This is a genomic window from Pantoea sp. X-Soil-TKNS-1279 (assembly GCF_059730565.1).
The window spans coordinates 3276512-3333917 of sequence record NZ_AP035948.1 but is presented as its reverse complement, the minus strand read 5'-3'; the positions used below and the strand labels follow the sequence as shown (position 1 = coordinate 3333917).

Sequence of the window (57406 nt, the reverse complement as noted above, 5' to 3'; positions counted from 1 at the left end):
TGTTCGATAGGAATGGTCAGCTCACCCACAATCGACAGCGAGGTTTGTTGCAGCAGGTCATAAACGTCATTGATGGAACCAGAAGAGGTGTTCTCAATCGGCATCACCGCATAGTCAGCCTGACCGCTTTCCACTTGCTGAATGATATCCTGAAACTTAAGACAACCACTTTCCACCATCGAATCGAAGTGACGGGCGGCGTATTTGCGTGCCGCAAGGTGTGAATAGGAGCCTTTCGGACCGAGAAACGCAATACGCGGGGCATGAGCATGCGGATGGTTGAGATTCTTTTGCAGCAACGCCTGCTGGGTCAGCACAGAATCCTCAATCACCAGTTGGAAAAGACGTGTGATGTAATGTGCATCAAGCTGGTGTTTCTTCCCAAGAGTAATCAGGTTTTCCAGCAGGGCACGCTCACGTTCGACATCGCGGATCGGGCGATGGGTTGCCAGTTTGGCTTGCGCCACTTCAACTGCCAGGCTGCGGCGCTCAGCCAGTAACGTCAGTAGCTTCTCATCAACAGCGCTGATTTTGTCGCGTAATGCCAGCAGTGGATTATCGGGGTTCATAAGGCTCACCTGTAAGCTGTCCAATAAAAAAGCCTCCCGGTTGGGAGGCTTTGTTGTTCGTCTTCGCATTCATTTTCACATGACGAATCGCCTCCCAATCAGGGGAAGGTAAAAAAGAATGCGAAGAAGAACGGCAGATGTTTCATGGTAGTTTCCATAAATAAAGTGACCCGAGATTAACCGCACTGATTTAAGGCTGTCAATAAAAAACGCGCCCGTAGGCGCGTTGCTGAGAGAATCGGGGTTTATCCCGCCGGAGTAAAATCTTTAACACTCGTGGTAGCGCGACGCGCTTCAGGTTTGTGTTGCGCTTTATTGAGCTGTCGCTCCAGCTTGGCAATCAGGTCGTTGATTGCGGTGTACATATCATCATGTTTCGCGCTGGCGACCAGCGTACCGTTTGGTGTGTTAATCGTGGCGTCGGCCACAAATTCTTTCGGCTCTTTCGATAACACAATGTGCGGATTTATCAGGTGAGTTTGCCATTTTTCCAGCTTGGCGAGACGGTCTTCGACATGGTTGCGGATAGCCGCAGTGATTTCCATTTGTTTACTGGTAATGTTCAGAATCATCATTCAAACCTCTCTGTCATTTCCGTCTGGGTAGGTCCAGCATACCGCGGAAACGCGGAAAATGTGTGATCAAGATCACGTAAAAATGTCACTTTTTGTCAATGCCAACAAATTGTGAGAAAGGCCGGGAAAGTGGCGGAAAAAGCTTGAAGCGCGGGGATGAACGGGGCAAGATTGACGAGTTAACCGGGGCGATAAATCCGATTTTTGTCTGATTTTTCACCAAAAAAAAGCAGCCAATGAAGGCTGCTTTTTTGTTGGCTGAGAATCAGGCGTTATTGGCGGCGATAATTTTCGCCACTTTATCGGCCTCAGCAGTCAGTTGAAGCTGGCGATAGGCATTTTCCATCAGCGGCAGCGCCTCATGAGTGGCTTGCGCGTCCGGATAATCTCTCATCATCCCTTCTACACGGTTAACAACAGCGACATAAGCACCGCGCTTGGTATAGAATTGCGCCACTGAAAGTTCATACTTCGCCAGGCGCTCTTTCAGGAACACCAGGCGTTTCTGCGCATCTGCGGCATATTGGCTGTTCGGGTAACCGCGCAGCAGCTGGGAGAAGTCGCGGAATGCATCACGGGCATGGGTCGGATCGCGATCGGAACGATCAATACCGAAGAAGCCCTGTAGTGCGGAATCATCCAGCGCCATATCCGTCAGACCTTTCATGTAAATGACGTAGTCGATGTTCGGATGAGTCGGGTTGAGACGCATAAAGCGTGCGATAGCGGCTTGCGCCAGCGGCAGATCGGCATTTTTATAATACGCGTAGATCAAATCCAGCTGTACCTGCTGAGAATACGGGCCAAACGGATAGCGGTTATCCAACGCTTCCAGTTGCTTAATCGCCGCTTTAAAGTTACCGTCCTGCAGTTTTTGCTGAGCTGTGGCGTAAATCTCAGACGGCGGGCTGTCCGGTACTGTGTCCTTAGAACCGGAGCAACCCACCAGTGCCAGGCTCAGTGTGGCAGCAGCCACCAGATGTTTCATACGCGTCATGACGAAATGATTATCCTCAAAGTGTTATGGCGGAAGCTGTCCGTGTAGCTCCCGGTAATGACCAGGTACGATAGCACATTATATTAAACGGCATCGCCGTGAAAACCCAACGTTAACGAAGAAGCTGTATATGGCACAACAAGTTCAACTCACCGCAACGGTGTCCGAAGCACAACTTGGACAACGCTTAGATCAGACTTTGGCGGAATTGTTCCCTGATTATTCACGTTCTCGCATAAAAGAATGGATCCTCGAGCGTCGCGTCAGCGTCAATGGCACCGTGGTCGACAAACCGAAAGAAAAGGTTCTGGGCGGCGAGCAGGTGTCGATCAGCGCTGAAATCGAAGAAGAACAACGCTGGGAAGCGCAAAATATCCCGTTGAATATCGTCTATGAAGACGACGATATCATCGTCATTAATAAACCCCGCGACCTGGTGGTGCACCCTGGTGCAGGCAATCCAGATGGGACGGTGCTGAATGCGCTGCTTTACCATTATCCGCCGATCGCTGATGTACCGCGTGCGGGTATTGTCCATCGTCTGGATAAAGACACCACCGGGTTGATGGTGGTGGCAAAAACCGTTCCGGCACAAACCCATCTGGTTGAAACCCTGCAACTGCGCGAAATTACCCGTGAGTACGAAGCGGTAGCGATTGGCACCATGACGGCGGGTGGTACGGTAAATGAGCCGATGGCGCGTCACTCGACCAAACGTACCCATATGGCGGTGCATCCGATGGGCAAACCGGCGACCACGCATTATCGCATCATGGAACATTTCCGTGCGCACACCCGTTTGCGTCTGCGTCTGGAAACGGGGCGTACCCACCAGATTCGTGTGCATATGGCCCATATCAACCATCCGCTGGTAGGCGATCCGCTTTACGGTGGTCGTCCTCGTCCTCCGAAAGGTGCTTCCGACGAGTTTATCGCGACGTTACGTGGCTTCGATCGCCAGGCGTTGCACGCGACTATGCTGCGTCTCTACCATCCGATCACAGGTATTGAGATGGAGTGGCACGCGCCGTTGCCGCAGGATATGGTTGATTTGATCGACGCCCTGAAAGCCGACACCGATATGTTCCGCGATCAGCTGGACTGGTTATGAGTGACCTGATCATCCCGGACTGGCCAGCACCGGCTCTGGTTCGGGCATGTTCCACAACGCGTCACGGCGGAGTAAGCCTGGCGCCCTGGAACTCACTGAATCTCGGCGGTCATGTCGGCGACAGTGAAGATCATGTGATGCTTAATCGTCAGCGTCTGGTTGAGCGGGCACAATTGCCCGCTATGCCGCAATGGCTCAATCAGGTGCACGGTCAGGATGTGGTGCGTCTGCCCCATGATAACTTGATTCCTGATGCGGATGCGGCGATCACCCGTGAAGCAGGTGTGGTTTGTGCTGTGATGACGGCGGATTGTTTGCCCGTGTTATTTTGCGCCCGTGATGGCAGCGAGGTCGCCGCAGCCCATGCGGGGTGGCGTGGCTTGTGTAATGGTGTGCTGGAACAGACACTGGCGCAATTTCACTGTCCCCCCAATGAGATTTATGCGTGGCTGGGGCCGGCCATTGGCCCACAGGCTTTTGAAGTGGGTGCCGAAGTTCGAGCGGCATTTATGGCGCATGATATTCGTGCCGATGCGGCATTTCGTCCGGTCGGGGAAAAATATTTTGCCGACATCTGGCTGTTGGCGCGTCAGCGTCTACAGGCGGCAGGTGTGCACTCCATCAGTGGATCATCGCGCTGTACCTGGCATGAAAACGACGATTTTTTCTCCTTCCGACGCGATCGTATCACCGGGCGTATGGCAACTTTGATTTGGCTGAGATAACCTTACGCCACAAGACGATCCAGTAGCGTATTTTTTGCTCACAACTCAGGTCATTAACCTTGAAAAATTTGAGGGATGACCTCATTTAATCTCCAGTAGCATTTTGACCTGTAACGGGAGGAATCATGCGTCTGGATCGTCTTACCAACAAATTCCAGTTGGCCCTGGCCGATGCACAGTCCCTTGCTCTGGGACACGATAATCAATTCATTGAACCCCTTCATGTGATGAGCGCATTGCTCAATCAGGAAGGCGGATCGGTGCGTCCGTTGCTCAGTGCCGCGGGTGCCGATGTGGCTGGCCTACGTACCGGCATTGATCAGGCTATTAATCGATTACCACAAGTTGAAGGCACGGATGGCGATGTACAGCCGTCCGCCGATTTGGTGCGTGTGCTCAACCTGTGCGACAAACTGGCGCAAAAGCGCAACGATAACTTTATTTCATCTGAATTATTTGTTCTGGCGGCCCTGGATTCACGCGGTTCGTTGGCGGATTTACTGAAATCTGCCGGCGCAACCTCAGAAAAACTCGCTAAGGCCATCGAGCAATTGCGAGGGGGAGAGAACGTGAACGACCAGGGGGCTGAAGATCAGCGTCAGGCATTAAAAAAATACACCATCGATCTGACCGAGCGTGCCGAAATGGGCAAACTCGATCCGGTGATCGGTCGTGACGAAGAAATACGTCGTACCATTCAGGTGTTGCAACGCCGTACCAAAAATAACCCGGTACTGATTGGTGAGCCAGGGGTGGGTAAAACTGCGATCGTTGAGGGGCTGGCACAGCGCATCATCAATGGTGAAGTACCGGAAGGGCTGAAAGGTCGTCGGGTACTGGCACTCGACATGGGGGCGCTGGTGGCTGGCGCGAAATATCGTGGTGAATTTGAAGAGCGCCTGAAAGGGGTGTTGAACGACCTGGCGAAGCAGGAAGGCAACGTCATCCTGTTTATTGATGAGCTGCATACCATGGTGGGTGCCGGTAAAGCCGATGGCGCCATGGATGCCGGTAATATGCTGAAACCTGCGCTGGCGCGCGGTGAGCTTCATTGTGTCGGTGCCACGACGCTGGATGAATATCGTCAATACATTGAAAAAGACGCTGCGCTGGAGCGTCGTTTCCAGAAAGTCTTTGTTGCTGAGCCGAGCGTTGAAGACACCATCGCTATTTTGCGTGGCCTGAAAGAGCGTTATGAACTGCATCACCATGTGCAGATTACTGACCCGGCGATTGTGGCAGCGGCAACGCTTTCGCATCGTTATATTGCAGACCGTCAATTGCCGGATAAAGCCATCGACTTGATCGATGAAGCCGCGTCCAGCATTCGTCTGCAAATTGATTCGAAACCCGAACCGCTAGATCGACTCGACCGCCGCATCATCCAACTCAAACTGGAGCAGCAGGCTCTGAAGAAAGAGTCTGATGATGCCAGTGTTAAACGTCTGGAGATGCTGGAAACAGAACTCGACCAGAAAGAGCGTGAATACGCCGAGCTGGAAGAAGAGTGGAAAGCAGAAAAAGCGTCTCTGACCGGGACGCAGAATATCAAGGCTGAACTGGAGCAGGCGCGATTGTCGCTGGAGCAGGCGCGTCGTGTGGGTGATTTGGGGCAGATGTCTGAATTGCAGTACGGCAAAATCCCGGCGCTGGAGAAACAACTGGCAGCGGCAACCCAGTCAGAAGGCAAAACCATGAAACTGTTACGTAACCGCGTAACGGATGTGGAAATTGCCGATGTGCTGGCGCGCTGGACCGGTATTCCGGTGGCCCGCATGATGGAAGGAGAACGCGATAAACTGCTGCGGATGGAGCAGGAGCTGCATGCGCGTGTTATCGGCCAGGATGAGGCGGTTGAAGCGGTGTCGAATGCCATTCGACGCAGTCGTGCAGGGTTGTCCGATCCGAATCGTCCGATTGGTTCCTTCCTGTTCCTAGGGCCGACCGGGGTGGGTAAAACTGAGCTGTGCAAAGCGCTGGCAAACTTCCTGTTCGACAGCGACGACGCCATGGTGCGTATCGACATGTCCGAATTTATGGAAAAACATTCGGTATCGCGTTTGGTGGGGGCACCTCCGGGATATGTCGGCTATGAAGAGGGCGGTTATCTGACTGAAGCGGTGCGTCGTCGTCCCTATTCAGTGATTTTGCTGGATGAGGTAGAGAAAGCGCATCCGGATGTGTTCAACATTTTGCTGCAGGTGCTGGATGATGGCCGCTTAACCGATGGGCAGGGTCGCACGGTCGATTTCCGTAACACGGTAGTAATCATGACTTCGAACCTGGGATCGGATTTGATTCAGGAACGGTTTGGTGCGCTGGATTATCCTGAAATGAAGGATTTGGTGATGTCGGTTGTTGGTCATCATTTCCGTCCGGAGTTTATTAACCGTATTGATGAAGTGGTGGTCTTCCATCCGTTGGGTGAAAAACACATTGCATCTATCGCGCAGATTCAGTTGCAGCGGTTGTATAAACGTCTGGAGGAGCGTGGCTATCAGCTACACATTTCGGACGAAGCAATTCGCTTGTTGGGAGAAAATGGTTACGATCCGGTTTACGGTGCACGACCGCTGAAACGTGCTATCCAACAGCAGATTGAAAACCCATTGGCACAACAGATTCTTTCTGGTGCGCTGGTCCCGGGTAAAACCATCGAGATGGATGTGAAAGATGATGCGATTGTCGCGCATCAATAGATAAAATGACGATAACGGGCCTGCGGGCCCGTTTTTTATGCCTTTCGCCCAGGATTTTGCTGCATTTTGCAACGCCTTGCCTGGAAAATGAGCGGTCGCGCAAAAAGTTTAAATTAGCGCTTGTCAGTCAGAATTATCTCCCTATAATGCGCCTCCACTGACACGGCAAAGCGGCAACGCAGACGGTCAGCGAGGGACGAAGTGATTCATCCCGCCAGAGAAAAATCTCGAAAAAGTGATTGACTCTGAAGGAGGAAGGCGTAATATACGCCACCTCGCGACAGACGGTTAACCCGCTGCTCGCACTGCTCTTTAACAATTTATCAGACAATCTGTGTGGGCACTCGCAGGATTGATATCAAAAGTCTACGGACTTAAAAAATATCAAGTCTCAAGAGTGAACACGTAATTCATTACGAAGTTTAATTCTTTGAGCATCAAACTTAAATTGAAGAGTTTGATCATGGCTCAGATTGAACGCTGGCGGCAGGCCTAACACATGCAAGTCGAACGGTAGCACAGAGGAGCTTGCTCCTTGGGTGACGAGTGGCGGACGGGTGAGTAATGTCTGGGGATCTGCCCGATGGAGGGGGATAACTACTGGAAACGGTAGCTAATACCGCATAACGTCGCAAGACCAAAGTGGGGGACCTTCGGGCCTCACACCATCGGATGAACCCAGATGGGATTAGCTAGTAGGTGGGGTAACGGCTCACCTAGGCGACGATCCCTAGCTGGTCTGAGAGGATGACCAGCCACACTGGAACTGAGACACGGTCCAGACTCCTACGGGAGGCAGCAGTGGGGAATATTGCACAATGGGCGCAAGCCTGATGCAGCCATGCCGCGTGTATGAAGAAGGCCTTCGGGTTGTAAAGTACTTTCAGCGGGGAGGAAGGGATGATGTTTAATACGCATCATCATTGACGTTACCCGCAGAAGAAGCACCGGCTAACTCCGTGCCAGCAGCCGCGGTAATACGGAGGGTGCAAGCGTTAATCGGAATTACTGGGCGTAAAGCGCACGCAGGCGGTCTGTCAAGTCGGATGTGAAATCCCCGGGCTTAACCTGGGAACTGCATTCGAAACTGGCAGGCTAGAGTCTTGTAGAGGGGGGTAGAATTCCAGGTGTAGCGGTGAAATGCGTAGAGATCTGGAGGAATACCGGTGGCGAAGGCGGCCCCCTGGACAAAGACTGACGCTCAGGTGCGAAAGCGTGGGGAGCAAACAGGATTAGATACCCTGGTAGTCCACGCTGTAAACGATGTCGACTTGGAGGTTGTGCCCTTGAGGCGTGGCTTCCGGAGCTAACGCGTTAAGTCGACCGCCTGGGGAGTACGGCCGCAAGGTTAAAACTCAAATGAATTGACGGGGGCCCGCACAAGCGGTGGAGCATGTGGTTTAATTCGATGCAACGCGAAGAACCTTACCTGGCCTTGACATCCAGAGAACTTAGCAGAGATGCTTTGGTGCCTTCGGGAACTCTGAGACAGGTGCTGCATGGCTGTCGTCAGCTCGTGTTGTGAAATGTTGGGTTAAGTCCCGCAACGAGCGCAACCCTTATCCTTTGTTGCCAGCGATTCGGTCGGGAACTCAAAGGAGACTGCCGGTGATAAACCGGAGGAAGGTGGGGATGACGTCAAGTCATCATGGCCCTTACGGCCAGGGCTACACACGTGCTACAATGGCGCATACAAAGAGAAGCGACCTCGCGAGAGCAAGCGGACCTCATAAAGTGCGTCGTAGTCCGGATTGGAGTCTGCAACTCGACTCCATGAAGTCGGAATCGCTAGTAATCGTAGATCAGAATGCTACGGTGAATACGTTCCCGGGCCTTGTACACACCGCCCGTCACACCATGGGAGTGGGTTGCAAAAGAAGTAGGTAGCTTAACCTTCGGGAGGGCGCTTACCACTTTGTGATTCATGACTGGGGTGAAGTCGTAACAAGGTAACCGTAGGGGAACCTGCGGTTGGATCACCTCCTTACCTGAAGATACTTTCCTTCGAAGTGCTCACACAGATTGTCTGATGAAAACGTAATGAGCAAGACGGCTGCGAAGTCGTGACACTTCATGTGTCCCCTTCGTCTAGCGGTTAGGACTCCGCCCTTTCACGGCGGCAACAGGGGTTCGAATCCCCTAGGGGACGCCACTTGCTTGGTGACAGGTGAAAGGTGTCGCTGCTCAGTATCTCAAAACTGGCTTACGAGTCATGTTTGAGATATTTGCTCTTTAACAATCCGGAACAAGCTGAAAATTTGAAACGACACGTTGTTTCATTTCTCCGTAATAAGAAATGAAAGCGATGTGTTCGAGTCTCTCAAATGCTTGCAGTCTGCATGCGTTGCAAAACGCCTGTGGGTTGTGAGGTTAAGCGACTAAGCGTACACGGTGGATGCCCTGGCAGTCAGAGGCGATGAAGGACGTGCTAATCTGCGAAAAGCGTCGGTAAGGTGATATGAACCGCAACAGCCGACGATGTCCGAATGGGGAAACCCAGTGCACTTGTGCACTATCGTTAACTGAATACATAGGTTAACGAGGCGAACCGGGGGAACTGAAACATCTAAGTACCCCGAGGAAAAGAAATCAACCGAGATTCCCCCAGTAGCGGCGAGCGAACGGGGAACAGCCCAGGACCTGAATCAGTTTGTGTGTTAATGGAAGCGTCTGGAAAGTCGCGCGATACAGGGTGACAGCCCCGTACATGAAAATGCACATTCTGTGAGTCCGATGAGTAGGGCGGGACACGTGGTATCCTGTCTGAATATGGGGGGACCATCCTCCAAGGCTAAATACTCCTGACTGACCGATAGTGAACCAGTACCGTGAGGGAAAGGCGAAAAGAACCCCGGCGAGGGGAGTGAAACAGAACCTGAAACCGTGTACGTACAAGCAGTGGGAGCACCTTCGGGTGTGACTGCGTACCTTTTGTATAATGGGTCAGCGACTTATATTCTGTAGCAAGGTTAACCGTATAGGGGAGCCGCAGGGAAACCGAGTCTTAATTGGGCGTTAAGTTGCAGGGTATAGACCCGAAACCCGGTGATCTAGCCATGGGCAGGTTGAAGGTTGGGTAACACTAACTGGAGGACCGAACCGACTAATGTTGAAAAATTAGCGGATGACTTGTGGCTGGGGGTGAAAGGCCAATCAAACCGGGAGATAGCTGGTTCTCCCCGAAAGCTATTTAGGTAGCGCCTCGTGAATTCATCTCCGGGGGTAGAGCACTGTTTCGGCTAGGGGGCCATCCCGGCTTACCAACCCGATGCAAACTACGAATACCGGAGAATGTTATCACGGGAGACACACGGCGGGTGCTAACGTCCGTCGTGAAGAGGGAAACAACCCAGACCGCCAGCTAAGGTCCCAAAGTCATGGTTAAGTGGGAAACGATGTGGGAAGGCCCAGACAGCCAGGATGTTGGCTTAGAAGCAGCCATCATTTAAAGAAAGCGTAATAGCTCACTGGTCGAGTCGGCCTGCGCGGAAGATGTAACGGGGCTAAACCATGCACCGAAGCTGCGGCAGCGACACTATGTGTTGTTGGGTAGGGGAGCGTTCTGTAAGCCGCTGAAGGTGGACTGTGAGGTCTGCTGGAGGTATCAGAAGTGCGAATGCTGACATAAGTAACGATAAAGCGGGTGAAAAGCCCGCTCGCCGGAAGACCAAGGGTTCCTGTCCAACGTTAATCGGGGCAGGGTGAGTCGACCCCTAAGGCGAGGCTGAAAAGCGTAGTCGATGGGAAACAGGTTAATATTCCTGTACTTGGTGTTACTGCGAAGGGGGGACGGAGAAGGCTAGGTTATCCGGGCGACGGTTGTCCCGGTTTAAGCGTGTAGGCTTGCATTCCAGGCAAATCCGGAATGCTTTAAGGCTGAGGCGTGATGACGAGCCACTACGGTGGTGAAGTAACTGATGCCCTGCTTCCAGGAAAAGCCTCTAAGCTCCAGGTAACACGAAATCGTACCCCAAACCGACACAGGTGGTCAGGTAGAGAATACCAAGGCGCTTGAGAGAACTCGGGTGAAGGAACTAGGCAAAATGGTGCCGTAACTTCGGGAGAAGGCACGCTGGCATTAGGTGAAGGGACTTGCTCCCGGAGCTGAAGCCAGTCGAAGATACCAGCTGGCTGCAACTGTTTATTAAAAACACAGCACTGTGCAAACACGAAAGTGGACGTATACGGTGTGACGCCTGCCCGGTGCCGGAAGGTTAATTGATGGGGTTATCCGTAAGGAGAAGCTCTTGATCGAAGCCCCGGTAAACGGCGGCCGTAACTATAACGGTCCTAAGGTAGCGAAATTCCTTGTCGGGTAAGTTCCGACCTGCACGAATGGCGTAATGATGGCCAGGCTGTCTCCACCCGAGACTCAGTGAAATTGAAATCGCTGTGAAGATGCAGTGTACCCGCGGCAAGACGGAAAGACCCCGTGAACCTTTACTATAGCTTGACACTGAACATTGAGCCTTGATGTGTAGGATAGGTGGGAGGCTTTGAAGTGTGGACGCCAGTCTGCATGGAGCCAACCTTGAAATACCACCCTTTAATGTTTGATGTTCTAACGTAGGCCCGTAATCCGGGCTGCGGACAGTGTCTGGTGGGTAGTTTGACTGGGGCGGTCTCCTCCCAAAGTGTAACGGAGGAGCACGAAGGTTGGCTAATCCTGGTCGGACATCAGGAGGTTAGTGCAATGGCATAAGCCAGCTTGACTGCGAGAGTGACGGCTCGAGCAGGTGCGAAAGCAGGTCATAGTGATCCGGTGGTTCTGAATGGAAGGGCCATCGCTCAACGGATAAAAGGTACTCCGGGGATAACAGGCTGATACCGCCCAAGAGTTCATATCGACGGCGGTGTTTGGCACCTCGATGTCGGCTCATCACATCCTGGGGCTGAAGTAGGTCCCAAGGGTACGGCTGTTCGCCGTTTAAAGTGGTACGCGAGCTGGGTTTAGAACGTCGTGAGACAGTTCGGTCCCTATCTGCCGTGGGCGCTGGAGAATTGAGGGGGGTTGCTCCTAGTACGAGAGGACCGGAGTGAACGCACCACTGGTGTTCGGGTTGTCATGCCAATGGCATTGCCCGGTAGCTAAGTGCGGAAAAGATAAGTGCTGAAAGCATCTAAGCACGAAACTTGCCCCGAGATGAGTTCTCCCTGACTCTTTGAGAGTCCTGAAGGGACGTTGAAGACGACGACGTTGATAGGCCGGATGTGTAAGTGCAGCGATGCATTGAGCTAACCGGTACTAATGACCCGTGAGGCTTAACCTTACAACGCCAGAGGCGTTTTGAGTTGAGAGACGCGAGAATTTTCAGCTTTGTTCGAACGGATTGATTCGTATGGCCTGTGAGGGCGGTACGGATAAACAGAATTTGCCTGGCGGCTGTAGCGCGGTGGTCCCACCTGACCCCATGCCGAACTCAGAAGTGAAACGCCGTAGCGCCGATGGTAGTGTGGGGTCTCCCCATGCGAGAGTAGGGAACTGCCAGGCATCAATTAAGTGAAGAAGCCCTGAACGAAAGTTCAGGGCTTTTTTACGTCTGCGTATTTCGTCGCGGCGCGATTTATCGCGCATTTTTCTGCGTCCGGAACAATAAAACCCGCGCGATAAATCGCACCGCAACGGGTAATGATGCGATAAATCGCACCCGGTAAAACGTGGGGCGAGCAGGCTGCGACAAATTCGTAGATTTTGCCATCAGGCGTGAATCCAGTTCACGTAACAGGCCAACAAATGCTTTACTGAATTCTTTAGCGTTTATTATTCGCAAGGAAAGAGGTAAAGATGACAGACTCTCTACAACAAAAAGTGGTACATCACGACACGACGGCCATCAGCAAACAACGCATATGGGCGATTGTTGGGGCTTCATCCGGTAATCTGGTTGAATGGTTCGACTTCTACGTTTACTCCTTCTTCTCACTCTATTTTGCCCATATCTTTTTCCCATCGGGCGACACCACCACCCAACTTCTGCAAACCGCAGGCGTCTTTGCTGCCGGCTTTTTGATGCGTCCTATCGGAGGCTGGCTATTTGGTTATATTGCCGACCGTCACGGACGCAAAAACTCCATGCTGATCTCGGTCTGCATGATGTGCTTCGGTTCGCTGGTGATTGCCTGCCTGCCCGGTTACGCTGAAATCGGCATTGCAGCGCCAGTTATCCTGCTGCTGGCTCGGATGTTTCAAGGACTTTCCGTGGGCGGCGAATATGGCACCAGCGCGACCTACATGAGTGAAGTAGCCCTGGAGGGACGTAAAGGATTCTACGCATCATTCCAGTACGTGACCTTGATTGGTGGTCAATTGTTGGCCGTGCTCACGGTAGTGGTGTTGCAGCTGCTACTCAGTGATGAGCAGTTGCACAGTTGGGCCTGGCGTATTCCTTTCTTCCTCGGGGCCATTCTGGCGGTGGTTGCGCTGTGGTTACGCCGCTCACTCAACGAAACTTCAGAGAAAAAACACCGTGAGCATCGTGATGCCGGCAGTATACTGGGCCTGCTACGCAACCATTCGCGTGCATTTCTGATGGTGCTGGGATTTACCGCTGGCGGTTCACTCAGCTTCTATACCTTCACCACTTACATGCAAAAGTATCTGGTGAATACCGCAGGAATGGATGCGCGTTCGGCGAGTGGGTTGATGACTGGCGCTCTGCTGGTCTTTATGTTGATTCAACCCATTATTGGGGCGCTCTCGGATAAAATTGGGCGTCGATCCTCCATGATGATATTCGGTGCAGGAGCCGCCATTTGTACCGTACCTATCCTGACGTTGCTGCAAAATGTGCAGAGCGGCTGGCTGGCGTTTGTTCTGGTGATGCTGGCATTGATAATCACCAGCTTCTACACCGCCATCAGCGGCATTCTGAAGGCTGAAATGTTTCCACCTGAAGTGCGGGCGCTTGGTGTTGGGTTATCTTATGCGGTGGCGAATGCCATCTTTGGTGGTTCAGCGGAGTACGTCGCGCTATTGCTGAAAAAAGAAGGAATTGAAACCAGTTTCTTCTGGTATGTTTCGGCGATGGGGGCATTAGCTTTTCTGGTTTCGCTGATGCTGCTTCGTAAAGGCAAGGGCATCGCGTTGTAACAGAAGGCCAGCCGCTCCTGATGGGCGGCTGGCGAAGCCGCCATCACAACAAACGGCTGATTAAACGATCGATACGGATACGGCGCAGACGGCGAATCAACTTGCGTACTTTTGCCGGATAATCGGCGATGCTTTCCAGCTCACGGAAATGCTGCACCACCGTGGTATGAGTCCGAATCAGCGCCAATTCTTTCTCTCGCTGTTCAGCCAGTTGGTTTAGCGGATCATGGATAAGTACCGCGTTTTCCAGATCAAGTCGCCAGGCGCGCGGGTTAAGGTTATTCCCGGTGATCATCATCCACTCATCGTCGACCCATATGCCCTTCAGGTGATAGCTATTTTCGCCATCTTTCCACAAACGCACTGTCAGTTGTCCGTTGTTGACGTAGTACTGCAAGCGGCTCAGGAAACGACGTAAGTTAATCTCGTAGAGATAAGGCAGCGCACCAATGATCTTAAAGGGTTGCTCCGGTGGGATATAGAAATCGTTAGCGGTTTTGTCCCCAACAATGATCTCCACTTCCTTCCCCTGACGCAGCAAATGGATCAGATTACGTACCAGAATAGCAGGCAGGTTGAAATATGGGGTGCACAGGGTGAGTTTACGCTCAGCGCAGGGCATCAAATGGAAGATGGTTTTATTCAGTAGGCTGCGTTTACCCAGGCCAACCAACGGTGTCACCGTCAGACTTTCATTGCCCGAGTTTCCGGAAAACTGATAATTAAAGCCACGCAGATCCTGGCGGAACTGTCGGGTTTCGTTTTTGATTTCCGGGCTGGATGGGCGTTCGGACTGGTCAAGACGATGCACCGCATCAGATTGCTTCAGGTTAGCGCAAATCCATTGATACATGGTGTCTGCCAACTGCGGGTTACGAATCAGCTGGTAGCGGTCATAACGGTAGCGATCATGCTGGTGCAAATAAACATCGTTGAGGCTGGCACCGCTATACAACAAGGTATCGTCAATGATAAAGCCTTTCAGATGCAGCACACCTAGCGCTTCACGCGTATTGACCGGAATACCATAAACCGGAATCGCGATATCCGGATGTTGTGAGGCCATTTCACAATACCAGTCGGCATTGGTGAGACCGCGCGCTGCGCCAATGCGGCCACGCTGGGCACGATGCCAGTCCACCAAAATACTGATATCCAGCTCTGGACGAGCCTGACGAGCAGCATACAACGCCTGCATAACTCCACGCCCGCCATCATCATTTTCCAGATACAGCGCAGCGATACAGATACGTTTTTCCGCAGTGGCAATTTTCGTCAGCAGGGTTTCACGGAACTCAACAGGCGAGTAGAGCGTGGTCACGTCCGAAACGGATTGTGACAGTTTAGGCAGCTGTGCGAGGTGTTGTTGGTGTTTATTACGTTTGAATTTAGACAACATCACGGTGCACTTCTTCTCTGTTCATCGCATGGCCTTTTGCCATCAAATCATGATCCTAACGCTAAATGATAACATCAACCGAGCCTACAGGGAGGATTTTTACCTTTCTCTACAAGGTTAGTTGATGGCATCGTTCAGCGGCAAATTAAGGCTGACAATTCCGTCATCCAGTTGAATACTCACGCGAAAGTTAAGTTTTCGCGCCAGGGTAATCATGCCGGTATTGTGTGGCATGGTGATACCGTTCAATTGTTGCAGACCGTGATCGCGGGTATAGCGGATCATCTTCTCCAGCAGACGTCTGCCCATACCCAATCCTTTCAAATCCGATCGTACCAGCACGGAAAACTCAGCATCAATATTGTCGGCGTCTGAAATTGCACGCGTCACCCCGATAATTTCATCATGACCCGCGTGCTGACGGACGGCGACAATCGCCATCTCGCGGTCATAATCGATTTGCGTCATATTCGCCAGATCCTCGTGGGTGAACTCATTGATCTCACTGAAATAGCGATAATAAAGATCTTCTTTCGTCACCAGCGCAATAAAGTCCCGCAGTAGCGGCTCATCTTCTGGCAGGATCGGGCGGAACAGGCAATGCTGACCATCTTTCAGTTCAACCTGCTCCTCAAGGTGGTGAGGATAGGGGCGAATCGCCAGCCGCGCTTCGTTATCGCCCTGGAACGGAGCGAGCTGTAGCGTGACATCCAGCAGGGTAAATTCGTCACCGGCGGCCAGCAGCGGATGAATATCCAGCCGCTGGATCTCCGGGCAATCAACCACCAGGTTAGAAACCTGAACCAGCAACTGACTGAGTGCAGGAATGTTCAGGGGCTGCAACGCACTGCGACTGCGAACTTTGCCGCTTTTCATCGCCTGGATCACCAGATAGCGCGCCAGCGTCATGTTCAGGGGGGGCAAAGCTACGGCAGCTTGCTTATCTGGCTGCCATTCCACGCCGCCTTCTCCCAACATAATAATCGGGCCAAACAGCGGATCCTGTTCCACCACTATGCGCAGCTCCTGTGCACCCGCGCGGTTGGCCATGCTCTGCACCAGCAGGCCATCAATCCGTGCCTCGGGATGGGTTTGCCGAACACGGTCAAAAATCGCGTCGGCGGCCAGTTTGACTTCACTGGCGCTGCGCAGATAAAGCATCACCCCCTGCACCTCAGACTTGTGCGGGATATCCGGTGAGCGCAACTTCAACGCCACCGGATAGCCGATCTGACTAGCGATGCTGGCCGCCGCAGAGCTGTCAGCGGCAATCCAGGTCGATAGGGTTGCCAGGCCATAAGCCTGCAACACCGGCTGGACTTCATGCGTGTCCAGCGTGGTGATGCCCTGGTCCAGCGCCTGCTGAATAAGCTGATGCGCCTGCGCGCTGTTTTGCGTCAGGCCCAACGGTAGCGCAGGCGTTTCCCGTAACTGCTTCTGATTACGGCGGTACTCCACCTGATGCATAAAGGCTGTCACTGTCCCTTCCGGCGTACGCCAGGTTGGAATTCCTGCCTGGGTGAAGGCGCGACGAGCCGCCTGCGAGGAAAATTCACCGCACCAGTTGGTCAGCAATGTCACCTGCTTGCCGCGTGGATGGCGCGCAACCGCCGCAATAATCTGCTCGGCAGTTTCGCTGGCCGGTGACACGGCACTGGGGGCGTGAATGATCATCAAGGCATCCAGTTCATGACTATCCAGCAACTTCTCAATGCAGGCGACGTAGCGCTCGGGTGTGGCATCATCTTTCAGATCGAGCGGATTGCCACGCCCGACACCGGCCGGCAACTGTGCTGCCAGCGCCTGCAAGGTTTCCTCGCTTAGCGTCGCCAGTTTGCCATTGCGCGCGTATAACTCGTCCAGCGCCAGTGCCGCCGGGGCGGCGCCATTGCTGATAATCATTAAACGATCGCCACGTAATGGGCGCATATGGCTGAGCGACTCCACTGCGGAGAACAGTTCATGAGTATCCTGCACCCGCAGCAAACCGGCACGCTGGATGGCTGCATCCCAGGCAGCATCCAGCCCACTGCGGGAACCAATCATTGCCTGTGCCTGGTGGCTACGCCCGCTTTTGATCACCAGAATCGGTTTATTGCGCGAGGCGCTACGCGATGCTGAGACAAAGCGGCGCGCATCGCTAAGATGTTCCAGATAGAGCAGGATGGCGCTGGTTTTGCCATCACGAGCGAGGAAATCAAGCAGGTCATCGACATCGATATCGAGGCTGTCGCCCAGTGCGATAAACCAGGAGAAACCAAGATTACGCTGCTGCGCCCAGTCGAGAATGGTGTTGGATACCGCCGCCGATTGCGAAATAAACGCGATACGACCTTTGGCAATGGGTACCGGGGAGAAACTGGCGTTAAGTCCTTGCCAGGGGGCGAGCAGGCCAAGGCTGTTGGGGCCGAGCAGGCGGATTTGCCACTGACTGGCGCAGGCTTTCAATTCATCCAGTTGTTCTGGAGGAGCGGAAAGAATGATGCACGCTTTACAACCTTTCTCCCCCAGTTGTTGAAGCAACGCCTGATTACGTTTGGCATGAGTACAGATGATGGCAAGATCGGGGGCAAAAGGCAGGCTGGCGATATCGGGCCAGGCGAGCACGCCGCTCACCGCCTTGTACTTCGGCGTTACCGGCAATACCGGGCCACTAAAACCGCCCGCCAGCAGGTTACGCATCATAAAATAACCCGCGCGCCCCGGTTTTACCGACGCACCGATTACCGCAATGGATTTAGGTCGTAACAGCGCTTCCAGTCCGCGTTGGCTCATCATGCACTCCTGACATGGGGGATGGCGTGATTGTAAACGCTTTTTACTGCGCTTGCCGATCTGGCGATCGCAGGCTGAGGATCTCTTTCAAATTCCAGCGTTTGAGATGACCGATATATTCGATCGGCTGTTGTGCGTGCCAGGCGGATACATCCCCCTCACGCAGATGCAATAAATCCGCCGGGCTAACCCAGTTTGCCTGGCCCGCCAGCAACTCAATTCCGGCATAGCGGTAACCCGCCAGCACAAATTCCGAACAGAAAAAACGGTCAGATTCAGGATTTTCCTCATCGGCCAGTTGTACATTAGCCAGTATCGTCAGACAGTTGCTGCGCACCTGCTCATTTACCAGCGGTAATTCACACACACGACGCGACACCATAAAGGGCATAAACATCACAATCCCTTTAAAGTTGTATTTTTTACCCTGTTGCAGGTCGGAAAACTCGCGCAGCCGTAGCGTTTGTTCAGCGGTGATGCCCGGTATGCGTAAAGCCAGCAGATTATTACTTTCGGCAATCGCGCGATCGAGGGGGATAATGTTGACCCCACTCCCCACCGCTTCGGCAACTCGCTGATCACCCAGATAAATAGCCGCGTGGCTGACGCCCGTCAGGGTAAACAGACGAATCCCCCAGGATTGCAGCGAGGTGGCTGATGAGAGCAGCAGATCGCCGGGTTGCAGTGCATCGGCAGCGATCAACGCAGAAGGATGGGTACTGACAGACTGAAATTTCAGGGGAAAGCCCTGTTGATGTTTTGGCGCGGTACTGCAACCGGCCAGCAGGCAAATAACCAACACGAAGAGTTTCATAGCACATCATCCATGATTGAAAGCCAGTTCCGTGGCGATGCTCTACTATAGTTCAGTGTTCTGTGCAAAAAAAGTACAGCGTTAGTTATCCTCGTCACATAACGCGTGTGCCGGATGATGGGGTTTACCGGCCAGATACGCCTGACGGAAGCGCGTGAAATGCTGTTGTAACGCATCGGCAGCGGCGACGTCACCAGCCTGCTCCAGCAATGCAGCGGCAACTTCTGCGGTGCAGTGCTGACCTTCGCCATGTGCTTCACGCAGCGTGTAACGTGACGGGCTGGTCACATTCAAAGACATCACCGGGAATGTATCCAGCCAGGGGCTTTTGCGGAACATTTTGCGTGCCTCAGTCCAGGTGCCGTCGAGCATAATAAACAGCGGGGGCTTGCCGCTGCGTGGCGGCTCCGTCAGCACGGTGCGACCGGTATCGGCATAGGACGCGGGGAACACGACCAACGGTTGATAATCGCTCATCTGCACCGCTTGTAATAATGCGGCGTCGGGCTCGGTACGTGACCAGCCAAATGCCAGCGTATCCGGCAGGATATCGGCGATCAGACGTCCGGTATTACTGGGTTTCATCGGTTCGGTATCAAACATCACCAGACAAAAACGGCTGCGGGCGGTTTGCGGCTGTAATGTGGCGCATACGCAATGTTGATGCGGCAGGAGACAACCCTGACAGCGGATAACCCGATTGCCACGGGCCAGAAACGGACGGGTAGCGCGGGCAAGACGTTGCGTGCGCAAACGCAGGACGGCATTTTCAGACATAACACTCAGGCGGGCAGCAAAAACGTAATTGTAATGGAAATGCCGCGCAAAGGTAATATGGCCAGCACCCGGCTGGCCACGGAGGGGATCACAGCGACTCGTCGAGCCATTCGTTGAACGGTGCTTTTGGCATCGCGCCGTTCAGCATGTCGACCAACTCGCCATTCTTAAACAACATGATGGTGGGAATGCTGCGAATACGGAAACGTGAACTCAGCGCTGGTTCGGCTTCTGTGTTCACCTTCACAAAACGCACCTTGCCGCGCCGCTCATCGGCGACATCTTTAAATACCGGTGCGAAGTTGACGCAAGGCCCACACCACGGTGCCCAGAAATCGACCACCACGGGCAAATCGTCCTGCAAATATTTATCCAGCGTCGCGGCAGTCGCGCTCACCACTTCGCCGTTAAACAGCTCACCGCCGCAGCGGCCACATTTGGCTCCATCGGCAATGCGTGCTTCGGGCACGCGGTTGGTTGCCTGACAGGAGGCACATACCGTATTCATAGTTACCTCAAACCGGATCTGTATATTTATGATTGCCGAGCATTATGAAAGGGTTGAATGCTATGCTCAATCTGGATTGCTCGATAGGTTCAATAGTTGATAGCTAAGCGCCGACACATCAGGTAATCTTCGCGCTCTCAATGCTGGAGGAACAGATGAACGACGAAATTAAAGGCAAAAGCGGCAAGGTCAAAGTGATGTATGTACGTGGTGAGGATGAGGGCCAGAAAGGCTCGCGTGCGCCAAACCCCCGTACCGGCAAAGGCGGCCGTCCTGCTGCGCGCCAGGAAGAGAATCGTCGTTCTGGCCCCCGCACTGGACGTAATAATGAAGAAGGCGGTCGCGGTGCGGGTCGTCGCAGCGATCGCGGCGATGATAATCGCAAAGCACGTAGCTTCGAGGATTCACCGTGGCGCACCGTTTCACGCCCACCGGTAGCTGAAAACAACGCGCTGGAAGAGGGTAGCGTCAGCAAGCCTGCTATCGATCCGGAGCAGATTCGCCGCCAGCGTCAGGAAGAGACGCGTGTTTACGGGGAAAATGCCTGCCAGGCGTTGTTCCAGAGCCGTCCCGAGAGCATCGTCCGCGCCTGGTTTGTCCAGAGCGTGACGCCGCGTTTCCGTGAAACATTGCGCTGGCTCGCCGCCAACCGCAAAGCCTACCATGTGGTGGACGATGCCGAGCTGGCGAAAGCATCAGGAACTGAACATCACGGCGGCGTGTGTTTCATCATTAAAAAACGCATGGGGATGGCGGTATCTGAGTGGTTAAGCCAGGCCGAAGCCAAAGATTGTGTACTGGCACTGGAAGATGTCAGCAACCCGCATAACCTCGGCGGCATCATGCGTAGCTGCGCCCACTTTGGTGTGAAGGGGCTGCTGGTGAATGATGCGTCACTGCTGGAATCGGGTGCCGCAGTGCGTACCGCAGAAGGTGGCGCGGAGCACGTCCAGGCAATCAGCGGTGAAAACTTCTCCGCCGGTCTGGAAGCCTTCCGCAAAGCAGGCTACACCATCGTCACGACCTCCAGCCATGAAGGTACGCCGCTGGCAAAAGCTGAGCTGCCAGCCAAAATGGTGCTGGTGCTGGGCCAGGAGCGTGAAGGGCTGTCCGACAGCGCTTTCCAACAGGGTGACATGAGCCTGTCGATTGGCGGTACCGGCAACGTAGAAAGTCTCAACGTGTCGGTAGCAACGGGCATCCTGCTTGCCGAATGGTGGCGACAGAACGCATAAAAAAACGGGCCATTATGGCCCGTTTTTTTTGGCTTAGTGTGCACCACCGCCGCCACCGCCCGCCCCAAAAGGTGGACGTGCGAACCAAATCAGCACCAACAGAATAAGAAACACCCCGGCCGAGGCCCAGAAAATCTCGTTGGCAGAGATAATCAGCCCCTGGTTGGTGATCTGCTGTGCGATATACGCTGATGCCTGCTGATGGGTCATGCCAAGACTTTCCAACTGATCGTACATCTGCTGCGAATTGGCGTTATACGGATTCACCGATTCCGACAAATAGCTGTGATGCATTGATTCGCGATCGGTCCACATGGTGGTAGTAATCGACGTCCCGATGGAGCCAGCCAGTGTACGCACAAAGTTCGACAGACTGGATGCCGCCGCCATGCGTTCTGGTGGCAAGCCCGACAGCGTAATGGTGGTCAGCGGCATAAAGAAGCATGCCACCGCGAAGCCCTGAATAAACTGCGGCCACGCCGACGCACCAAAATCCATCCCCGGCTCAAAGGTATACGCGCGCCAATAGAAGCACACCGCATACATAATAAAGCTGAAGGTCACCAGACGGCGCATATCCAGCTTATGAGCAAAGCGACCAATGATCGGCGACAGGATTACCGGAATAATCCCCACCGGCGCGGAAGCCAGCCCGGCCCAGGTTGCGGTATAGCCGTACACTTCCTGCAATAGCTGCGGCAGCAAAACAATTGAGCCGAAGTAGAGCATATAGGCAAGGCTTATCGACAAACACCCGATGGTGAAATTGCGCGATTTAAATAGCGAAAGATCGACAATCGGATGGTCATCCGTCAGTTCCCATACCAGTAGCACCGCCAGGGCTACGACCGCGACAACGGTTAACGTGATGATTTCAGTGGAACTAAACCAATCCAGTTCTCGGCCACGGTCCAGCATGACCTGCAAGCAACCAATACCCACCACCAGCAGCACCAGACCGACCATGTCAATCGGGCGGCTGGCCGTTTGTGTTTCCCGACCGCGCAAGGTTTGTAGCGTCAGCATCACCACCACCACGCCAATCGGCACGTTGATGAAGAAGATCCAGCCCCAGTGATAGTTATCGCTAATCCAGCCACCGAGAATCGGTCCACAGATCGGTGCCACGATCACCGTCATTGCCCACAACGACAGCGCCACGCTGCGTTTTGCGGGGGGGTAGTTGTTCAGCAACAAACTCTGCGACAGCGGAATCAGGGGCCCAGCCACCACCCCCTGGATGACACGAAAGAAAATCAGCATCGACAGACTTTCGGAGACACCACAGGCAAAGGAGGCGAGGGCGAACAGGATTGTCGCCCAGGTAAACAGCTTCACTTCACCGACGCGTTTCGCCAGCCAACCGGTGATCGGAATCGAGATGGCGTTTGCCACCCCGAAAGAGGTGATCACCCAGGTGCCCTGGGAGTTAGAGGCACCCAGGTTCCCGGCGATAGTGGGAATCGCCACGTTGGCAATCGTCGAGTCGAGTACCTGCATAAACGTCGCCAGCGACAGGGCGATGGTCATCAGGACTAACGGCGCGCCTTCAAGCGGTTTTTGTGCCATAACAGCCTCCCGCGTTATCAGCCGGCGTTGGCACGAACGATGTCAGTAATCATCTGGTTTACTGGCGTCAGGTCAATGGCCAGCGCATCGCTTTCATAAGCGGCCTGGCTACGGACGCTGCTGGCAAGTGTTGCGCCATCCTTATTGGAGGTATCCACTTTGACCAGCGTTGACAGGCCGATACGCAGCGGATGTTCTGCCACTTCTTTCGCATCCAGCTCGATACGTACCGGCAGACGCTGAACCACTTTGATCCAGTTACCGGTGGCGTTCTGTGCCGGCAGCAGGGAGAAGGCGCTACCGGTGCCCATATCCAGACCTACCACCTTGCCTTGATACACCACATCATCACCGTAGATATCACTGACGACCGTCGCCGGTTGGCCAATGCGCACGTCTGCCAGTTGGGTTTCTTTGAAGTTCGCATCTATCCACAAATTGGTGGCAGGCACCACTGCCAGCAGTGGCGTGCTGGTGGAGATTTGCGAGCCAACCTGCACGCTACGACGGGAGACATAGCCATCCATCGGGCTGCGGATCTCGGTACGTTGCAGTGCCAGCCAGGCATCGCGCAGTTCAGCGGCGGCCTGTTTCACCGCCGGCTGGTTTTCCAGTGAGGTGTTGAGGATCATCGCCTGATTCGCGTTGTACTGCTGCACTGCTACGTCGAGTTGCGCTTTAGCGGTAGCCACGGCGTCGCGCGCGTGTTGCAGTTCCTCACGGCCAATCAGGTTGGCGGCACCCAGCGGCTCACGACGCTTCAGGTCTGCCTCGGCCTGCTCCAGCGCCGTTTGTTGCAACTTGATGGTGGCCTGATCCTGCTTGCCATTGATCATCAACTGATGTGTCTGACGTACGCTGGTAGCCAGTGCAGTCTGCGCTTTTTCAAACGCCTGTTCTGCATCGGTTTTATCGAGTGATACCAGCACGTCACCTTTCTTCACGAAGTCGGTGTCATCAAACCACACTTTATTGACGCTGCCAGACACCTGCGCCATCACCTGCACCTGATTACCTGAGACATAAGCATCGTCGGTTTCCTGGAAATGACGCAGCACCAGGAACCAGTAAGCCAGATAGGCAATACCAATAATGACAAACACGATAGCCAGCAGGATAAGCGCACCTTTGCGCTTTTTCTTTTTATTTGCTGGCTGTTGCGGGCTTTGATCTGCCGCTGTCGCACTCATGTTATTCTCCACGTTTTCCATTTTTTCGGGATGTGTTCATCCATCAACACGGGGTCCCGAGTCGAAAAAAGCCAGCGCTTGTGACGCTGGCCGGATAAAAAGGGGATTAAAATATCGGTTTCGACAGGTGATTGTGTCGCACTTCTTGCTATTAGCGTGACAGGGAGGCGATGAGTTGCTCTTCATCCATTTTGTCGAGGCGGTTAAGCAGCTTACGGGTAATCGCTTCCAGCTGTCCTTGCTCGTCTGAGGAGAGCGACGACCAAAGATATTGCAGGCTCTGGTGCTGCGGTGGCAGCAGCTGGCGTAAAAATTCGTTACCTTTCTCAGTCAGATGCAGATGCAGGCAGCGACGGTCGTTGTCACTTTCACGACGCTCAATCCAGCCACGTTTTTCCAGCTCATCAGCAATACGCGTGGCGTTGGTACGGGAAGATCCGAGAGCAGAACTCAGTTCAGAAGGCTGGATGCTCTGATTTTCCTGCGCATCGAGGGTGATCAGCGCCATGAATAAGGTTTCGTTAATTCCCTGCGCCTTCAACATTTTGTTGCGATTATCCAGCAGTTTGCCCTGCATATGCATGCACAGACGCGTCAGGATGATCTCCTGCAATGGAAAATCTTTATGGCGAGTAGCACGGATGTTTAGCATCTGCTCTATGGGAGTAAACGAACTTTCCATTCTAAAAAAACCTCACTAGTTGCAACTGGTATAGTAATGGTGGTGACAGATTAAGCGTAGTCATAATTCCCGCCAGTGATTGTTAGCACGATCACACTGTCAGCACCCGGCGATTCCAGGTCATTCCCTGACCCTGGGCGTGTTGCCCGATCCAAGGCTACGGATGCGCAGGCATTGGATGCTATCAATTCGCCTCGCGAAATCTTTTTACAGTTGAATAATTTCGCGAGAAAAAATAACCATGATGAATAACTCTCTGGCTAACCATAACAAACCCAATCATTGATGAACAGTATTGCTCATCGATTAGGTCCGGTCTTTACGTTTTCTAAACACTTTCGTAGCGCGCATTGCGCCACCAAATCAACAGGTTAATTGTGGTGAGCAGCACACCGGCTCCACAAACGCCATACCAGCCTGCATGATGAAATGCATTCGCCGAGATGATTGAACCCAGCGCACCACCGATAAAATAACTGGTCATATAGCCGGCATTCAGGCGGTTGCGCGCCTCTGGTTTATGACGATAAATCACGCTTTGGTTAGTGATGTGTACTGCCTGCACCGCTAAGTCGAGCAGCAAAATACCGATAATCAGTGCCAGCAAATGGTGTGCCCCCAGCGCGGTTACACCCCACGCCGCTAACATAATCATCAACCCGGTGCTGGTGGTCAGTTTGGCTTTCCCTTTATCAGCCAGACTACCGGCCTGACGTGCCGCCAGTGCCCCTGCGGCACCCACCAGACCCAGCAGGCCAATCTCCCCTTCATTAAAACCATAAGGTTGCGCTGATAGCAGGAACGCCATGGAGGTCCAGAGCATGCTGAAATTGGCGAAAGAGAGGCAGCCGGTTAACGCGCGGGTACGTATCACCCGGTTAGCGGCGTACAGGCTGAAGATGGAGCGTAACAACTGCGGGTAATTAAGTGGGACATCCTGCTTATAGCGTGGCAGATAACGCCACAGCGCCAGTGCCATCAGGATCATCAATACGCTGGCGGTCCAGTAAACGCTGCGCCAGCCAGCCAGTTGCGCCAGCGCACCGGCGGCGGTTCGTGCCAGCAGGATACCGAGCAATAAACCGCTCATTACCGTTCCTACTACTTTGCCGCGTTTCTCGGGCACTGCGAGGGTGGCCGCAAGAGGCACCAGAATTTGTGCCACGACAGAAAACAGCCCGGTCACTACCGTGCCCAGCAGCATTAACGGCAGGGAAGGGGAGAGCGCGGTGATCATCATGCCACCGGCCGCGAGCAGGCTCATAGAAACAATCAGGGCACGCCGTTCCAGCATATCGCCGAGTGGCACCAGCAACAGCAGGCCACAGGCATAACCGAGTTGGGCGGTGGTGACGATAAAGCCGGCGAGGCTGACGGAGAGATTAAATTGGTGGGCGATGGTATCCAGCAGCGGCTGGACATAGTAGTTGCTGGCGACGGCAAGGCCAGTCGCGACCGACATCAGCGCGACCAGGGCAGAACTGAGGCCCTGATGGGAAGCATTCATAGCGTCATGAGCAGGCAAATAATCATAATGGGTTAATAGTAACCCAAAAAACTATTTCATTGTTGTGTTAATTAACAGGACGTACCAGTACGCTATAGCGTCCGAATCGATTGGGAAAACCAGGTCGCCCTCTGTAGCGGCGCGATTTGCCGCGTGACTTTAGCTACTGATGGCCCTCATCCCGACCTTCTCCCGCAAGCGGGAGAAGGAAGTGTGCAGTATGTGGGCCCGGTGATATTTACTTCGCCGCAGCCAGTGCGTCCTGCACCCACTTATCAAACTCGGCCTGATGACCTTTGATCCAGCCATCAACGTGACGGTTGATATCGTCTTCAGAAGACTGACCGGCATGCATGGCAGCATTTTCCGCATTGATGTCGGTGATTGGCAGTTTCATCTCGGCAAACAGTTTCGCCGCCGCTGGGTTTTTCTCAGCCCAGGCTTTGTTGGCAACGATATGCATGGTATTCACCGGGAAGCCGTAGTTGGCACCGTTCGCCAGCTTGGTATCGACATTTTTCTGCTCGCCCGGCAGCGATGAGAACGGCACCTGCAACCACACCACATCTTTACCCGGCTTCAGCACGTCGCTCACCCAGTAGGGGGTCCAGGTGTAGTACAGGATCGGCTTACCCTGCTTAAAGCGAGTGATGGTGTCGGCAATCATTGCCGAGTAATTCCCTTGGTTGTGCTCCACCGTCTTGCTCAGACCGTAAGCGTCAATCTGGTGGTTAATCACGGCCTCGCAGCCCCAGCCTGGGGTGCAACCGGTCAGGTCAGCTTTGCCGTCGCCGTTAGTATCAAACAGCTTCGCCAGCTTAGGATCTTTCAACTGGGCAAAGTTGGTGATGTGGTACTGATCCGCTGTTTTTTTGTCGATCAGGTAACCCTGTGCCGCACCGGTTACATAAGTCCCTTCGCGGTAAAACTTCTGGTCGCCACCGGCGGCCTTATACATATCATCATGCAGCGGCTGCCAGTTGACGGCGGTAAAGGTAGCATCGCCTTCGGCAATGGTGGTGTAGCCAACGTTGTAGTCCACTTCGCTGGGTTTATCGACGGTATAACCCAGTTTTTCCAGCGCGCGGCTCACCAGCAGCGTCTGAAACGTTTCTTCTGAGATGGTGCTCTGCACCGGTTTAACGGTGATGCCTTTACCCGGCAGGTCGGCGGCGGACACATGCGTCACGGCGAATGTCGTCAGGACGGCAGCGAATAGGGCTGTCTTGCGCATAGTCATTCCTTATTTTACGTGTGGCGTCGGAGACGGGCGGCTACAGTGGGCCGCCCAAATGAATCAGGGCTTTTTACTGAAAGGGCGCATCAGCAGGCCAACCGGGCCACTGCTGTACCAGTGGCGATTGCCACGGCTGCGGCTGTCGCGACCCACCGATTGGGTCAGACGATCAAGAATAATGGCGAGGATCACGATACCCACACCGCCCACGGTGGCGAGGCCCATATCGAGGCGACCGATACCGCGCAGCACCATCTGGCCAAGACCACCGACGGCGATCATCGAGGCGATCACCACCATCGACAGCGCCAGCATCAGCGTCTGGTTAACGCCAGCCATAATGGTTGGCATCGCCAGTGGCAGTTGCACTTTAAATAACATCTGACGCGGGCTGGCACCAAAGGATTCACTGGCTTCGATCAAATCTGCCGGAACCTGTTTAATGCCGAGAATCGTCAGACGTACAATCGGCGGCAAGGCAAAGATAATGGTCACCACTACGCCCGGCACGTTACCGATGCCGAACAGCATGACAATCGGCACCAGATAGACGAAGGCTGGTGTGGTTTGCATCGCATCCAGCAGCGGTCGGATGATGCGCGCTGCGCGTTCGCTGCGTGCCAGCCAGATGCCGAGCGGCAGACCGATAATGATGCAGAACAACAGGGCGGTGAGCACCAGCGCCAGCGTCACCATCGCTTGTGACCAGGCACCAATTGCGCCGATCAACACCAGCGAAATCAGGGTCGCGATACCCATTGCCGGGCTGGCGATCTGCCAGGCGATCAGCGCGAACACCACCAGCGCGACCGGCGCAGGCATACCCAGCAGCAGTTGCTGGAAGGCACTGAGGATATAATCCACCGGCACACGGATGCCCTGGAACACCGGACGGAAGTGGTTTACCACCCAGTCGATGCCGTGAGTTACCCAGCTATCGAGCGGGATCAGCGTCTTATGGAACGGATCCAGAATATTGAAATGTTCCGGCTGCGGCGCAGGTGCGCTGCTTAACCAGTCGCTGTTGCTGGCGGCGTTGCTGGCGGCCTCATGCGTGCCGGGGCTTGCCGGTGCGCTGGCCCCGGTTGACCAGGGATCGGTTGCGCTACTGTCGGGAGTGGCCGCCTGCGTAGTCTGACTGGCGCTATCCCACGGATTGCTATTTTGTTCACTCATTATCAGGCTCCTTCACGGTCTAAAGCGCGCAGCAGCGTGCTTTTCGATATCACACCAACATACTGATTTTCTTCACCTACCACCGGTACGGCACAAGGTGCCTGCGCCACATGGGAGAGTAGATCATTCAGTGAGGTGTCCGCCGGAACCGCCGGAATATCCAACAGCGCGTTGTCCAGACCCTCGCCTGCGGCCAGAGCCGCTTTCAGCGAATCGGTTGAAACCACGCCAACAAATTTTTGTTTTTCCAGTACATAGCCAAAATCGCGATCTTCATCCTGCAACAACTTGATCGCAGAGCGTGGGCCAAGACCCGCCGCTTTACGGATCAGCGCACCCGCGCTGCGTCGCGCAATATCTTTGGCGCTGAACACATGGCTGATATCGACGCCACGGAAGAAGGTTCGCACATAATCGTTGGCTGGATTATTCAATATTTCATCCGGTGTGCCGACCTGGACCACTTCACCGCCCTGCATAATGGCAATGCGATCGCCAATACGCATCGCTTCATCGAGATCGTGGGAAATAAAGACAATGGTACGTTGATGTTTTGCCTGCAATTTTACCAACTCATCCTGCATTTCAGTACGAATAAGCGGATCAAGTGCAGAGAAGGCTTCGTCCATCAACAAAATATCAGGATTGATTGCCAGCGCACGGGCTAATCCGACGCGCTGACGCATACCACCGGAAAGTTCATCCGGGTATGCATGGGCATAATTCTCCAGTCCGACCTGACGCAATGCTTCCAGCGCTTTTTCCTGACGCTCCTGCAATGCTACGCCCGCTAATTCCATGCCGAAGGCGGTATTATTTAATACCGTCAGATGTGGCATCAGAGCAAATGACTGGAATACCATGCTGATCTTATTTCTGCGCACTTCGCGCAGTTCGGCGTCGGATATTTTGGCAATATCGACGCCATCAATAATCACCTGGCCGCGTGTCGGCTCGATCAGACGATTGAGAAGGCGAACCATGGTGGACTTACCTGAACCTGAAAGCCCCATGATGACGAAGATCTCGCCTTCTTCAATGGCCAGACTGGCATCTTTTACGCCGAGAGAGAGTCCGGTTTTCGCCAGAATTGCCTCTTTACCCTCACCGCGTTCAATATGTTTAAATGCCCTTTCCGGGTGATCACCAAATATCTTATATAAATTCTTTACTTCGAGTTTAATTGCCATGCAGTAATTAAATTCCTGGTTAATTGATGTTTCGCTATTTCTTGTTGTGGCCCTGGTTAAAATTAAGCGGCCTATACCGTAACATAATGAGATTATCTGACAACCCTTAAGGGTGATATTTGGCTGGCGGTGATGGAGAGAATGGCGAGAATTTCCAGTGCTCACAAGGGATAAGCAAGGATCAATTTTTTCTCAAATTCAGGCTGAATTTCTGTGCTTCTGTCGGTTTTATTTATCTGAGTGGCGATAAATCGTGCTTTATCAGGCGATATATGGACCATTGCAAGGAAGAAAAAATGACAGCCTGATGACGATGTAGAGGCGAAATAACGGGGAAATAACCAGCAGTGAACAGAGGAAATATCGGGCTGAGGCCAGCCCGATATGAAGCGATTAAAAGTTCCAGTCTTCGTCTTCTGTTTCGACCGCTTTGCCCATTACATAGGAGGAGCCGGAACCGGAGAAAAAGTCGTGGTTTTCATCGGCATTTGGCGACAAGGCAGAAAGAATCGCCGGGTTCACTGTTGTGAGTTCCGCCGGAAACAGCGCTTCGTAACCGAGGTTCATCAGCGCTTTGTTGGCGTTGTAGTGCAGGAAGGTTTTCACTTCTTCCGCCCAACCCACATCGGCATACAGCGCTTCGGTATAAACAACCTCGTTTTCGTACAGCGCCAGCAGCAGCTCGATGGCGAATTGCTGCAACTCTTCACGGCGGGCATCATCGACATTTTCCAGCGCTTTCTGGTACTTATAACCGATGTAATAACCGTGCACCGCTTCATCGCGAATAATCAGACGAATCAAATCCGCCGTATTGGTCAGCTTGCCACGGCTTGACCAATACATCGGCAGCCAGAAGCCGGAATAGAACAGGAACGATTCGAGGAACACGCTGGCAATTTTCTTCTTCAGCGGGTCATCTGCGCGATAATGCTCCAGCACGATTTTCGCTTTATTTTGCAGCGCCTCATTCTCCTCACTCCAGCGATAAGCGGCATCAACATCTGCCGTGTTACATAGGGTGGAGAAAATCGAGCTATAGGAGCGGGCGTGAACCGCTTCCATAAAGCTGACGTTGGACAGTACCGCTTCTTCATGTGGTGTCAGCGCATCCTCCATTAGCCCCGGTGCGCCAATCACGTTCTGAATGGTATCGAGCAGCGTCAGTCCGGTGAACACGCGGATGGTCAGCTGTTGCTGCTGTTTATCCAGTGTCTGCCAGGCGGGCAGGTCGTTGGACAACGGCACTTTTTCCGGCAGCCAGAAGTTGCTGGTCAGGCGGTTCCACACTTCGAGATCTTTCTCGTCCTGGATACGGTTCCAGTTAATCGCTTGAATTTGATTTAGTCGCATAGTTTTCATCACAGCGCGCAGGAGACGCAGCCCTGCACCTCAGTGCCTTGAAGCGCCATCTGGCGCAGTCGAATGTAATAAAGCGTTTTGATGCCTTTCTTCCACGCGTAGATCTGCGCTTTGTTGATATCACGCGTGGTGACGTCATCACGGAAGAACAGCGTCAGAGAAAGTCCCTGGTCGACGTGTTGGGTCGCTTCGGCGTAGGTATCAATAATCGCTTCCGGGCCAATCTGGTAGGCATCCTGATAGAAATCCAGATTATCATTGGTCATAAACGGGGCTGGATAGTAAACACGGCCGGTTTTGCCCTCTTTGCGAATCTCAATCCGTGACACGATCGGGTGAATGCTGGAGGTCGCGTGGTTGATGTATGAGATCGAACCGGTGGGCGGAATCGCCTGGAGATTCTGGTTATACAGACCGTGCGTCATCACCGCTTCACGCAATGCCTGCCAGTCAGCCTGGCTGGGTAGGGCAATGCCAGCATCAGCAAACAGTTGCGCTACCCGTGCAGTACGCGGTTGCCAGGCCCGTTCGGTGTACTTGTCGAAGTACGCGCCGCTGGCATAGGTGGATTGTGCAAAACCATCAAAACTCTGTTTACGCTCCTGTGCCAGCAGGTTAGAGGTGCGCACCGCATGATAAGTGACACAGTAAAAATAGAGATTGGTGAAATCCAGCGCCTCTTGTGAACCGTAAGCCATGCCTTCGCGCGCCAGATAGCCATGCAGGTTCATCTGACCAAGACCAATCGCGTGTGAACGGCGGTTGCCTTCAGCCACCGAGGGCACCGAGTTAATCTCGCTCATATCCGACACGGCTGTCAGGGCTCGCACCGCGACTTCCACGGTCTGCGCCAGATTGCGTGAATCCATCGCATGCGCGATGTTGAGCGAACCCAGGTTACAGGAGATATCTTTGCCGACACGGCGATAACTCAGGTCGTCATGGAACTCGCTGGCGCTGTTGACCTGCAAAATCTCCGAGCACAGATTGCTCATATTGATGCGGCCGGCAATCGGGTTGCTGCGGTTGACGCTATCCTCATACATGATGTAGGGATAGCCGGATTCGAACTGAATCTCCGCCAGCGTCTGGAAGAAATCACGCGGCTGAATAAAGGTTTTGCGAATGCGGTCGTCGGCCAGCATCTCATCGTAATGTTCGCTGATGCTGATGTCGCCAAACGCCTTACCGTAGATGCGTTCCACGTCATACGGCGAAAACAGCGCCATCTCACGATTTTCTTTTGCCAGACGGAAAGTGACGTCCGGGATCACCACGCCGAGGGACAGCGTTTTGATGCGAATTTTCTCGTCGGCGTTCTCACGCTTGGTATCGAGGAAACGCAGGATATCCGGGTGATGGGCATTCAGCCACACTGCGCCCGCACCCTGACGTGCTCCCAGTTGGTTAGCGTAAGAAAACGCATCTTCCAGCATCTTCATAACCGGAATCACGCCGGAAGATTGGTTCTCGATACGCTTGATCGGTGCGCCGGACTCTCGCAGGTTCGACAGCAAAAATGCCACGCCGCCGCCACGTTTGGAGAGCTGCAATGCGGAGTTCACCGCACGGCCAATCGATTCCATATTGTCTTCGATACGCAGCAGGAAGCAGGAAACCAACTCACCGCGTTGCTGTTTACCGCAGTTCAGGAAGGTGGGCGTTGCAGGCTGGAAGCGACCGCTCAGCATCTCTGCCAGCAGTTCGCGCGCCAGGGATTCGTTACCGCGTGCCAGCGTTAGCGCCACCATGCAGGCGCGCTGTTCAAAGGTTTCGAGGTAACGCTTGCCGTCAAAGGTTTTCAGCGTGTAGCTGGTGTAGAACTTCCACGCCCCCAGGAAGGTATGAAAACGGAAACCCCAGGCATCGGCTTCGTCGTGCAGCTGGCACAGGAAGGCGAAATCGTACTGATTCAGTACCTCAGCTTCGTAGTAGCCTTCAGCCACCAGATAGCGCAGGCGTTCCGCCGCAGAGGCGAAAGGCACGGTATTGGGCGCAACATGTTGCAGGAAAAACTGATGCGTGGCTTCGTGGTCTTTATCGAACTGAATGCGGCCATCGGCGTCATACAGGTTCAGCATCGCGTTCAGGGCGTGGTAGTCAAGTCCTGCGCCGTTGAGGGTGTCTGTCGTTGCCAAAATTGGGTCACTCCCGCTTTTACATTAGCGATATCGTCGGGGGTTCCCATCAACTCAAAGCGGTAGAGATAGGGAACCTGACATTTCTGCGCAATGATGTCGCCTGCCAGGCAGAATCCCGCTCCGAAGTTGCGGTTGCCGGCAGCAATCACCCCGCGGATACCGCGTCGGTTAGCTTCATCATTGAGGAATTGGATCACTTGTCCGGGCACCGCCCCTCTGGCACTGCCGCCGCCATAGCTCGGCACCACCAGAATGTAGGGCTGGTCGATATGCAGGCGCTGCGTGCTGTCGATGGGTATTCGTCGTGCAGGCAGGCCCAGACGTGTGATAAATCGGTGCGTGTTTTCCGACTGGCTGGAAAAGTACACCAGTGGAAACATCGCCTTATCCCCCGACAGCAGCGAGCTGGCGCAGGCTGGCGATTTTATCGGGACGGAAGCCGCTCCAGTGATCATCGTGAGTCATCACCACCGGCACCTGGCGATAGCCAAGGGATTTGAGGTTGTCGATAGCTTCAGGCTGAGCATCGAGGTTAATCAGTTGGTAATCGATGCCATTACGGTCCATGGCATTTTTTGTTGCATTGCACTGGACACAATTGTTCTTGGTGTAAATAATAATGCGCATGATTCGTATTTCCCTCTTGGTATGGTCAGGATGCGAGATACGAAGCAAAAAATCCTTTTGCTGCGAGCCTCATCCTTGCCGACATCTGGTAGTGAACTGATGAAGCAAATACTAGATGTAGTGGTTGTCGTGGTCAAGCCCACTATATATATGGGTTTGTGATTTGAAGCCTCAGAATTGGCTTAAGACCAGGGATCATGCGCCTTTGCGAGGAAAAAAAATTTTTGTGAAGGGTGAGGGCGGGGTGACTAAGACAAGCACTGCTGCAAATTTGAACAATGACCGGACCGTAGCGGCGCGATTTATCGCGCAATAAATCGCGCCGCTACGGGATTACAACGTGGATTAGCGGCGCGAGACCAGCAGCGCACCAATCACCAGACCGACCGCGGCACCAATGCCGACACCGTGCCAGGGTTTATCATGTACATACGCATCAACCTGGTAACTCGCGTCACGCGCGGCCTGGGAAACCCGGTTGTTACCGTTCAGTTTCGCGCGTGTCTGTTTCAGCAGCGATTGTGCTTTACTGCGTGCGTTTTCCACTTCATCTTTGGCTTCGCTGCCGTACGATTTCAGCAATGCTTCCAGCGAATCAGCCAGCTCGTTCACATCCTGATTGATATCAGAGGCCTCGTTTTTACTGGTTCGGTTAAACATTTTTCGCTCCCTTTACTTTAAAACGTAAGACTTAGTGTAGACGAATCGCGATCAAACGCAGATTTTCTCCTGACTTTCGGGACAATTCCGGATGTCCCGTTTTTCCCCGCTGTGTAAAGTTGCGCGACTTTTATAACAGAGGAACAATCATGTATTTACGACCGGATGAGGTAGCGAGCGTACTGGAAAAGGTAGGCTTCGAAGTGGATACCCTTACCACCAAAATTTTTGGTTATCGCCGTGGCGAGGACTATGTCTACGTCAACCGCGAAGCGCGCATGGGGCGCACCGCACTCGTCATTCACCCTACGCTGAGAGAACGCAGCCTGGGCTTCGCTGAACCGGCTTTAGAGATGAAAACCTGCGATCACTACACGCAGTTTCCGCTCTATCTGGCGGGCGAAACGGAGGAGCATTACGGTATCGCTCACGGCTTTACCTCGCGTGCATCTCTGAAGCGCTATTTGCAGTGCATCTACGGTGGCTCGAGCTAGCTCCGTTAATTTGCGGCAGCGATGGGAACAATTTGCCAATCTGGCTAAACATTTTTCGCTCCCTTTAAATTAAAACGTAATACTTAATGCAGACGAGTTGCCAGTGATGGCAGGTTTTAACCTGGCTTTATGGAAAATTCCGAATGCCTTGTGCAGCACGGCTGTTGTAAGGTTGCGAGGCTAAGAAGAGAGGAGCAAGCATGTATTTACGACCAGATGAGGTAGCGCGCGTACTGGAAAAAGCAGGGTTCGAAATGGATACCCTTACGCCCAAAATCTATGGTTATCGTCGTGGCGACAATTATGTCTACGTCAACCGTGAAGCCCGCATGGGGCGTACGGCCCTGATCATTCATCCCACGCTGAAAGAGAAAAGTCTGAACTTTGCTGAACCGGCATCAGAAATGAAAACCTGCGATCATTATACGCAGTTTCCTCTCTATCTGGCAGGCGATAACCAGGAACATTACGGTATCCCGCACGGCTTTAGTTCGCGTATTGCGCTGGAGCGCTATCTGCAAGGTGTCTTCGGCGGCTGACGCTGCGCCCCGCCATCGCGGGGCCGCACCCTTCCAACAAAATCCTTACCTTTTGCCACGTTGCATTTCGACGCGCTGGCGCGTATAACCCTGTATCCATGTAGATGTTTAGACGTCCATATGGATAAAAATAATGCAAAGCGAGCAAAATCCTTCGCAGGAAAACTTTAAGCGCACCATGAAAGTACGGCATCTGGTGATGCTGTCGCTCGGCGGTGTGATCGGCACAGGTCTGTTCTTTAATACCGGTTATATCATCTCCACCACCGGTGCCGCCGGTACGCTACTGGCGTATCTGATTGGTGCGCTGGTGGTGTGGCTGGTGATGGTATGCCTCGGCGAGTTGGCCGTTGCCATGCCGGAAACCGGTGCTTTCCATGTCTATGCCGCGCGCTATTTGAGTCCGGCCACCGGTTATACCGTGGCCTGGCTCTACTGGCTGACCTGGACGGTGGCCCTCGGCTCCAGTTTGACCGCCGCCGGATTCTGTATGCAGTACTGGTTTCCGAGCATCCCGGTTTGGGTCTGGTGCCTGGTGTTCTGCGTCGCCATCTATTTGCTGAATATTGTCTCAACGCGCTTCTTTGCCGAAGGTGAGTTCTGGTTCTCGATTATCAAGGTCATCACCATTGTCGCCTTTATCATTCTCGGTGCCGGGGCGATGTTTGGTTTTATCCCGATGAAGGATGGCAGTGCTGCACCTGGCTTGCATAACCTCACCGCATCCGGCTGGCTGCCGCATGGCACGCTGCCGATTTTGATGACTATGGTCGCCGTCAACTTTGCCTTCTCAGGTACCGAACTGATTGGCATTGCCGCCGGTGAAACCGAACAGCCGCAAAAAGCCCTGCCGCTGGCGATCCGCACCACGGTCGCTCGTCTGATTGTGTTCTTTATCGGCACCGTGCTGGTACTGGCCGCGTTGATCCCGATGGATCAGGCGGGGATCGTGAAAAGCCCGTTTGTGTTGGTATTCGAGAAGATTGGCATTCCCTGGGCGGCGGATATCTTCAACTTCGTGATTCTCACCGCCATCCTGTCGGCCGCAAATTCCGGCTTGTACGCCTCGGGTCGTATGCTGTGGTCACTGGCCAATGAAAACACCTTGCCGCGCTGCTTTGCGCGTGTGAATCGTCGTGGCATCCCGGTGCTGGCGATTACCGTCAGCATGATTGGCGGCCTGCTGGCGTTATTCTCCAGCGTGATTGCCCCCGATACCGTTTTCGTTGCGTTGTCAGCCATCTCCGGTTTTGCCGTGGTGGCCGTGTGGCTCAGTATCTGCGCATCTCACTTTATGTTCCGTCGCCATCATGTGCAGCAGGGCGGTTCGCTGAAAGATCTGGTGTATCGAGCGCCACTTTACCCACTGACGCCGATTCTCGGCTTTCTGCTGTGCCTGTTGGCATGTGTTGGGCTGGCTTTCGACCCATCACAGCGGATTGCGTTGTGGTGCGGGATTCCGTTTGTTCTCTTCTGCTATGCCGCATACCATGTCACGCAACGACGTAAATCATCTCTGAAGGCTGAGGAGGCCAACGATGTGGCGTAACCCGGTAGCGCAGGCGCTATCTCAAACCGATACCCTGATTCTTGATGGTGCACTGGCAACCGAACTGGAAGCGCGAGGCTGTAATCTGGCTGATACGCTTTGGTCGGCGAAGGTGTTGATGGAAAACCCTGAACTGATCTATCAGGTGCACTACGACTACTTCGCCGCAGGCGCCCATTGCGCCATTACCGCCAGCTATCAGGCCACACCGCAGGGCTTCGCGCAACGCGGCCTGGATGAAGCTCAGTCTCGTACGCTGATTCAGCAAAGTGCCGCGTTGGCACAACGGGCGCGTGATGATTATCGCGCAGCATCAGGCACGGCAGCACCGCTGCTGGTGGCCGGTTCGGTTGGTCCCTACGGAGCTTTTCTCGCCAATGGCGCGGAATATCGTGGTGATTACGCGCTGCCAGAGGCTGAAATGAAAGCCTTCCATCGCCCGCGCGTTGCTGCCTTGCTCGAAGCGGGTGTGGATCTGCTGGCGTGTGAAACCTTGCCATCATTTGCCGAAGCGCAGGCGCTGGTCAGCCTGCTGGCGGAGTTCCCGGACAGCAGTGCCTGGTTTTCCTTTACGCTGCGTGACGCAAATCATATCAGCGATGGCACCCCGCTGAACGAGGTTGCGGCGTTGCTCAACGCGGCTTCACAGGTGGTGGCGGTGGGAATCAACTGCGTTGCGCTGGAGAGCGTCACGCCCGCGCTGCGCACCTTGCAGGCGCTGTGCGACAAACCGTTGCTGGTTTATCCCAATTCCGGCGAACAGTACGATGCCACCAGTAAAACCTGGCATTCGGCCCCATCGGGTTGCACGTTGCACGACAAATTCCCCGAATGGCAACAGGCTGGTGCACGCCTGATTGGCGGTTGCTGTCGTACCACGCCACAGGATATCGCGGCGATTGCCGCCTGTTGTCAACCGCAATAAAGCGCAGAAAAGCGCCACTGATAGCGCGATTGAGGCGAGTGAAAAGGGCGGGAGGGCAGTTTAGACTGTCCCTTCTGACTCTGAAGCGGACCTGCTATGAACCTGCGACATCTCCTTCCTGCCTGCGCGCTACTGTTAAGCGGCTGTGCGACCATTGTTGGCACCGAAACGCAATCGGTACGAATCGACTCCGTGCCACAAGGCGCGCGTTTTACCGTGCAGGATGAGACCGGCCATGCCGTGGCGCAGGGCTTTACGCCGCAAAACGTTGAGCTGGCGAAATCCACCGGTCGTTATTTTGGCAAGAAACATTATCAGGTGATGCTGGAAAGACCGGGCTATGTGCCGGTGACGATGCCGATCGAGGGCAGCGCCAATTTATGGTATCTGCTGGGTAATATTCCGTTGCTTGGTTTCCCTGGCTGGCTGCTGGTCGATCCCTTCTACGGTGGCATGTATGACCTGAAGCCAGCCAACCCTAAACCTTTCCTGAACCCAGTGGGCGCGCGCGGTTAATGCTACGCAAGAACCGTAACGGCGCGATAAATCGCGCCGTTACTGGGCGGTTGGTTTCACCATCGCCCCCGGCGTTTTATGCTGCGCCAGGTACTGCTGCTGAAAGATGCACATACGGATGGTGTTGCGGTAGGCGCCGTTGATAAAAAACTCGTGTTTCAGCACCCCTTCCACCTCAAATCCCAGCTTGGTGTAGATGTGGATGGCCTTCTCATTCTCCTGATCGACAATCAGGTAGAGCTTGTAGAGATTCAACACCGAAAATCCGTAATCCATCGCCAGCTTCGCCGCCTGGCTTGCCAGACCTTTGCCCTGATGCGCCGGATCGATAATGATCTGAAACTCAGCGCGACGATGGACGTGATTAATCTCGACCAACTCCACCAGCCCGGCTTTTTGTCCATCATGCTCAACCACGAAACGGCGTTCGGTCTGATCATGAATATGTTTGTTGTACAGGTCCGAAAGCTCAACAAAGGCCTCATACGGCTCCTCGAACCAGTAACGCATCACGCTGGCGTTGTTATCTAACTGGTGCACAAAGTGCAGATCTTCCCGCTCCAGCGGACGCAATTTGACCGTCATACGGCATTCCTTCTTTGACTGAGATGTGGCGAGTATAGCTGCACCAAAGTGGTTGTTACGTTTGCAAACTTGCTCCGTGACGGTGCAGCGCATTTTCGGATCATCCGCGTGCGCCACCGCACAGACTCAATCTCCTTCCTGGCACAGCCATTGCTTTGCTTGTATAGATAAGCCTATACAACTGTTGTTTTTCATCACCTTTTTGACAGGAGTGGAAGATGGGTAAGCCAGTGCAACATGCAGTTCGTGCGTTAACCGTAGCAGTGATGTTAGGAGGCGTGCTGAGCGCCCAGGCAGCCGACACTAAAGTGGCAATCGGGATTTCCGGCTGGACCGGGTTTGCGCCTCTGACCCTGGCCGACAAAGCCGGAATCTTCAAAAAACATGGCCTTGATGTTGATGTAAAAATGATCCCGCAAAGCAGCCGTCATCTGGCGGTGGCATCGGGTACCATTCAGTGCGCGGCAACCACGGTAGAAACCTATATTTCGTGGAATGCAGCCGGTGTGCCGATTAAACAGATCGTCCAGCTGGACAAATCCTACGGCGCTGATGGTCTGGCAACCCGTAGCGACATCACCAGCATCAAAGACCTGAAAGGCAAAACCATTGCGGTTGATGCGCCGGGCACCTCACCCTACTTCTTGCTGGCGTGGATGCTGGATAAAAACGGCCTGACGATGAAAGACGTCCATCTGGCGACTATGGCACCGCAGGCCGCGGCCCAGTCATTCGCGGCCGGGCAAAACGATGCGGCGGTGACCTATGAACCTTATCTGTCGGTGATCCGTAATCAACCGAAATCCGGCAAAATCCTTGCCACTACCCTCGACTACCCGATGGTGATGGATACCCTCGGCTGCACGCCAACTTTCCTGAAAGAGCATCCACAGGCAGCCAAAGCGCTGGTGGCGAGCTACTACGATGCGCTGGAGATGATCAAACAACAGCCAGATAAATCGAACGAAATCATGGGGGCGGCGGTGAAATCCAGCGGTAAAGAGTTTGCCGAATCTGCCAGCTACCTGCGTTGGGCAGGCCCGGAAGAGAACAAAAAATTCTTTAACGGTGAGATCGAAAGCTTTAGCGATGAAGCGGGCAAGCTGCTGTTGCGTGCCGGTGTGATCAAGAAAATGCCGGACGTGAAAAGCCTGTACGACGCCAGCTTCGTGCAGTAATCAGGGAGACAGGAGATGGAGATGAGTAAAAGCCAACCCGTAACGCCACCCGAGGCACTGCCGGATGCGCCACGTCGCTGGCACAATCCGCTGATGGTGCCGTTGAAAGCGATCTCAACCCGGCTGAGAATTAGCCTCGGCGTGGGATTCTTTGTGCTTTTTGTCGCGGTGTGGGCGCTGGTGACCTTCAGTGGCATGGTTTCGCCTACCTTCCTGGCCGACCCGATCACCATGCTGGAGCAGGGCGTATCGCTGTTCACCGAATATAATTTCTCGCTGGATATCGGTATGACGGTGATGCGTGTACTGGCCGGATTTCTGCTGGCGGCGCTGATTGGTGTGCCGCTCGGCATCATGATGGGCGCGTACAAAATGTGGGAAGCCTTTCTCGAACCTTTTGTCTCCTTCTGCCGTTATCTGCCAGCTTCGGCGTTTGTGCCGCTGCTGATCCTGTGGGCCGGTATTGGTGAGATGCAAAAGATCCTTGTCATCTTTATCGGCTCCTTTTTCCAGATTGTGTTGATGGTGGCGGTCACTGTCAGCAGCGCGCGGCGTGATCTGGTCGAAGCGGCCTACACGCTGGGGTGTAGCAATCGCTCGATCGTGCGTCGGGTGTTGATCCCGGGCTCCGCTCCAGGCATTGCGGAGCTGTTGCGGCTGGTACTGGGCTGGGCCTGGACTTACGTCATCGTCGCGGAGCTGATCGGCTCGGAAAGCGGCATCGGTCATATGATCGTCGACAGCCAGGCGCTGTTGAATACCGGGCAAATTATCTTTGGCATCATCGTGATTGGTTGTATCGGTCTGGTGTCGGATTATCTGTTCAAAGTCGCCAACCGGCGCTTGTTTGCATGGAGTAACCTGTGATGAAGCATAGCAAGCTGAATGTACGCGGAGTGGAGCGCGTCTTTACCGGGCCGAAAGGCGAACAGACCCAGGCGCTGCAACCGATTCATTATCAGGTAGAAGAGAATGATTTCATTACCATTCTTGGGCCATCGGGGTGTGGAAAATCAACATTGCTGCGCATTATCGCCGGGCTGGATACCCCCACGCGCGGGGAGATCTGGCTGGATGGACAACCGGTCGATGGCCCTGGCGCTGACCGGGGCATGGTGTTCCAGAGCTACACGCTGTTCCCGTGGCTGACGGTGGAGGAGAACATTCGCTTCGGCCTGCGTGAGCGGGGCTTAAGCACGGCGCAGCAGAAAGAACGCAGCGATTACTATATCCAGCAGGTGGGTCTGCGCGGTTTTGCACAGCACTATCCGCGCCAGCTATCGGGCGGGATGCAGCAGCGTACCGCCATTGCCCGCGCGTTGGCGAACGATCCCAAAGTGTTGTTGATGGATGAGCCGTTCGGTGCGCTGGATAATCAGACGCGCGTGATGATGCAGGAACTGTTGTTATCGGTGTGGGAGCAGTCGCGTAAGACGGTACTGTTTGTTACCCACGATATCGACGAGGCGATTTTTATGGCGAACAAAGTGGCGATTTTCAGTGCCAGGCCGGGTCGCATCAAGCAGGAAGTGGCGGTGAACTTTAACAGTGGACGGGATTACACCATCAAAACCTCACCGGAATTTATGACGCTGAAGGCGGAGATAACTGAGTCGATTCGCAGCGAAACGCTGCAAACGATGGCGCATTAATGGATTGCGCGATGAATCCACCCGTCGCGGCGCGATGAATCGCGCCGCGACGGAAATTTATGCACTTAACTGTTCAACTATCCGCCCCTGAGCCATACGCACCGCACGATCGCACATATGGTCGATGACATCGGGATCGTGGCTTACCAGCACCATCGTCAGTCCATCATCGCGCTTCAGCTCGTTCAGCAGGTTAAGGATTTCTGCCTGGACCGACATGTCCAGCGCCGACGTCGGCTCATCCAGTAACAGGATCTTCGGCTGCAACAGCAGGGCGCGCACGATCGCCACGCGCTGGCGCTGACCACCGGACAACTGATGTGGATAGCGATCCGCCAATGCCGGATCAAGACCGACATGGCGAAAGCCCTCGTTAATACGATCATCGATATGGTCGTATTTCAGCATCTTCAGCGGCTCGGCCAGGGTGCGACGCAGCCGGTGGCGTGGATGCAGCGAAGCATAGGGGTCCTGAAACACCATCTGCACATCGCGGCGGAGTTGGCCGGTAAAGGGCTTACCGGGCTGCACGCGGGTGCCTGCCAGTGCCATGCTGCCGGACCAGTGGGGATTCAGACCGGCAATCACCCACAGCAACGATGATTTGCCGCAGCCAGAAGGGCCAACCAGGCCAAAACACTCGCCAGCCTTCACGTTAAGGGTGACGTCATGCACCACGGTACGCAGCTCGTAGCCCTGCTTATGGGAGACGCTCAGGTTGGATAACTCAATCATGCTTCTGCTCCAGGGCGGCACGATCCAGCACCGGCAGTGCTGTACCATGAGTGGCTTTGCTCGGGCGGCAGGCCCACAACGTGCGGGTATAAGGATGGCTGGCGTGGGACAACTCCGCCGCTGGCAGCGTATCCAGCAGGCGGCCTTTGTACATCACCATCACCCGTTCGCAGTGTTCCGACACCTGTTGCAGATCGTGGCTGATCAGCAGTAGCCCCATATTGCGTTGTTCCACCAGACGGCGAATCAGCGCCAGCACCTGATCGCGCATTGCATGATCGAGCGCAGAGGTCGGTTCATCAGCGATCAGCAGTTCGGGATCGGTGATCAGCGCAATCGCCAGCATCACGCGCTGCCCCATACCACCGGAGAGCTGGTGGGGATAACGCTTCATCAGCTGGCGCGGATCGGGCAGGCCCACCGCATCCAGCATCTCGCACACCTTCTCTTTGCGCTCGGCGCGGCTCAGACGATGGTGCAACACCAGCGGTTCCTCCACCTGCCAGCCAATGGTGCGCGTGGGATTGAGGGCATATTTCGGGTCCTGCATCACCATCGCCACCTTGCTACCGCGCAGTCGGCTCCAGTCACGCTCACGCATCTGCAACGCATCTTCTCCAACCACCTGCAAACGTTCGGCCTGCAAATGCAGCGACGGCGACAGCAGGCCCATCAGGGTGCGGGCGGTGAGGGATTTACCCGAGCCGGATTCGCCGACCAGCGCCACGCGTTCGCGGCCCAGCTGCAAGTGAATGTTGTCGACCAGCAGGGCATCGTCACTACGGATCGTCAGTCCCTGCGCATCAATTAACAGATTATTTGGCATGACGGGTATCCAGTTGATCGCGCAGGCCATCGCCTGTCAGGTTAAATGCCAGGCTGGCAAGTAAAATAGCCCCGCCAGGCGCAGCGGCGACCCACCATTGGTCGAAAATCACTTTACTGCCTTCGGCCACCATCGAACCCCATTCGGCGGTCGGCGGTTGCACGCCCATACCAAGGAAGCCCAAACCGGCAGCGGAAAGAATGATGCCACCGAGACTCAGTGCAGCACGCACCACGGCGGTGGGCAGGCAGAGGGGCAGAATATGACCAAACATCAGACGCAGGCCGGTAATGCCCTGCATACGCGCTGCGGCGAGGTAATCACTGCGGCGCAGTGCCAGAGTCTCAGCACGCGCCTGACGGGCAAATGGCGGCCAACTGGTGAGCGCCAGCGCCAATGCGCCATTCATCAGGCCGGGGCCAAGCATGGCGACAAACGCCAGTGCGATCACCAGGTTAGGCAGCGAGAGAAAGATGTCGGTAATGCGCATCAAAACGCGTTCAGTCCAGCCGCCAACGTAACCGGCGGTGATACCGACCAGCAGACCCACCGGAATGGTTAGCACCAAAATCAGCGTCACCAGCATCAGCGTTGGGCGCGTACCGTAAATCACGCGCGACAGCAGGTCACGGCCAAAACCATCGGTGCCAAACCAGTGGGCGGCCGAAGGGGGCAGCAGACGCATACCGATGGTTTGCACATTGGGATCGTCAGGGGCGAGCCACGGGGCAAAGATCGCCATCACCAGCAGAATTCCCACCAGCGTTAAACCGATGCTGAGGGAGGTGATGCGGCGACGGCTGCGGCGCGGGCGTAACGTTTCCAGTTCAGAGAGTTGTTGAGTCATCGGGTTCTCGGATCGGTTAACCAGGTCAGGGCGTCGGCCACGGCGTTGAGCAGGATAAAGCAGCTGCCAATCAGCAAGGTGGCGCCGAGAATCGCCGGAACATCGGCGGAGAACAAGGCATTGGTCATATAACGCCCAACACCAGGCCAGGCAAAAACGGTTTCCGTCAGCACCGAACCTTCCAGCAAGGTGGCGTATGAGAGGGCGATAACGGTAATCAGCGTGCCCAGCACGTTAGGAAAGATATGGCGCAGCAGAATACGTGTGCGGCCAGCACCTTTGGCGCGCGCCAGGATGACGTACTCCTTGCTGCTCTCTTCCAGCAGCGCGGCACGCAACAGGCGCGTAATCCCTGCCATCGCCAGCAGCCCGAGGATCACCACCGGCAGCCAGATATGGGCAATGGCGTTGCGGAACATCTCAGGATCGCCCGACAGCCAGCTGTCGATCAGCACGAAGCCGGTTTTTGGCTCCAGCGTATAAATCCAGATGTCGTCTAACTGTCCTGGTCCGGCAGACCAGTGCAGCACGGCATAAAACAGCAGCAGGCCCAGCAAGCCGAGCCAGAACACCGGCACCGAGTAGCCAAGCAGTGAAATAAAACGTGCCACGTTGTCGATGATGCTGCCCGGTTTCCATGCAGCCAGCAATGCCAGCGCCACGCCGAACACGGCGGCAAAAATCATCGAACAGGTTGCCAGCTCAATGGTGGCCGGGAAGGTGCGCATCAGGTCGGCACTTACCGGCTGATTGGTCAGGTGGGACAGCCCAAGATTACCCTGTGCCAGATGCCTGATATAACGCCAGAACTGCACCAGCACCGGTTGATCGAGACCGAGATCGTGCCGCACCTGGGCATAGGTGGCTTCACTGGCGTGATCGCCCGCGATCTGTTGTACCGGATCGACCGGCGACAGATGCGACAGCATAAAGGTAAAGGCCAGCAGGCCGATCAGCGTCACCAGCAACGACAGCAGGCTGGTGAGCAATCGGCTGGTGCGTTGCCAGAGTGGCCGGGCGAACCCGGCCTGTGGGGCTGACGCCGCCATTACTTGGTGACCTGTGAGTAATACACCATATCCGGGTTGATCCCCTGCACATAGCCTTTCAGGTTATCGCGTAACGCAATCAGGTTACGTGCCTGCAAGCCGATGACATACGGTGAGTTCTTCAACACTTCACGCTGCATTGCCTGGTACAGCTCAACACGTTTGTTGTTGTCGCTCTCGGCGGTGGCCGCCAGCGTTTGCTTGCTCAGCTCCGGGATATGCCAGTCGGAACGGTAAGCGATGGTTTTGCTGCCATCTTCCGGGTTGTAAGCAAAAGAGGCGGCGTTGGTGTTGGGGTCGAAGTAGTCAGCACCCCAGGCATTCAGCGTGGCCTGGTACTGATGCGCCTTCACTTTGGTGGAGACTTCAGAGCTGAGGCCCGGTTGGACTTCAACTTTCACGCCACCTTTGGCAAAGCTGCCCTGCAACGCCTGAGCAATGTCGAGATACGGCGGCTGGTTGCTGGTGGAGAGGGTAAAGCTGACGTTGGTCAGACCGGCTTTCTTCAGAATCGCTTTGGCTTTTTCCGGATCGTAGCTGTACGGGGTATCGTTCAGCGCGCCAAGGAAACCTTTCGGCAGGAAGGTCTGGTGCACTTCGAACTGACCTTTCAGCAGGTCGTTAGCGATACCTTTGTAGTCGAAAAGGTAACGTGCCGCTTCCCACAGGGCCGGGTTTTTCAGCACCGGATCGGAACCGACGTTGAACTGGATGTAGTAAAGCGAGGCCATCGGAATGGCTTCGGTTTTGACGCCCGCTTTGCCTTTCAGCGCGGCGATCTGGTCAGCGCCGAGGTTACGTGCGATATCCACATCACCCTGTTCCAGCAGCAGACGACGGGCGGCCGGTTCCGGCACGTTCTTGATCAGGATATTTTTCAGTTTTGGCGCCCCAGCCGGCGAGGTTGGGTTAGCCGTCAGCAGCACCACTTCATGCAGTACCACTTTGCGGATCTGATACGGACCGCTGCCTGCGGAGTTGGTCGCCAGCCAGCCATTACCGAAGTCGCCATTCTTTTCATGCGCCAGCGCGGTTTTCTCATCAACAATTGAAGAAACCGGTGCTGAGAGCAGGCTCAGCACGTAGGCCGGGCTGACGTTGGCGCTCCAGCTGATTTTGACGTGGTTATCGTCGACTTTGGTCAGGAAACTGTCGACGTTGTCTTTGTTCCAGCCCAGCTGGGTCAGGATAAAGGATGGATCGAGGTTCAGTTTCACTACGCGGCCCAGCGAGAAGATCACATCTTCCGGGCGCAGCGGGTTGCCGCTGGAGAATTTGGCATCTTTACGCAGTTCAAAGGTCAGGCTGCGATTGTCACTGCCTGGCTGCCACGAGGTGGCGAGTGTCGGTTGCAGTTCGGTCGGATTCTGCGGATTAGACTGGACCAATCGTTGATAAAGGTTAGTAAACGCCTGCACCGTGGTCAGCTCAAAACCTTTCGCCGGGTCAAAGCTGTCGGCATCGTCGGTAGATTGGGCAATCACCAGCGTATCTTTCGGGGTAGCGGCTTGGGTTGTGAATGCGGCTACCATCGATAACGCCAGCAGGGAGGGGATTATTTTTTTCATGTGATTTCCTTGCCTTATAAAAAAGTAACGCGAGTTTACGAAAGCGCTGCCATGAAGAATAGTCAATTATTGGCTATGCATATGCTTATCTGTTCTAAGACTAACGTTACGGTTATAAGGAGGTTAACGGTTTTGCGAAACCTTAACATTCGGCTGCGGCGTATCCGGTAATTTACAACGGAAATTAAACGGAAGCCGATGGCCGAATAATTAACTTTACAATACCCGACTCGAGAATATAATGGCCGCAACTTCAAACAGGAGAATTCAGTTGGACAGTCACCCTTATTTAACATTACACAAGGCAAGCTGACGCACGAATTCTTTTGTTGCTGCTTGCCGGAGTCGGCGGGCAGCAATCCTCTCTCATTTCTGACGATTGTTCCCTTTTATATGGATTTGTTACGGGCTAATGCTCGGGGGTTAACGTCATGCATATGATTTTACACGCACTTTTCCCTCCACCTCGGTGCGCACACTGATCTTCAGTGTGCTGAGTTTTACTGCGCCTGTCGTGTGCAGACCCACATTTTAAGTTCAGCTTCTTGCCTGTGAGGCAGGTGGGTTGTTTATTCTTTATTTCCGGGAGGATATATGAAAATTCCCGACAGATTATTTTTTTCTAAATAACCTTCAGCCGTTAATTTGCACCCCAATAATGCATGCCTGACATGCAGGGATATTTATCGCCGTAAAAAAGAGGAATGTCACGATGACTGACATGAAACTCAATAATGAAAAAAGTGTGCTGAATCTGGCACGTCCACCACGCCAGAAAACTCCTCGCTATCTGATTGAAGAAGAAGCGACTTACACCGCCAACGAAACCCTCGCGCGCATGCACAGCGATGCCGAGGGGCTGAGCCACAACGAAGCCGAAGCGCGCCTCGCGGTATTTGGCTACAACCAGGTGGCTCATGACAAAGCGCCACCGGCGTTGGTGCAACTGGTCCAGGCATTCAACAACCCGTTTATCTATGTCCTGATGGTACTGGCGTTGGTGAGTTTCGTTACCGATTTCTGGCTGCCCGCGCGTCGTGGGGAGGAGACTGACCTGACCGGTGTCATCATCATTGTAACGATGGTAACGCTCAGCGGTTTGCTGCGCTTCTGGCAGGAGTTTCGCACCAATAAAGCCGCCCAGGCATTGAAATCGATGGTTCGCACCACTGCCACGGTGCAGCGTCGTGAATCGGCACAGCAACCCGCCCGCAAACAGGAAGTGGATATCACCACGCTGGTGCCAGGGGACATTATCTGGCTGTCTGCCGGTGATTTGGTCCCGGCTGATGTGCGCCTGCTGGATTCACGCGATCTGTTTATCAGCCAGGCGATTCTGACTGGCGAATCTCTCCCGGTAGAAAAATATGATGTCACCGGCAATGTGACGAGTAAAAGCAGCAGCGAAAGCCAGCAGGGCGCATCTTTGCTGGAGTTAGGTAGCGTCTGTCTGATGGGCACCAATGTCTCCAGCGGCACCGCTAAAGCGGTGGTGGTGGCAACTGGCGAAGAAACCTATTTTGGCAGCCTGGCGAAATCCATTGTTGGCAACCGGACGCAAACTGCCTTTGACCGGGGTGTGAATAGCGTCAGTTGGTTATTGATTCGCTTTATGCTGGTGATGGTGCCGGTGGTGCTGCTGATCAATGGCCTGACCAAAGGCGACTGGCTGGATGCCACCCTGTTCGCACTGGCGGTGGCGGTGGGTCTGACGCCGGAAATGTTGCCGATGATTGTCAGCTCCAATCTGGCGAAAGGGGCCATCGCCATGTCGCGCCGCAAAGTGATTGTGAAGCGTCTGAACGCGATTCAGAACCTCGGAGCGATGGACATCCTGTGTACTGACAAAACCGGCACACTGACCCAGGACAACATCATTCTGGAGCATCATCTGGATTGCGCTGGTGTCGAGAACTCACGCGTCCTGATGCTGAGCTGGCTGAACAGCCATTATCAGAGCAGCACGCCCAACCTGATGGATCGCGCGATTCTGCGCTACGGTGAAACCCGCGTCAGCCATGCGGTGGCCGATTATTACAGCAAAGTGGATGAGCTGCCGTTTGATTTTGTCCGTCGCCGTGTCTCGGTGGTGGTGGGCGATCGTCGTCTCGGCCAGCAACTGTTGATCTGTAAAGGCGCGGTGGAAGAGATGTTGAGCATTTCCGTCGCTGAACGTGAAGGCAAACTGATCCAGCCACTTAATGAAACCCGCCGTGCGGAGCTACTGGCGCTGGCTCATCAGTACAACCAACAAGGATTCCGGGTCTTGCTGGTAGCCAGTCGTGTGCTGCCTGATCCGGGCTTACAACATGCGTTGAGCGTGGCAGATGAGCAGGGGCTGACGGTGGAAGGGTTGTTGACGTTCCTCGATCCGCCTAAAGAGAGCGCTGCGAAAGCCATCACCGCTCTTCAGGAGAATGGTGTCAGCGTGAAAGTGTTGACCGGGGATAATCCGGTGGTCACGGCGCGTATTTGCCAGCAGGTGGGCATCGACTGCGGCACCATTGTCACCGGCGATGATATCGCGGCAATGAACGATGAGCAGCTGGCAACAGTTGCTGCACGTAGCGCGGTGTTTGCCAAACTGACGCCGTTACAAAAATCGCGCATTTTGCGTGCCTTGCAGCAGCAGGATCATACCGTAGGCTTTCTCGGCGATGGTATCAATGATGCTCCGGCACTGCGCGATGCCGACGTTGGCATCTCGGTGGACAGTGCGGCAGATATCGCCAAGGAGTCTTCTGACATTATCCTGCTGGAAAAAGATTTGATGGTGTTGGAAGCGGGGGTGATGAAAGGACGGGAAACCTTCGGCAACATCATTAAGTACCTCAACATGACCGCCAGCTCTAACTTTGGCAACGTGTTCTCGGTATTGGTGGCGAGTGCGTTCATTCCATTCCTGCCAATGCTGGCGATTCATTTGTTGATTCAGAACCTGATGTATGACGTCTCGCAGCTGGCACTACCGTGGGACAAAATGGACCGCGAGTTTCTGCGTAAACCGCGTAAATGGGATGCGCGTAACATCAAACGTTTTATGTTGTGGATTGGGCCGACATCTTCGATCTTCGATATCACCACCTTTGCGGTGATGTGGTATGTGTTTGCCGCTAATTCTCCGGCCATGCAGTCGCTGTTTCAGTCCGGTTGGTTTGTCGAGGGATTGCTGTCGCAGACGCTGGTGGTACATATGCTGCGTACGCAAAAGATCCCGTTTATTCAGAGCCGCGCAGCGTTACCGGTGCTGCTGACGACGGCCTGTGTGATGGTAGCGGGGATATTGCTGCCGTTCTCACCGCTTGGTGCCACGGTGGGACTGGTCCCGTTGCCGTGGGCTTACTTCCCGTGGCTGGTTGCCACCTTGCTGGGTTACTGCCTGGTTGCCCAGGGAATGAAAACCCTCTACATCAAACGTTTTGGTCAGTGGTTCTAACCCCAGGGAGGCATGATGCGCAAACTGGATAAAGTGGTGTGCCATTGCCTGATCATCATGGTGATGATTGTGCTGTTAACCGTGGTGATTCGCTAACGAATTTAACCATTTGGGCTTTTTATCAAGCAGCGTTTCCGCGCGAAACGCTGCTTTTTTTGCTGCATATCGAGAAGGCTTGACACGATTTGGTTGTACGCCAGTACGATTAGCAGAGGTTTTGGCTGCATAGCCATGTCATTCAGCTCATGGTTGGGTTTTAGTGCTGTAATTTGTACGCCGTACGGTAATTTTGTTGTGTTTTGTTGTTCAATATTAGTGAATAAGTTTGTCAGTAGGGCGGGGTTATGTTTGTCTGAGTACCGCTCTACCATGCGCTCCAACATTTCCCTGTTAATTGGAGCAAACATGAAAAATATCCTTGTGAAAATGATGATGGCGGGTGCGCTGGTTGCAGTCAGTGCTTCTTCTCTGGCGGCGACGGAAGTGATAATGCCTGGTACGCAACAGGTGGTTGGACATATCAGCGCCAGCGGTGCCCGTAATCTGGATGAATTGGTGGCTGCACTGGGGCAGAAAGCTGACCTTGCCGGTGCGTCGGCATTTCATATCACTTCTGCCAATGGTAAGAACACCTTTTCAGGCACTGCCGAGCTATTGAAATAAGGTGAGCCAAATGTCAGGTGACGGAAAAAGGGCTGGGCGCGCCGGTGGTGAACAGATGCGTGATTCGATCTTGCATCATGCGGCGATGATTATCCGCCTGGAGGGACTGTATGCCTGTACTCACCGTGCGGTGGCTGAACAGTGCGCGATTTCACCAGGCACCGTCACCTATCATTTTAAAAACCTGGATGAACTGCATGCGGCGGTAATTGAACGGGCGGTGGAGAGCTTTACGCAGCAGACGCACGCGTGGTTTGGTGCAATGGAAGAAAACTCTGTCGCGCAGCAACTAACCCAATTTCTTTTCTGGACTCTGGATGAACGCGAAAGGCTAATTTGTGAGTACGCGTTATTTGTGGCGGCGGTATCACGTCCACGTCTGCGTCAGGCTGCTGCCGCATGGATTGCCAGCCACCAGCATATTTTACAGCAACATTTTGCACTGACTGCGCAGCAAGCCGAGGCGGTAGTCGCCTTTACCGACGCCTGGCTGTTACGTTCCATCATTCAGGAAGGAAAAAAACCGGATGCGGCGCTGGTGCAGCGTTTTTTCACCAGCATCCTGCAAAGTTAATCTTTGGCTTTATTCATCTGGCTGGTAATACTGTACGCCTATTTCAATGCGTTCACGGCCACTGGCCACGCGATGACGATTGGTATCGCGTAGCGAATAGATACAGCCGCAGTATTCCTGCTGATAAAAACGTTCGCGCTTGCTGATTTCAATCATACGTGCCGAGCCACCACCTTTGCGCCAGTTAAATTCCCAATACAACATGTCGGGATAGCGCGCTGCGGCTCGTACGCCACAATCGTTGATTTGCTGCATGTTTTTCCAGCGAGAGATGCCGAGGGAGCTGGTAATTACCGGGAAACCATGTTCATAAGCATACAGCGCTGTGCGTTCGAAACGCATATCAAAACACATGGTACAACGCACCCCACGCTCCGGTTCCCACTCCATACCGCGCGCGCGTTCAAACCAGTTGTCTTTGTCATAATCTGCATCAACAAAAGGTACGCCAAACTGTTCGGCGAAGCGGATATTCTCCTCTTTGCGCAGTTCGTACTCTTTCAGCGGATGAATGTTCGGATTGTAGAAAAAGATGGTGTAGTCGATACCGGAAGCCAGCATCGCTTCCATCACTTCACCTGAACAGGGCGCGCAGCAGGAGTGCAGCAGCACTTTGTTGTGACCATTTGGCAGGGGAAGAGGTTGGCGAGTGAAGGTGTCTGACATAAGAATGATTAATGGTTATGAATGGAAAACACCAGTGTAAGCGCTATGTCGTCGGGAAGCAAAATTGAGGATTATGGCAATAAAAAAGGCCGCATTCGCTGCGGCCTCTGTGAGCATTATTCGGTCACTTTTTTCTTCAGTTCGCTGGCACCTTCTTTGGTGCTGTTCCAGCCTTTTTGCGCACCTTCTTTGGTGGCATCCACACCTTTTTCCGTGGTTTCTTTGGTTTTATGCCAGGCTTTTTGCGTCCCTTCGCTGGCTTTGCTGCTCAGGCTGTCGCTCTTTCCTTCAGCGGCATGTTTGGACTTGAGTTTCAGCTCAGCGCCCTGATCCTGGGCCTGATGCAGTTTCTCTTTAGCCGTATTTGCGCCAGCCTGTGCATTGGCCACATCGTTATCTGTTGCGTGTGTGGTAGCGGCAAATGCCGACGAAGCCAGCAGAAATGTTGATAAAGCGATAATTGTCTTTTTCATGAATATTCCCTCATCAAAGTCATCATTGTTATGACTGTAGTTAACAATGGCACGCTCAATAACATCTGGCTTTAGGAATAAACTGTAAATGAATCATCGTGTTCTGGTGGGGCCTTGTTTTGAGCTCAGGTCCCGACCCGACAACAGCAACAAAGAGAGCGCACCCAATGACATCCCAAACCATAGCGTCACCAGACGAATGGAGATGGCAAGAGACATCGCCGTACCATCGCTGACACCATGCGCCACCAACTGAAAAACCAGTGCGGCCTCCATGACGCCAAGTCCGGCTGGTATCATACTTGCTGCGCCGAACAACGTTGCCTGCACAAAGATTAACACGCAGTCAGCGCTTGAAATGCCTGTTCCCAGGATCTGGCAGAACCAGGCAAAGACCAGAGCCTGCGTGCCATAAGCTACCATCGCGACAACCGAGAAAGCCGAAACTCTGGTGGGTTTCCACACTTGAGCCCAGGCTTCAAGCGTCGCTTGCCCACCTTTGATTGGCAACCATGTCACTGCACGACCCAGTCGGTTCCAGCCGGTACTGACCATAGGGTGTGAAAGGGCGTACGCAAAGACGCAACTTCCCAGCAGAATAGCAGCGAACGCCAACAGCCATACCCAAGCCAGCGACTGCCCTGCCATCATGGCGGCCAGCATACCCAGCAAAATCATCCCCAATACATCTGACCCTCGGTCAACAAGGAACGTGGCGAGGCTGTGCGTAACCTTCACGCCGTGCGGGACCAACAAAGCAGAACGAAATGTTTCGCCGGATTTCCCTGGTGTGGCCGTCAAGGCAAGCCCGGACATATAAATGCCGAGATGGGTAAATCTGGGGACGACATTATCGAGACAATGAAGAGAATACTCCCACCGTCCGAAGCGCCATAAATAAGAACTACTCGACAGAACGGCACTGATCACCAACGTCTGAAGTCCTAGCGCAGAGAATGCTTCTACCGTCGACTGCCACCCGGACCAGAAAACAGCCGCCAGATAAAGCATTACTCCAATAGTGACAAACCAGACAATGGCGCGAATGATGCGCCGCTCATGCAGCGCACCCTGGAGTCGAGTAAAGAACTTGTTCATCGAAAGGTTAAAAGCTTATGGCCAAAGTAGCTGGTCACCACCGGTACCAGCACACCGGCCAAATGGCCTATCGCTTCAGCATGATCCACGATACCAACCGATGGCAATAACCAGCGAGCCAGAAGCAGACTGATCGCCAATGTCTGAATAACGGCCAAAACGTTCACTGCCACAAACTTGTATACCTGTGGTGCGAGCGGGCCCTGACTTGCATTAAAAACATGCCCGCGCATCAGCAGAAAAGCCACCAGCATACCGACCAGGTAAGCAAAAAAAACCGCGAAGCCGTAGCCGACAAACATACTAAAGACGAATCGTGAACCAAAGTTAGCTGCGGCAGCGATTCCTCCAGCGACTAGAAATCGCAGGAATTGTGGCGAGATCATGGCTGAGGAGACTCCTTGTTTTCCGGGGTGGCCATCTTCGCCATTTGTCGGCCAAATCCGATACTTTCTGAAATGCCGCGATCTTCCGGGTAGTAGTAAGAGGTATCCGCCACCCACAGTCCCTGCACGGGTAAGGCGACTGGAGGCAATTTTTCCAGATATCCGGGATCGCAGATCGGCTGTGCGTAGCGATAACGGCTGGCACGCATGTCAATAAAATCATCATCAGTCAGCGACGGATTGATCTTCTTGAGATAGTTGCGCACTTTAGTCAGGAAAGCCTCATCAGACTCAGCATACAGGGGATGCTCGCCCGGCACATAGAACGGCACATACACGACATGTTGGTCGAGTGGACGCAGGTTCGTGTACTCCACCAGGCCTGGGATATCCATCTCCGGGTCATTGGTGTTCAACCAGAAGTTCTCTGTTACTGCTTTTCTGAGTTTGGCAATTACGCAGACCACCGCGATGTTCTTGGTGGCACTGAATTTAGCCAACAGATCTGAGGGTAAATCTGGCATAAGTTTAGAGACATAAGGCAGCGGAATGGTGCTGATCACCTTATCGAAGGATTCAAGCTGACCAGCTACTTGCACGCCAGCCACCTTGCCATTGTTGATGACTACCTTCTCGATAGGTGACTTCAGTCTTATCTCGCCACCATTGGCCTCGATGGCACTTTTCAGTGCGGTTAACAGCGTGGCTGAACCCCCTTCAAGGTAACCCAGTTTCTCACGGAACAAACTGTAACGGGAACGGCCAATACGACGGATACGGCTCCAAATCCAGGCTGCTGACAAACCTTGGGCATAGTCGTAGAACTTGTAGTCAAAAAGTCGGCGCCACAAAACTTCCCAGGCCTCTGCACCCACCCAGCGCTTGATCCAGCCACTTGCCTCCACATGATCCAGTGGACGCCAGTCGTCGCGTTTGGTCGACAGGAAAGCATGTAAGCCATAGCGGAATTTAGCCATCAGGCTTAAACCACGGAATTTGAGCAGGGCAACCGGGTTTCCCCAGGGCTGCAAACGTCCCTGATACCAGTAGCCCATCTTGGTTTCCGTCCACTTCATCTGATCGGCAATGCCTAATTCTTCAAGTACCTGCAAAAAGGCATGATCAGAGATGCAATGAAAGTGGTAGTAGCGTTCAATATCCAGACCACTAAAATCAAATGTCGCGGTCATGCCACCCACACGATCGTCTGCTTCAAAAAGCACGGGTTGATGACCATCAAGCGCTAACTGGTAGGCTACTGCTAAACCCATTGGACCCGCGCCCAACACCGCAATGCGTTGTCCCATCTTAAAACTCCAGCTCTACACCGCTATAGCGCGGATCGTTAAAGGTTTCTTCCACAGCCGCACTGAAAGGGGTGTAAGGAACACCGAAAATACCGGGCCAATCAATCACCTCGAACTCATCCTTCGCCGTTAAAGCCGCCAGTTGCTGGGTGGTAAAAGGCGGGTTTTTATCAAACTTGCCCCATACCCACAGCAGGGCATAAAAAAGAGAATATGGAATGCGTAAAATTATCGTTTTGGCCCGAATTGCGCGTTTAATCTCGCGAATCATGTCGATATAGTCGATTTTTTCATGGCCTGAGATGTTATACACGCCATCGCGAATGCCATTCTCGATGCAGCTGATAATGATATTGGCAAAATCTCCGACATAAAGTGGCTGTCGCATGTAGCGACCATCCCCAGGGATCGGAAACACGGGGACCTTCTTCATAAAGCGTGATAACCAGCCCAGGTGTTTGCGATCAAACCAGCCAAACATCAAGGTGGGGCGCAGAATGGGGCAGGGAATACCACATTCCAACACCATTTTCTCTTGTTCCTTTTTGGTGTTGGTATAGAAATCATCAGCGACCGATTCCACGACCGAGGAGCTGATCTGTACCATGTAGGGTACGTTGTTCGCTTTGATGGTTTCCAGTTGGAGGCGGGTCGAATCAATATTGTTTCGCACGAACTCCTGATAATCGTTACCGCCAATCTGAGCCTGTAACATCACCACGACATCCGCCCCTACGAAGTGCTGCTGCCACTGGCCGGGTTCGGCGAGATCGGCATACTCGACAGTGATGTCGGGTTGAACTCGTTTCAGCACGTCCAGATTAGTACGATGCTTGTCGAGAACAACAATGTTTGAATAGCCTTTTGCCTTGAGTCGGGCCACCAAATTTTGACCGACCAGACCAGCCCCGCCAGAAAGTATTATCTTTTTCTGCAACAAAATTTACTCCTGAGATATCTTGACCGGGACGTTGAATTGGGGGCACACAAAGAGTTCATTGTCTCTGGCGTATGCAAGTCCCAACTTGTAGTCCCCATTTAAATTTGACACATCAGCGGTCGATTGGTAACCGGAAGAGTTCAATGAGGGTTGTTTGAAGTACTCACCAACGTCTGGGCGCGTTACATGCTCAGTATCAAACAAATGACGTTTTCCTTCACTATCAGTTAGTACCAGATAAATATTATCCGGGACTTCGGCAGGGGAAACGGAAGCTGCCAGCCAGCCTTGAATGTTGAGTAATGATGAAGCTTTGATGGTGCCAGATGATGGAGAGACGCCATTCGCAGAATCAATACTCCCGTTGCATTGTTGAACTAATGTGGCGTTGTCAAAGGATCCCGACAGAGGTTTAGCAAAACCCATTTTACCAATGAAATCCCGTGAGGACGGGTAATCGAGCGGATAGAATTCGATATTAAACGACCGCTTCCAAAGAAAGGGCAGTTTTGTTGCAGAAATCTCAATCGATTTCACTCTCTTATCATTGAGAGTATGCGCATCTGAGGTAAGTAATCCAAATTCTTCAGTATTTTCGATAAGTGGTGAAATAATAAAACCAGACTCCGTCATTCCCGAGATGATTCTGTAGTTGCGAGTGATGCCATTTTGCATCGTCAGTTTCATCTCAAGCTGGCTTGTCTTGAATAACGTATTCATGACCGAACCCGCTAAGCTTTTGCGAATATCAAGCTTCGCAAATAGCGGTTTGTCAGATTCAGGCA

General features: G+C 53.8%; 51 protein-coding genes, 1 tRNA gene, 3 rRNA genes and 1 other annotated feature (2 of these 56 cut by a window edge). Of the genes, 20 read left to right on the top strand and 35 right to left on the bottom strand.

Annotated elements, in window-relative coordinates; translation table 11 throughout:
* The 4 genes from pheA to bamD all read right to left on the bottom strand — a co-directional run.
* On the bottom strand, positions 1-569 hold the 5' portion of the coding sequence (pheA, locus tag AC6I8N_RS15595; protein ID WP_021184455.1) for a bifunctional chorismate mutase/prephenate dehydratase. It extends 595 nt beyond the left edge of the window; only the first 569 of its 1164 coding nucleotides appear in the window; it begins with the start codon at positions 567-569; the stop codon falls past the left edge of the window.
* 22 nt (positions 570-591) lie between these two features.
* Positions 592-716: a sequence feature (Phe leader region), on the bottom strand.
* Positions 668-715, bottom strand: a complete 48-nt coding sequence (pheL, locus tag AC6I8N_RS15590; RefSeq protein WP_100703679.1) for a pheA operon leader peptide PheL — start codon at positions 713-715, stop codon at positions 668-670. It overlaps the preceding feature by 48 nt.
* Before the next feature lie 98 nt (positions 717-814).
* On the bottom strand, positions 815-1141 hold the full coding sequence (gene raiA, locus AC6I8N_RS15585) for a ribosome-associated translation inhibitor RaiA (RefSeq protein ID WP_013510195.1): 327 nt from the start codon (positions 1139-1141) through the stop codon (positions 815-817).
* Positions 1142-1409: 268 nt separating this feature from the next.
* The gene (gene bamD / locus AC6I8N_RS15580; protein WP_021184453.1) at positions 1410-2141 is read right to left on the bottom strand and encodes an outer membrane protein assembly factor BamD; all 732 of its coding nucleotides are present in this window, start codon (positions 2139-2141) and stop codon (positions 1410-1412) included.
* 130 nt (positions 2142-2271) lie between these two features.
* Here bamD and rluD point away from each other — a divergent pair, with 130 nt between their 5' ends.
* The 8 genes from rluD to AC6I8N_RS15540 all read left to right on the top strand — a co-directional run bounded on the left by rluD (position 2272) and on the right by AC6I8N_RS15540 (position 13766).
* Positions 2272-3252 carry a 23S rRNA pseudouridine(1911/1915/1917) synthase RluD gene (gene rluD / locus AC6I8N_RS15575; RefSeq protein ID WP_021184452.1) on the top strand — a complete coding sequence of 327 codons (981 nt, stop codon included), beginning with the start codon at positions 2272-2274 and terminating at the stop codon, positions 3250-3252.
* A complete protein-coding gene (gene yfiH / locus AC6I8N_RS15570; protein WP_497829427.1) occupies positions 3249-3977 on the top strand; it encodes a purine nucleoside phosphorylase YfiH in 729 nt (242 codons plus the stop codon). The genes rluD and yfiH overlap by 4 nt, the downstream gene beginning before the upstream one ends.
* A gap of 125 nt (positions 3978-4102) precedes the next feature.
* A complete protein-coding gene (gene clpB / locus AC6I8N_RS15565; RefSeq protein ID WP_021184450.1) occupies positions 4103-6676 on the top strand; it encodes an ATP-dependent chaperone ClpB in 2574 nt (857 codons plus the stop codon).
* A 445-nt stretch (positions 6677-7121) separates the two neighbouring features.
* Positions 7122-8663, top strand: a 16S ribosomal RNA gene (locus AC6I8N_RS15560).
* Between the two features lie 90 nt (positions 8664-8753).
* Positions 8754-8828, top strand: a tRNA-Glu gene (locus AC6I8N_RS15555).
* A 216-nt stretch (positions 8829-9044) separates the two neighbouring features.
* A 23S ribosomal RNA gene (locus tag AC6I8N_RS15550) occupies positions 9045-11946 on the top strand.
* Positions 11947-12051: 105 nt separating this feature from the next.
* Positions 12052-12167 (top strand): 5S ribosomal RNA (gene rrf, locus AC6I8N_RS15545).
* The 16S, 23S and 5S rRNA genes sit together here with 1 tRNA gene alongside, the layout of an rRNA operon.
* Before the next feature lie 294 nt (positions 12168-12461).
* A complete protein-coding gene (locus AC6I8N_RS15540; protein WP_497829426.1) occupies positions 12462-13766 on the top strand; it encodes an MFS family transporter in 1305 nt (434 codons plus the stop codon).
* 43 nt (positions 13767-13809) lie between these two features.
* On the opposite strand, the gene pssA is transcribed toward AC6I8N_RS15540, so the two are convergent.
* The 5 genes from pssA to trxC all read right to left on the bottom strand — a co-directional run bounded on the left by pssA (position 13810) and on the right by trxC (position 20039).
* Complete coding sequence (gene pssA, locus AC6I8N_RS15535; RefSeq protein ID WP_497830701.1) at positions 13810-15165, bottom strand: CDP-diacylglycerol--serine O-phosphatidyltransferase; 1356 nt, start codon at positions 15163-15165, stop codon at positions 13810-13812.
* A gap of 117 nt (positions 15166-15282) precedes the next feature.
* Positions 15283-17940 carry a bifunctional acetate--CoA ligase family protein/GNAT family N-acetyltransferase gene (locus AC6I8N_RS15530; RefSeq protein WP_497830700.1) on the bottom strand — a complete coding sequence of 886 codons (2658 nt, stop codon included), beginning with the start codon at positions 17938-17940 and terminating at the stop codon, positions 15283-15285.
* Between the two features lie 43 nt (positions 17941-17983).
* Entirely contained in the window at positions 17984-18754 is a 771-nt protein-coding gene (locus tag AC6I8N_RS15525) for a YaeF family permuted papain-like enzyme (RefSeq protein ID WP_497829425.1), read from the bottom strand.
* Positions 18755-18835: 81 nt separating this feature from the next.
* Positions 18836-19531 (bottom strand): tRNA-uridine aminocarboxypropyltransferase, encoded by a 696-nt coding sequence (locus tag AC6I8N_RS15520; RefSeq protein WP_497829424.1) that lies wholly within the window; start codon positions 19529-19531, stop codon positions 18836-18838.
* Positions 19532-19619: 88 nt separating this feature from the next.
* Positions 19620-20039, bottom strand: a complete 420-nt coding sequence (gene trxC / locus AC6I8N_RS15515) for a thioredoxin TrxC (protein WP_036626502.1) — start codon at positions 20037-20039, stop codon at positions 19620-19622.
* 155 nt (positions 20040-20194) lie between these two features.
* Here trxC and AC6I8N_RS15510 point away from each other — a divergent pair, with 155 nt between their 5' ends.
* Entirely contained in the window at positions 20195-21274 is a 1080-nt protein-coding gene (locus AC6I8N_RS15510) for a tRNA/rRNA methyltransferase (protein ID WP_021184443.1), read from the top strand.
* A 33-nt stretch (positions 21275-21307) separates the two neighbouring features.
* Here the strand turns inward: AC6I8N_RS15510 and emrB are convergent, their stop codons facing one another.
* The 12 genes from emrB to AC6I8N_RS15450 form a co-directional block, all read right to left on the bottom strand.
* Positions 21308-22843: a multidrug efflux MFS transporter permease subunit EmrB gene (gene emrB / locus AC6I8N_RS15505; RefSeq protein WP_021184442.1), complete on the bottom strand. Its 1536-nt coding sequence runs from the start codon at positions 22841-22843 to the stop codon at positions 21308-21310.
* 17 nt (positions 22844-22860) lie between these two features.
* Complete coding sequence (gene emrA, locus AC6I8N_RS15500; protein ID WP_021184441.1) at positions 22861-24033, bottom strand: multidrug efflux MFS transporter periplasmic adaptor subunit EmrA; 1173 nt, start codon at positions 24031-24033, stop codon at positions 22861-22863.
* 151 nt (positions 24034-24184) lie between these two features.
* Positions 24185-24715, bottom strand: coding sequence for a transcriptional repressor MprA (gene mprA, locus AC6I8N_RS15495; protein WP_013510181.1), 531 nt, complete (start codon positions 24713-24715; stop codon positions 24185-24187).
* A 328-nt stretch (positions 24716-25043) separates the two neighbouring features.
* Positions 25044-26222: an MFS transporter gene (locus AC6I8N_RS15490; protein ID WP_497829423.1), complete on the bottom strand. Its 1179-nt coding sequence runs from the start codon at positions 26220-26222 to the stop codon at positions 25044-25046.
* A gap of 238 nt (positions 26223-26460) precedes the next feature.
* Positions 26461-27456, bottom strand: coding sequence for a glycine betaine/L-proline ABC transporter substrate-binding protein ProX (gene proX, locus AC6I8N_RS15485; protein ID WP_021184439.1), 996 nt, complete (start codon positions 27454-27456; stop codon positions 26461-26463).
* Between the two features lie 63 nt (positions 27457-27519).
* Positions 27520-28635 (bottom strand): glycine betaine/L-proline ABC transporter permease ProW, encoded by a 1116-nt coding sequence (proW, locus tag AC6I8N_RS15480; RefSeq protein WP_415175346.1) that lies wholly within the window; start codon positions 28633-28635, stop codon positions 27520-27522.
* 2 nt (positions 28636-28637) lie between these two features.
* Entirely contained in the window at positions 28638-29825 is a 1188-nt protein-coding gene (proV, locus tag AC6I8N_RS15475; RefSeq protein ID WP_021184437.1) for a glycine betaine/L-proline ABC transporter ATP-binding protein ProV, read from the bottom strand.
* Positions 29826-30218: 393 nt separating this feature from the next.
* Positions 30219-31178, bottom strand: a complete 960-nt coding sequence (gene nrdF / locus AC6I8N_RS15470; RefSeq protein ID WP_084878550.1) for a class 1b ribonucleoside-diphosphate reductase subunit beta — start codon at positions 31176-31178, stop codon at positions 30219-30221.
* An 8-nt stretch (positions 31179-31186) separates the two neighbouring features.
* Positions 31187-33325, bottom strand: a complete 2139-nt coding sequence (gene nrdE, locus AC6I8N_RS15465; protein WP_497829422.1) for a class 1b ribonucleoside-diphosphate reductase subunit alpha — start codon at positions 33323-33325, stop codon at positions 31187-31189.
* The gene (gene nrdI / locus AC6I8N_RS15460; protein ID WP_013510174.1) at positions 33274-33708 is read right to left on the bottom strand and encodes a class Ib ribonucleoside-diphosphate reductase assembly flavoprotein NrdI; all 435 of its coding nucleotides are present in this window, start codon (positions 33706-33708) and stop codon (positions 33274-33276) included. Before nrdI ends, nrdE begins: the two co-directional genes overlap by 52 nt.
* A 4-nt stretch (positions 33709-33712) precedes the next feature.
* Positions 33713-33955, bottom strand: a complete 243-nt coding sequence (locus tag AC6I8N_RS15455; protein WP_021184432.1) for a redoxin NrdH — start codon at positions 33953-33955, stop codon at positions 33713-33715.
* Between the two features lie 345 nt (positions 33956-34300).
* The gene (locus tag AC6I8N_RS15450; RefSeq protein ID WP_021184431.1) at positions 34301-34615 is read right to left on the bottom strand and encodes a DUF883 family protein; all 315 of its coding nucleotides are present in this window, start codon (positions 34613-34615) and stop codon (positions 34301-34303) included.
* 149 nt (positions 34616-34764) lie between these two features.
* Here AC6I8N_RS15450 and AC6I8N_RS15445 point away from each other — a divergent pair, with 149 nt between their 5' ends.
* From AC6I8N_RS15445 to AC6I8N_RS15425, 5 genes are all read left to right on the top strand, one after another.
* Positions 34765-35109 carry a DUF2002 family protein gene (locus AC6I8N_RS15445; protein WP_497829421.1) on the top strand — a complete coding sequence of 115 codons (345 nt, stop codon included), beginning with the start codon at positions 34765-34767 and terminating at the stop codon, positions 35107-35109.
* A gap of 200 nt (positions 35110-35309) precedes the next feature.
* Positions 35310-35648 carry a DUF2002 family protein gene (locus AC6I8N_RS15440; RefSeq protein ID WP_021184429.1) on the top strand — a complete coding sequence of 113 codons (339 nt, stop codon included), beginning with the start codon at positions 35310-35312 and terminating at the stop codon, positions 35646-35648.
* 133 nt (positions 35649-35781) lie between these two features.
* Positions 35782-37197: an S-methylmethionine permease gene (gene mmuP / locus AC6I8N_RS15435; protein WP_208723758.1), complete on the top strand. Its 1416-nt coding sequence runs from the start codon at positions 35782-35784 to the stop codon at positions 37195-37197.
* A complete protein-coding gene (mmuM, locus tag AC6I8N_RS15430) occupies positions 37187-38122 on the top strand; it encodes a homocysteine S-methyltransferase (RefSeq protein WP_497829420.1) in 936 nt (311 codons plus the stop codon). The genes mmuP and mmuM overlap by 11 nt, the downstream gene beginning before the upstream one ends.
* 96 nt (positions 38123-38218) lie before the next feature.
* A complete protein-coding gene (locus AC6I8N_RS15425) occupies positions 38219-38638 on the top strand; it encodes a peptidase associated/transthyretin-like domain-containing protein (protein WP_021184426.1) in 420 nt (139 codons plus the stop codon).
* A gap of 39 nt (positions 38639-38677) precedes the next feature.
* Here AC6I8N_RS15425 and speG read toward each other — a convergent pair whose 3' ends face one another.
* A complete protein-coding gene (speG, locus tag AC6I8N_RS15420) occupies positions 38678-39223 on the bottom strand; it encodes a spermidine N1-acetyltransferase (protein ID WP_021184425.1) in 546 nt (181 codons plus the stop codon).
* Between the two features lie 266 nt (positions 39224-39489).
* On the opposite strand from speG, the gene AC6I8N_RS15415 reads away from it, so the two are divergent.
* The 3 genes from AC6I8N_RS15415 to AC6I8N_RS15405 are packed head-to-tail and all read left to right on the top strand — an operon-like array spanning position 39490 to position 42053.
* Positions 39490-40401, top strand: a complete 912-nt coding sequence (locus AC6I8N_RS15415) for an ABC transporter substrate-binding protein (RefSeq protein ID WP_235056588.1) — start codon at positions 39490-39492, stop codon at positions 40399-40401.
* A 21-nt stretch (positions 40402-40422) separates the two neighbouring features.
* Positions 40423-41268, top strand: a complete 846-nt coding sequence (locus tag AC6I8N_RS15410; protein WP_497829419.1) for an ABC transporter permease — start codon at positions 40423-40425, stop codon at positions 41266-41268.
* The gene (locus AC6I8N_RS15405) at positions 41268-42053 is read left to right on the top strand and encodes an ABC transporter ATP-binding protein (RefSeq protein WP_021184422.1); all 786 of its coding nucleotides are present in this window, start codon (positions 41268-41270) and stop codon (positions 42051-42053) included. The genes AC6I8N_RS15410 and AC6I8N_RS15405 overlap by 1 nt, the downstream gene beginning before the upstream one ends.
* A gap of 57 nt (positions 42054-42110) precedes the next feature.
* On the opposite strand, the gene AC6I8N_RS15400 is transcribed toward AC6I8N_RS15405, so the two are convergent.
* Genes AC6I8N_RS15400 through AC6I8N_RS15380 form a run of 5 tightly spaced genes read right to left on the bottom strand, consistent with a single transcriptional unit; the run spans position 42111 to position 47078 of the window.
* On the bottom strand, positions 42111-42788 hold the full coding sequence (locus tag AC6I8N_RS15400; RefSeq protein ID WP_497829418.1) for an ABC transporter ATP-binding protein: 678 nt from the start codon (positions 42786-42788) through the stop codon (positions 42111-42113).
* The gene (locus AC6I8N_RS15395) at positions 42781-43614 is read right to left on the bottom strand and encodes an ABC transporter ATP-binding protein (RefSeq protein WP_021184420.1); all 834 of its coding nucleotides are present in this window, start codon (positions 43612-43614) and stop codon (positions 42781-42783) included. The genes AC6I8N_RS15400 and AC6I8N_RS15395 overlap by 8 nt, the downstream gene beginning before the upstream one ends.
* Positions 43604-44461 carry an ABC transporter permease gene (locus AC6I8N_RS15390; RefSeq protein WP_208723760.1) on the bottom strand — a complete coding sequence of 286 codons (858 nt, stop codon included), beginning with the start codon at positions 44459-44461 and terminating at the stop codon, positions 43604-43606. The genes AC6I8N_RS15395 and AC6I8N_RS15390 overlap by 11 nt, the downstream gene beginning before the upstream one ends.
* The gene (locus AC6I8N_RS15385) at positions 44458-45510 is read right to left on the bottom strand and encodes an ABC transporter permease (RefSeq protein WP_497829417.1); all 1053 of its coding nucleotides are present in this window, start codon (positions 45508-45510) and stop codon (positions 44458-44460) included. The genes AC6I8N_RS15390 and AC6I8N_RS15385 overlap by 4 nt, the downstream gene beginning before the upstream one ends.
* Entirely contained in the window at positions 45510-47078 is a 1569-nt protein-coding gene (locus AC6I8N_RS15380; protein ID WP_021184417.1) for an ABC transporter substrate-binding protein, read from the bottom strand. Before AC6I8N_RS15380 ends, AC6I8N_RS15385 begins: the two co-directional genes overlap by 1 nt.
* A gap of 712 nt (positions 47079-47790) precedes the next feature.
* Between AC6I8N_RS15380 and mgtA the strand changes: the two genes are divergently transcribed.
* Positions 47791-50514, top strand: coding sequence for a magnesium-translocating P-type ATPase (gene mgtA, locus AC6I8N_RS15375; RefSeq protein ID WP_497829416.1), 2724 nt, complete (start codon positions 47791-47793; stop codon positions 50512-50514).
* 101 nt (positions 50515-50615) lie between these two features.
* Here mgtA and AC6I8N_RS15370 read toward each other — a convergent pair whose 3' ends face one another.
* Positions 50616-50921: a hypothetical protein gene (locus AC6I8N_RS15370; RefSeq protein ID WP_497829415.1), complete on the bottom strand. Its 306-nt coding sequence runs from the start codon at positions 50919-50921 to the stop codon at positions 50616-50618.
* On the opposite strand from AC6I8N_RS15370, the gene AC6I8N_RS15365 reads away from it, so the two are divergent.
* Positions 50920-51177, top strand: a complete 258-nt coding sequence (locus tag AC6I8N_RS15365) for a YdgH/BhsA/McbA family protein (RefSeq protein ID WP_021184414.1) — start codon at positions 50920-50922, stop codon at positions 51175-51177. The genes AC6I8N_RS15370 and AC6I8N_RS15365 overlap by 2 nt on opposite strands.
* 55 nt (positions 51178-51232) lie before the next feature.
* On the top strand, positions 51233-51751 hold the full coding sequence (locus AC6I8N_RS15360) for a TetR/AcrR family transcriptional regulator (protein ID WP_497829414.1): 519 nt from the start codon (positions 51233-51235) through the stop codon (positions 51749-51751).
* Positions 51752-51760: 9 nt separating this feature from the next.
* Here the strand turns inward: AC6I8N_RS15360 and AC6I8N_RS15355 are convergent, their stop codons facing one another.
* The 7 genes from AC6I8N_RS15355 to AC6I8N_RS15325 form a co-directional block, all read right to left on the bottom strand.
* Positions 51761-52417, bottom strand: a complete 657-nt coding sequence (locus tag AC6I8N_RS15355; protein WP_036626493.1) for an epoxyqueuosine reductase QueH — start codon at positions 52415-52417, stop codon at positions 51761-51763.
* A gap of 116 nt (positions 52418-52533) precedes the next feature.
* Entirely contained in the window at positions 52534-52890 is a 357-nt protein-coding gene (locus AC6I8N_RS15350) for a KPN_00521 family repetitive protein (RefSeq protein ID WP_021184411.1), read from the bottom strand.
* 93 nt (positions 52891-52983) lie between these two features.
* The gene (locus AC6I8N_RS15345; RefSeq protein WP_497829413.1) at positions 52984-53988 is read right to left on the bottom strand and encodes a lysylphosphatidylglycerol synthase transmembrane domain-containing protein; all 1005 of its coding nucleotides are present in this window, start codon (positions 53986-53988) and stop codon (positions 52984-52986) included.
* Positions 53985-54374, bottom strand: coding sequence for a GtrA family protein (locus tag AC6I8N_RS15340; RefSeq protein WP_036626490.1), 390 nt, complete (start codon positions 54372-54374; stop codon positions 53985-53987). Before AC6I8N_RS15340 ends, AC6I8N_RS15345 begins: the two co-directional genes overlap by 4 nt.
* Positions 54371-55681: an NAD(P)/FAD-dependent oxidoreductase gene (locus tag AC6I8N_RS15335; protein ID WP_021184408.1), complete on the bottom strand. Its 1311-nt coding sequence runs from the start codon at positions 55679-55681 to the stop codon at positions 54371-54373. The genes AC6I8N_RS15340 and AC6I8N_RS15335 overlap by 4 nt, the downstream gene beginning before the upstream one ends.
* A 1-nt stretch (position 55682) precedes the next feature.
* Positions 55683-56621, bottom strand: a complete 939-nt coding sequence (locus AC6I8N_RS15330; RefSeq protein WP_021184407.1) for an NAD-dependent epimerase/dehydratase family protein — start codon at positions 56619-56621, stop codon at positions 55683-55685.
* A gap of 3 nt (positions 56622-56624) precedes the next feature.
* Positions 56625-57406, bottom strand: the 3' portion of a protein-coding gene (locus AC6I8N_RS15325; RefSeq protein ID WP_497829412.1) for a hypothetical protein. It continues 1597 nt past the right edge of the window; the window shows 782 of its 2379 coding nt (coding positions 1598-2379); its start codon lies beyond the right edge, outside the window — the gene reads right to left on this strand; it ends in the stop codon at positions 56625-56627.

What these genes read in the sequence shown, in the direction of transcription:
- raiA (WP_013510195.1), bottom strand. Translation starts at nt 1,141, where the DNA reads ATGATTCTGAACATTACCAGTAAACAAATGGAAATCACTGCGGCTATC.
- bamD (WP_021184453.1), bottom strand. Translation starts at nt 2,141, where the DNA reads ATGACGCGTATGAAACATCTGGTGGCTGCTGCCACACTGAGCCTGGCA.
- rluD (WP_021184452.1), top strand. Translation starts at nt 2,272, where the DNA reads ATGGCACAACAAGTTCAACTCACCGCAACGGTGTCCGAAGCACAACTT.
- yfiH (WP_497829427.1), top strand. Translation starts at nt 3,249, where the DNA reads ATGAGTGACCTGATCATCCCGGACTGGCCAGCACCGGCTCTGGTTCGG.
- clpB (WP_021184450.1), top strand. Translation starts at nt 4,103, where the DNA reads ATGCGTCTGGATCGTCTTACCAACAAATTCCAGTTGGCCCTGGCCGAT.
- AC6I8N_RS15540 (WP_497829426.1), top strand. Translation starts at nt 12,462, where the DNA reads ATGACAGACTCTCTACAACAAAAAGTGGTACATCACGACACGACGGCC.
- pssA (WP_497830701.1), bottom strand. Translation starts at nt 15,165, where the DNA reads ATGTTGTCTAAATTCAAACGTAATAAACACCAACAACACCTCGCACAG.
- AC6I8N_RS15530 (WP_497830700.1), bottom strand. Translation starts at nt 17,940, where the DNA reads ATGAGCCAACGCGGACTGGAAGCGCTGTTACGACCTAAATCCATTGCG.
- AC6I8N_RS15525 (WP_497829425.1), bottom strand. Translation starts at nt 18,754, where the DNA reads ATGAAACTCTTCGTGTTGGTTATTTGCCTGCTGGCCGGTTGCAGTACC.
- AC6I8N_RS15520 (WP_497829424.1), bottom strand. Translation starts at nt 19,531, where the DNA reads ATGTCTGAAAATGCCGTCCTGCGTTTGCGCACGCAACGTCTTGCCCGC.
- trxC (WP_036626502.1), bottom strand. Translation starts at nt 20,039, where the DNA reads ATGAATACGGTATGTGCCTCCTGTCAGGCAACCAACCGCGTGCCCGAA.
- AC6I8N_RS15510 (WP_021184443.1), top strand. Translation starts at nt 20,195, where the DNA reads ATGAACGACGAAATTAAAGGCAAAAGCGGCAAGGTCAAAGTGATGTAT.
- emrB (WP_021184442.1), bottom strand. Translation starts at nt 22,843, where the DNA reads ATGGCACAAAAACCGCTTGAAGGCGCGCCGTTAGTCCTGATGACCATC.
- emrA (WP_021184441.1), bottom strand. Translation starts at nt 24,033, where the DNA reads ATGAGTGCGACAGCGGCAGATCAAAGCCCGCAACAGCCAGCAAATAAA.
- mprA (WP_013510181.1), bottom strand. Translation starts at nt 24,715, where the DNA reads ATGGAAAGTTCGTTTACTCCCATAGAGCAGATGCTAAACATCCGTGCT.
- AC6I8N_RS15490 (WP_497829423.1), bottom strand. Translation starts at nt 26,222, where the DNA reads ATGAATGCTTCCCATCAGGGCCTCAGTTCTGCCCTGGTCGCGCTGATG.
- proX (WP_021184439.1), bottom strand. Translation starts at nt 27,456, where the DNA reads ATGCGCAAGACAGCCCTATTCGCTGCCGTCCTGACGACATTCGCCGTG.
- proW (WP_415175346.1), bottom strand. Translation starts at nt 28,635, where the DNA reads ATGAGTGAACAAAATAGCAATCCGTGGGATAGCGCCAGTCAGACTACG.
- proV (WP_021184437.1), bottom strand. Translation starts at nt 29,825, where the DNA reads ATGGCAATTAAACTCGAAGTAAAGAATTTATATAAGATATTTGGTGAT.
- nrdF (WP_084878550.1), bottom strand. Translation starts at nt 31,178, where the DNA reads ATGCGACTAAATCAAATTCAAGCGATTAACTGGAACCGTATCCAGGAC.
- nrdI (WP_013510174.1), bottom strand. Translation starts at nt 33,708, where the DNA reads ATGTTTCCACTGGTGTACTTTTCCAGCCAGTCGGAAAACACGCACCGA.
- AC6I8N_RS15455 (WP_021184432.1), bottom strand. Translation starts at nt 33,955, where the DNA reads ATGCGCATTATTATTTACACCAAGAACAATTGTGTCCAGTGCAATGCA.
- AC6I8N_RS15450 (WP_021184431.1), bottom strand. Translation starts at nt 34,615, where the DNA reads ATGTTTAACCGAACCAGTAAAAACGAGGCCTCTGATATCAATCAGGAT.
- AC6I8N_RS15445 (WP_497829421.1), top strand. Translation starts at nt 34,765, where the DNA reads ATGTATTTACGACCGGATGAGGTAGCGAGCGTACTGGAAAAGGTAGGC.
- AC6I8N_RS15440 (WP_021184429.1), top strand. Translation starts at nt 35,310, where the DNA reads ATGTATTTACGACCAGATGAGGTAGCGCGCGTACTGGAAAAAGCAGGG.
- mmuP (WP_208723758.1), top strand. Translation starts at nt 35,782, where the DNA reads ATGCAAAGCGAGCAAAATCCTTCGCAGGAAAACTTTAAGCGCACCATG.
- mmuM (WP_497829420.1), top strand. Translation starts at nt 37,187, where the DNA reads ATGTGGCGTAACCCGGTAGCGCAGGCGCTATCTCAAACCGATACCCTG.
- AC6I8N_RS15425 (WP_021184426.1), top strand. Translation starts at nt 38,219, where the DNA reads ATGAACCTGCGACATCTCCTTCCTGCCTGCGCGCTACTGTTAAGCGGC.
- speG (WP_021184425.1), bottom strand. Translation starts at nt 39,223, where the DNA reads ATGACGGTCAAATTGCGTCCGCTGGAGCGGGAAGATCTGCACTTTGTG.
- AC6I8N_RS15415 (WP_235056588.1), top strand. Translation starts at nt 39,490, where the DNA reads ATGTTAGGAGGCGTGCTGAGCGCCCAGGCAGCCGACACTAAAGTGGCA.
- AC6I8N_RS15410 (WP_497829419.1), top strand. Translation starts at nt 40,423, where the DNA reads ATGAGTAAAAGCCAACCCGTAACGCCACCCGAGGCACTGCCGGATGCG.
- AC6I8N_RS15405 (WP_021184422.1), top strand. Translation starts at nt 41,268, where the DNA reads ATGAAGCATAGCAAGCTGAATGTACGCGGAGTGGAGCGCGTCTTTACC.
- AC6I8N_RS15400 (WP_497829418.1), bottom strand. Translation starts at nt 42,788, where the DNA reads ATGATTGAGTTATCCAACCTGAGCGTCTCCCATAAGCAGGGCTACGAG.
- AC6I8N_RS15395 (WP_021184420.1), bottom strand. Translation starts at nt 43,614, where the DNA reads ATGCCAAATAATCTGTTAATTGATGCGCAGGGACTGACGATCCGTAGT.
- AC6I8N_RS15390 (WP_208723760.1), bottom strand. Translation starts at nt 44,461, where the DNA reads ATGACTCAACAACTCTCTGAACTGGAAACGTTACGCCCGCGCCGCAGC.
- AC6I8N_RS15385 (WP_497829417.1), bottom strand. Translation starts at nt 45,510, where the DNA reads ATGGCGGCGTCAGCCCCACAGGCCGGGTTCGCCCGGCCACTCTGGCAA.
- AC6I8N_RS15380 (WP_021184417.1), bottom strand. Translation starts at nt 47,078, where the DNA reads ATGAAAAAAATAATCCCCTCCCTGCTGGCGTTATCGATGGTAGCCGCA.
- mgtA (WP_497829416.1), top strand. Translation starts at nt 47,791, where the DNA reads ATGACTGACATGAAACTCAATAATGAAAAAAGTGTGCTGAATCTGGCA.
- AC6I8N_RS15365 (WP_021184414.1), top strand. Translation starts at nt 50,920, where the DNA reads ATGAAAAATATCCTTGTGAAAATGATGATGGCGGGTGCGCTGGTTGCA.
- AC6I8N_RS15370 (WP_497829415.1), bottom strand. Translation starts at nt 50,921, where the DNA reads ATGTTTGCTCCAATTAACAGGGAAATGTTGGAGCGCATGGTAGAGCGG.
- AC6I8N_RS15360 (WP_497829414.1), top strand. Translation starts at nt 51,233, where the DNA reads ATGCGTGATTCGATCTTGCATCATGCGGCGATGATTATCCGCCTGGAG.
- AC6I8N_RS15355 (WP_036626493.1), bottom strand. Translation starts at nt 52,417, where the DNA reads ATGTCAGACACCTTCACTCGCCAACCTCTTCCCCTGCCAAATGGTCAC.
- AC6I8N_RS15350 (WP_021184411.1), bottom strand. Translation starts at nt 52,890, where the DNA reads ATGAAAAAGACAATTATCGCTTTATCAACATTTCTGCTGGCTTCGTCG.
- AC6I8N_RS15345 (WP_497829413.1), bottom strand. Translation starts at nt 53,988, where the DNA reads ATGAACAAGTTCTTTACTCGACTCCAGGGTGCGCTGCATGAGCGGCGC.
- AC6I8N_RS15340 (WP_036626490.1), bottom strand. Translation starts at nt 54,374, where the DNA reads ATGATCTCGCCACAATTCCTGCGATTTCTAGTCGCTGGAGGAATCGCT.
- AC6I8N_RS15335 (WP_021184408.1), bottom strand. Translation starts at nt 55,681, where the DNA reads ATGGGACAACGCATTGCGGTGTTGGGCGCGGGTCCAATGGGTTTAGCA.